This is a genomic window from Neoaquamicrobium sediminum, assembly GCF_040970315.1.
In the GTDB taxonomy this organism is placed as follows: Bacteria; Pseudomonadota; Alphaproteobacteria; order Rhizobiales; family Rhizobiaceae; genus Aerobium; species Aerobium sediminum.
The window spans coordinates 164,390-221,531 of record NZ_JAZHFV010000003.1 but is presented as its reverse complement, the minus strand read 5'-3'; the positions used below and the strand labels follow the sequence as shown (position 1 = coordinate 221,531).

General features: G+C 64.4%; 51 protein-coding genes (2 of these 51 cut by a window edge). 28 read left to right on the top strand and 23 right to left on the bottom strand.

What is annotated here, in order from left to right; all coding sequences use genetic code 11:
* Positions 1-1,399, bottom strand: partial view of an acyl-CoA dehydrogenase family protein gene (locus tag V1479_RS11610; protein ID WP_368803027.1) — the 5' portion only. 230 nt of this gene lie to the left of the window's left edge; only the first 1,399 of its 1,629 coding nucleotides appear in the window; its start codon is at positions 1,397-1,399; its stop codon lies beyond the left edge, outside the window.
* 142 nt (positions 1,400-1,541) lie between these two features.
* On the opposite strand from V1479_RS11610, the gene V1479_RS11605 reads away from it, so the two are divergent.
* From V1479_RS11605 to dprA, 4 genes are read left to right on the top strand one after another with little or no spacing between them, the layout of a single operon-like run.
* On the top strand, positions 1,542-2,507 hold the full coding sequence (locus V1479_RS11605) for an aspartate carbamoyltransferase catalytic subunit (RefSeq protein ID WP_368803026.1): 966 nt from the start codon (positions 1,542-1,544) through the stop codon (positions 2,505-2,507).
* Complete coding sequence (locus tag V1479_RS11600) at positions 2,504-3,790, top strand: dihydroorotase (RefSeq protein ID WP_368803025.1); 1,287 nt, start codon at positions 2,504-2,506, stop codon at positions 3,788-3,790. Before V1479_RS11605 ends, V1479_RS11600 begins: the two co-directional genes overlap by 4 nt.
* Before the next feature lie 27 nt (positions 3,791-3,817).
* The gene (plsY, locus tag V1479_RS11595) at positions 3,818-4,408 is read left to right on the top strand and encodes a glycerol-3-phosphate 1-O-acyltransferase PlsY (protein ID WP_368803024.1); all 591 of its coding nucleotides are present in this window, start codon (positions 3,818-3,820) and stop codon (positions 4,406-4,408) included.
* Positions 4,405-5,541 (top strand): DNA-processing protein DprA, encoded by a 1,137-nt coding sequence (gene dprA / locus V1479_RS11590; RefSeq protein ID WP_368803023.1) that lies wholly within the window; start codon positions 4,405-4,407, stop codon positions 5,539-5,541. The genes plsY and dprA overlap by 4 nt, the downstream gene beginning before the upstream one ends.
* Here dprA and V1479_RS11585 read toward each other — a convergent pair.
* The gene (locus V1479_RS11585) at positions 5,464-5,706 is read right to left on the bottom strand and encodes a hypothetical protein (RefSeq protein WP_368803022.1); all 243 of its coding nucleotides are present in this window, start codon (positions 5,704-5,706) and stop codon (positions 5,464-5,466) included. The genes dprA and V1479_RS11585 overlap by 78 nt on opposite strands.
* A gap of 282 nt (positions 5,707-5,988) precedes the next feature.
* Between V1479_RS11585 and topA the strand changes: the two genes are divergently transcribed.
* The 6 genes from topA to rpmG all read left to right on the top strand — a co-directional run bounded on the left by topA (position 5,989) and on the right by rpmG (position 13,573).
* Positions 5,989-8,592 carry a type I DNA topoisomerase gene (gene topA / locus V1479_RS11580; RefSeq protein WP_368803021.1) on the top strand — a complete coding sequence of 868 codons (2,604 nt, stop codon included), beginning with the start codon at positions 5,989-5,991 and terminating at the stop codon, positions 8,590-8,592.
* 6 nt (positions 8,593-8,598) lie between these two features.
* Positions 8,599-10,884, top strand: coding sequence for a ribonuclease R (rnr, locus tag V1479_RS11575; protein ID WP_368803020.1), 2,286 nt, complete (start codon positions 8,599-8,601; stop codon positions 10,882-10,884).
* Complete coding sequence (locus V1479_RS11570; RefSeq protein ID WP_368803019.1) at positions 10,884-11,309, top strand: DUF983 domain-containing protein; 426 nt, start codon at positions 10,884-10,886, stop codon at positions 11,307-11,309. The genes rnr and V1479_RS11570 overlap by 1 nt, the downstream gene beginning before the upstream one ends.
* 25 nt (positions 11,310-11,334) lie before the next feature.
* On the top strand, positions 11,335-12,069 hold the full coding sequence (locus V1479_RS11565; RefSeq protein ID WP_368803018.1) for an NUDIX hydrolase: 735 nt from the start codon (positions 11,335-11,337) through the stop codon (positions 12,067-12,069).
* A 27-nt stretch (positions 12,070-12,096) separates the two neighbouring features.
* Positions 12,097-13,293 (top strand): MFS transporter, encoded by a 1,197-nt coding sequence (locus V1479_RS11560; protein WP_368803017.1) that lies wholly within the window; start codon positions 12,097-12,099, stop codon positions 13,291-13,293.
* 112 nt (positions 13,294-13,405) lie between these two features.
* Positions 13,406-13,573 (top strand): 50S ribosomal protein L33, encoded by a 168-nt coding sequence (gene rpmG / locus V1479_RS11555; protein WP_173191344.1) that lies wholly within the window; start codon positions 13,406-13,408, stop codon positions 13,571-13,573.
* A gap of 445 nt (positions 13,574-14,018) precedes the next feature.
* Here rpmG and V1479_RS11550 read toward each other — a convergent pair whose 3' ends face one another.
* Positions 14,019-15,395 carry a PleD family two-component system response regulator gene (locus V1479_RS11550; protein WP_368803016.1) on the bottom strand — a complete coding sequence of 459 codons (1,377 nt, stop codon included), beginning with the start codon at positions 15,393-15,395 and terminating at the stop codon, positions 14,019-14,021.
* A complete protein-coding gene (locus tag V1479_RS11545; RefSeq protein WP_173191340.1) occupies positions 15,395-15,766 on the bottom strand; it encodes a response regulator in 372 nt (123 codons plus the stop codon). The genes V1479_RS11550 and V1479_RS11545 overlap by 1 nt, the downstream gene beginning before the upstream one ends.
* 194 nt (positions 15,767-15,960) lie before the next feature.
* On the opposite strand from V1479_RS11545, the gene V1479_RS11540 reads away from it, so the two are divergent.
* A complete protein-coding gene (locus V1479_RS11540; RefSeq protein ID WP_368803015.1) occupies positions 15,961-16,245 on the top strand; it encodes a DUF3572 domain-containing protein in 285 nt (94 codons plus the stop codon).
* Positions 16,242-16,898: a hypothetical protein gene (locus V1479_RS11535; RefSeq protein ID WP_368803014.1), complete on the top strand. Its 657-nt coding sequence runs from the start codon at positions 16,242-16,244 to the stop codon at positions 16,896-16,898. Before V1479_RS11540 ends, V1479_RS11535 begins: the two co-directional genes overlap by 4 nt.
* Before the next feature lie 23 nt (positions 16,899-16,921).
* Here V1479_RS11535 and V1479_RS11530 read toward each other — a convergent pair whose 3' ends face one another.
* Positions 16,922-17,524: a GNAT family N-acetyltransferase gene (locus tag V1479_RS11530; RefSeq protein WP_368803013.1), complete on the bottom strand. Its 603-nt coding sequence runs from the start codon at positions 17,522-17,524 to the stop codon at positions 16,922-16,924.
* 79 nt (positions 17,525-17,603) lie between these two features.
* Between V1479_RS11530 and V1479_RS11525 the strand changes: the two genes are divergently transcribed.
* On the top strand, positions 17,604-18,932 hold the full coding sequence (locus V1479_RS11525) for a DNA polymerase IV (RefSeq protein ID WP_368803012.1): 1,329 nt from the start codon (positions 17,604-17,606) through the stop codon (positions 18,930-18,932).
* A 16-nt stretch (positions 18,933-18,948) separates the two neighbouring features.
* On the opposite strand, the gene V1479_RS11520 is transcribed toward V1479_RS11525, so the two are convergent.
* From V1479_RS11520 to cckA, 3 genes are all read right to left on the bottom strand, one after another.
* The gene (locus tag V1479_RS11520) at positions 18,949-19,722 is read right to left on the bottom strand and encodes a L,D-transpeptidase (RefSeq protein WP_368803283.1); all 774 of its coding nucleotides are present in this window, start codon (positions 19,720-19,722) and stop codon (positions 18,949-18,951) included.
* A gap of 218 nt (positions 19,723-19,940) precedes the next feature.
* Positions 19,941-20,279 carry a hypothetical protein gene (locus V1479_RS11515; protein WP_368803011.1) on the bottom strand — a complete coding sequence of 113 codons (339 nt, stop codon included), beginning with the start codon at positions 20,277-20,279 and terminating at the stop codon, positions 19,941-19,943.
* A gap of 102 nt (positions 20,280-20,381) precedes the next feature.
* Positions 20,382-22,973, bottom strand: a complete 2,592-nt coding sequence (gene cckA / locus V1479_RS11510; RefSeq protein ID WP_368803010.1) for a cell cycle histidine kinase CckA — start codon at positions 22,971-22,973, stop codon at positions 20,382-20,384.
* Between the two features lie 247 nt (positions 22,974-23,220).
* Here cckA and V1479_RS11505 point away from each other — a divergent pair, with 247 nt between their 5' ends.
* A complete protein-coding gene (locus V1479_RS11505; RefSeq protein ID WP_368803009.1) occupies positions 23,221-24,015 on the top strand; it encodes a hypothetical protein in 795 nt (264 codons plus the stop codon).
* Positions 24,016-24,105: 90 nt separating this feature from the next.
* Here V1479_RS11505 and dksA read toward each other — a convergent pair whose 3' ends face one another.
* Positions 24,106-24,522 (bottom strand): RNA polymerase-binding protein DksA, encoded by a 417-nt coding sequence (dksA, locus tag V1479_RS11500; protein WP_173191326.1) that lies wholly within the window; start codon positions 24,520-24,522, stop codon positions 24,106-24,108.
* A 272-nt stretch (positions 24,523-24,794) separates the two neighbouring features.
* Here dksA and V1479_RS11495 point away from each other — a divergent pair, with 272 nt between their 5' ends.
* The 5 genes from V1479_RS11495 (at position 24,795) to V1479_RS11475 (ending at position 30,569) form a co-directional block, all read left to right on the top strand.
* Positions 24,795-25,298: a SixA phosphatase family protein gene (locus V1479_RS11495; protein WP_368803008.1), complete on the top strand. Its 504-nt coding sequence runs from the start codon at positions 24,795-24,797 to the stop codon at positions 25,296-25,298.
* A gap of 98 nt (positions 25,299-25,396) precedes the next feature.
* On the top strand, positions 25,397-26,857 hold the full coding sequence (locus V1479_RS11490) for a YcjX family GTP-binding protein (protein WP_368803007.1): 1,461 nt from the start codon (positions 25,397-25,399) through the stop codon (positions 26,855-26,857).
* Positions 26,854-27,927 carry a YcjF family protein gene (locus V1479_RS11485; RefSeq protein ID WP_368803006.1) on the top strand — a complete coding sequence of 358 codons (1,074 nt, stop codon included), beginning with the start codon at positions 26,854-26,856 and terminating at the stop codon, positions 27,925-27,927. Before V1479_RS11490 ends, V1479_RS11485 begins: the two co-directional genes overlap by 4 nt.
* A gap of 118 nt (positions 27,928-28,045) precedes the next feature.
* Positions 28,046-28,588 (top strand): hypothetical protein, encoded by a 543-nt coding sequence (locus tag V1479_RS11480; RefSeq protein ID WP_368803005.1) that lies wholly within the window; start codon positions 28,046-28,048, stop codon positions 28,586-28,588.
* A 127-nt stretch (positions 28,589-28,715) separates the two neighbouring features.
* On the top strand, positions 28,716-30,569 hold the full coding sequence (locus V1479_RS11475; RefSeq protein ID WP_368803003.1) for a monovalent cation:proton antiporter-2 (CPA2) family protein: 1,854 nt from the start codon (positions 28,716-28,718) through the stop codon (positions 30,567-30,569).
* Between the two features lie 18 nt (positions 30,570-30,587).
* Here V1479_RS11475 and folK read toward each other — a convergent pair whose 3' ends face one another.
* Genes folK through folP form a run of 3 tightly spaced genes read right to left on the bottom strand, consistent with a single transcriptional unit; the run spans position 30,588 to position 32,384 of the window.
* Positions 30,588-31,109, bottom strand: a complete 522-nt coding sequence (gene folK / locus V1479_RS11470) for a 2-amino-4-hydroxy-6-hydroxymethyldihydropteridine diphosphokinase (protein WP_368803002.1) — start codon at positions 31,107-31,109, stop codon at positions 30,588-30,590.
* Positions 31,110-31,136: 27 nt separating this feature from the next.
* Positions 31,137-31,502, bottom strand: a complete 366-nt coding sequence (gene folB, locus V1479_RS11465) for a dihydroneopterin aldolase (RefSeq protein WP_173191308.1) — start codon at positions 31,500-31,502, stop codon at positions 31,137-31,139.
* Positions 31,503-31,520: 18 nt separating this feature from the next.
* Positions 31,521-32,384 carry a dihydropteroate synthase gene (gene folP / locus V1479_RS11460; protein ID WP_368803001.1) on the bottom strand — a complete coding sequence of 288 codons (864 nt, stop codon included), beginning with the start codon at positions 32,382-32,384 and terminating at the stop codon, positions 31,521-31,523.
* A gap of 187 nt (positions 32,385-32,571) precedes the next feature.
* Between folP and V1479_RS11455 the strand changes: the two genes are divergently transcribed.
* Positions 32,572-33,189 (top strand): DUF922 domain-containing Zn-dependent protease, encoded by a 618-nt coding sequence (locus tag V1479_RS11455; protein ID WP_368803000.1) that lies wholly within the window; start codon positions 32,572-32,574, stop codon positions 33,187-33,189.
* Positions 33,190-33,196: 7 nt separating this feature from the next.
* Here the strand turns inward: V1479_RS11455 and V1479_RS11450 are convergent, their stop codons facing one another.
* Positions 33,197-33,517, bottom strand: coding sequence for a 2Fe-2S iron-sulfur cluster-binding protein (locus V1479_RS11450; protein ID WP_173191305.1), 321 nt, complete (start codon positions 33,515-33,517; stop codon positions 33,197-33,199).
* A gap of 102 nt (positions 33,518-33,619) precedes the next feature.
* Positions 33,620-33,988: an Hpt domain-containing protein gene (locus tag V1479_RS11445; RefSeq protein ID WP_368802999.1), complete on the bottom strand. Its 369-nt coding sequence runs from the start codon at positions 33,986-33,988 to the stop codon at positions 33,620-33,622.
* Between the two features lie 298 nt (positions 33,989-34,286).
* Here V1479_RS11445 and V1479_RS11440 point away from each other — a divergent pair, with 298 nt between their 5' ends.
* The 3 genes from V1479_RS11440 (at position 34,287) to V1479_RS11430 (ending at position 41,481) form a co-directional block, all read left to right on the top strand.
* Positions 34,287-39,803: an apolipoprotein A-IV repeat region-like domain-containing protein gene (locus V1479_RS11440; RefSeq protein ID WP_368802998.1), complete on the top strand. Its 5,517-nt coding sequence runs from the start codon at positions 34,287-34,289 to the stop codon at positions 39,801-39,803.
* A 154-nt stretch (positions 39,804-39,957) separates the two neighbouring features.
* On the top strand, positions 39,958-40,290 hold the full coding sequence (locus V1479_RS11435; protein WP_368802997.1) for a hypothetical protein: 333 nt from the start codon (positions 39,958-39,960) through the stop codon (positions 40,288-40,290).
* Between the two features lie 132 nt (positions 40,291-40,422).
* The gene (locus V1479_RS11430; protein ID WP_368802996.1) at positions 40,423-41,481 is read left to right on the top strand and encodes an ATP-grasp domain-containing protein; all 1,059 of its coding nucleotides are present in this window, start codon (positions 40,423-40,425) and stop codon (positions 41,479-41,481) included.
* A 27-nt stretch (positions 41,482-41,508) separates the two neighbouring features.
* Here the strand turns inward: V1479_RS11430 and V1479_RS11425 are convergent, their stop codons facing one another.
* The 4 genes from V1479_RS11425 to V1479_RS11410 form a co-directional block, all read right to left on the bottom strand.
* Entirely contained in the window at positions 41,509-42,108 is a 600-nt protein-coding gene (locus V1479_RS11425) for an ABC-type transport auxiliary lipoprotein family protein (protein ID WP_368802995.1), read from the bottom strand.
* A 78-nt stretch (positions 42,109-42,186) separates the two neighbouring features.
* Complete coding sequence (locus V1479_RS11420; protein ID WP_368802994.1) at positions 42,187-43,563, bottom strand: MlaD family protein; 1,377 nt, start codon at positions 43,561-43,563, stop codon at positions 42,187-42,189.
* Positions 43,564-43,573: 10 nt separating this feature from the next.
* Entirely contained in the window at positions 43,574-44,398 is an 825-nt protein-coding gene (locus V1479_RS11415) for an ABC transporter ATP-binding protein (RefSeq protein ID WP_368803282.1), read from the bottom strand.
* A 20-nt stretch (positions 44,399-44,418) separates the two neighbouring features.
* The gene (locus V1479_RS11410; RefSeq protein WP_368802993.1) at positions 44,419-45,606 is read right to left on the bottom strand and encodes an ABC transporter permease; all 1,188 of its coding nucleotides are present in this window, start codon (positions 45,604-45,606) and stop codon (positions 44,419-44,421) included.
* Between the two features lie 78 nt (positions 45,607-45,684).
* Here V1479_RS11410 and dgcA point away from each other — a divergent pair, with 78 nt between their 5' ends.
* The gene (gene dgcA, locus V1479_RS11405) at positions 45,685-46,668 is read left to right on the top strand and encodes an N-acetyl-D-Glu racemase DgcA (RefSeq protein ID WP_368802992.1); all 984 of its coding nucleotides are present in this window, start codon (positions 45,685-45,687) and stop codon (positions 46,666-46,668) included.
* Here the strand turns inward: dgcA and V1479_RS11400 are convergent.
* Both V1479_RS11400 and V1479_RS11395 read right to left on the bottom strand, forming a co-directional pair.
* Positions 46,657-47,853, bottom strand: coding sequence for an MFS transporter (locus tag V1479_RS11400; RefSeq protein ID WP_368802991.1), 1,197 nt, complete (start codon positions 47,851-47,853; stop codon positions 46,657-46,659). The genes dgcA and V1479_RS11400 overlap by 12 nt on opposite strands.
* Positions 47,854-47,920: 67 nt before the next feature.
* Positions 47,921-48,115 carry a hypothetical protein gene (locus V1479_RS11395; protein ID WP_368802990.1) on the bottom strand — a complete coding sequence of 65 codons (195 nt, stop codon included), beginning with the start codon at positions 48,113-48,115 and terminating at the stop codon, positions 47,921-47,923.
* A 232-nt stretch (positions 48,116-48,347) separates the two neighbouring features.
* Between V1479_RS11395 and V1479_RS11390 the strand changes: the two genes are divergently transcribed.
* Genes V1479_RS11390 through V1479_RS11375 form a run of 4 tightly spaced genes read left to right on the top strand, consistent with a single transcriptional unit; the run spans position 48,348 to position 53,501 of the window.
* Positions 48,348-49,127 (top strand): SDR family oxidoreductase, encoded by a 780-nt coding sequence (locus V1479_RS11390; RefSeq protein ID WP_368802989.1) that lies wholly within the window; start codon positions 48,348-48,350, stop codon positions 49,125-49,127.
* A gap of 39 nt (positions 49,128-49,166) precedes the next feature.
* Complete coding sequence (locus V1479_RS11385) at positions 49,167-50,009, top strand: fumarylacetoacetate hydrolase family protein (RefSeq protein WP_368802988.1); 843 nt, start codon at positions 49,167-49,169, stop codon at positions 50,007-50,009.
* A 27-nt stretch (positions 50,010-50,036) separates the two neighbouring features.
* Positions 50,037-52,349, top strand: a complete 2,313-nt coding sequence (locus V1479_RS11380; protein ID WP_368802987.1) for an NADP-dependent malic enzyme — start codon at positions 50,037-50,039, stop codon at positions 52,347-52,349.
* A gap of 36 nt (positions 52,350-52,385) precedes the next feature.
* Positions 52,386-53,501, top strand: a complete 1,116-nt coding sequence (locus V1479_RS11375; protein ID WP_368802986.1) for a DUF2865 domain-containing protein — start codon at positions 52,386-52,388, stop codon at positions 53,499-53,501.
* Here V1479_RS11375 and gltX read toward each other — a convergent pair.
* The 3 genes from gltX to V1479_RS11360 form a co-directional block, all read right to left on the bottom strand.
* Complete coding sequence (gltX, locus tag V1479_RS11370) at positions 53,419-54,792, bottom strand: glutamate--tRNA ligase (RefSeq protein ID WP_368803281.1); 1,374 nt, start codon at positions 54,790-54,792, stop codon at positions 53,419-53,421. The genes V1479_RS11375 and gltX overlap by 83 nt on opposite strands.
* Positions 54,793-54,876: 84 nt before the next feature.
* A complete protein-coding gene (locus tag V1479_RS11365; RefSeq protein WP_368802985.1) occupies positions 54,877-56,679 on the bottom strand; it encodes an ABC transporter ATP-binding protein in 1,803 nt (600 codons plus the stop codon).
* Between the two features lie 333 nt (positions 56,680-57,012).
* On the bottom strand, positions 57,013-57,142 hold the 3' portion of the coding sequence (locus V1479_RS11360) for an MFS transporter (RefSeq protein ID WP_368802984.1). 1,094 nt of this gene lie beyond the right edge of the window; 130 of the gene's 1,224 nt are visible here — the last part of the coding sequence; the start codon falls outside the window, past its right edge; it ends in the stop codon at positions 57,013-57,015.

Below are 57,142 nucleotides of genomic sequence, written 5' to 3'. Positions count from 1 at the left end.
GCAGCACGCCCACGGTGCCCTTGCCAGCCGGTCCGAGGTCCCGGCCGATACCGCCCAGCACTTCGTCGAAAAGCTGCGGCGCGCGGCGCAGGACGCGCAGCACGTCGAGCGCCATGACGTTGCCCGAGCCTTCCCAGATCGCGTTGACCGGCGCCTCGCGGTAGTAGCGCGCCAGCGGCGCTTCCTCGACATAGCCGTTGCCGCCCAGGCATTCCATCGCCTCATAGAGCAATGCCGGCGCGATCTTGCAGACCCAGTATTTGACCACAGGCGTCATCGAGCGCGCGAAAGCAGCCTCCCCCGGATCGTTGGCCGCCTCGTCGAAGGCGCGCGCCAGCCGCAGCGACAGCGCGGTCGCGCCGGCGACGTCGAGCGCCATATCGGCCAGCACACGCTGCATCAGCGGTTGCTCGAACAGCGGTGTGCCGAAGGCATGGCGGTGACGCGTGTGATGGACGGCCTCGGCAAGACCGGCCCGCATCAACCCGGCATTGGCCACGGCGCAGTCCAGCCGCGTCAGCGTCACCATGTCCATGATGGTCTTGATGCCGGCGCCGGGCTCGCCGACCATTTCGGCGATCGCACCTGAAAACTCGACCTCGGAGGACGCGTTGGAGCGATTGCCGAGCTTGTCCTTGAGGCGCTGGAAGTGCAACCCGTTGTCGGAGCCGTCCCCGAGGATGCGCGGCACGAGGAAGCACGACAGGCCCTCATTCGCCTGCGCCAGCATCAGGAAGGCGTCGGACATCGGCGCCGACATGAACCATTTGTGGCCAGTGAGCCGATAGAAGCCGCCACCGGCGCGCTCAGCGCGTGTGGTGTTGGCGCGCACATCGGTGCCGCCCTGCTTCTCCGTCATGCCCATGCCGAGCGTCAGGCCGGTCTTCTGCACCGGCGGCTTCTGGCTCTGGTCATATTTGCGCGTCGTCACCCGTGGCGCCCACTCGCGGAACAGCTTGGTGTTCGCCATCAAGGCGGCCAGCGACGCGCTCGTCATGGTGATGGGGCAAAGATGCCCGCATTCGAGCTGCGCGGTCAGGTAGAATCGCGCCGCGCGCACCTGATGGCGTTTGCCGCTCTCGGCCGGGTTGTTCTCCCAAACCGACGAATGTAGGCCGACAGCCACCGAACGGCGCATCAGCGCATGATAGGCCGGATGGAACTCGACGAGGTCGATGCGCCGCCCCTGCCGGTCGTGCGTCCTGAGCTTCGGCGTTTCAGTGTTCGCGAGCCGCGCCAACTCCTGCGCCTCGGCCGAACGCACATAGCGGCCGATCTGGTCGAGTTCGCGCCGAACCGGCTCCGAATAGGTCTCCGCCAACTGGACCAGCAGCGGGTCGGCGCGCCACGCGCTCGTCCCGGCCAGCGGCGGACTTTGGTTCAGTACCTCATGCGTCAAGTCGTCAACTCCGGGATGAGACGATTCCAGAAGGATGGCTCACAGTTACAGGCAAAGTACCTATGGTTGCGAGGAAATTCCGGTGGATGCGCGCAAGCGCGCTTGCGGCGTCGCCCACCCTTGCCTATAGCACGGCTTTGATATGACCGAGCGCGCCGCCTTCCCGCTTTTCCCGCACCGCCACCTGCTCGGCGTCAAGGACCTGTCTCCTTCCGATATTGAATTACTGCTCGATCGCGCCGACGAAGCCGTCGCGATTTCGCGTCAGTCGGAAAAGAAGACGTCGACGCTGCGCGGACGGACCCAGATCAACCTCTTCTACGAAGCCTCGACCCGCACCCAGTCGTCTTTCGAACTGGCCGGCAAGAGGCTCGGCGCCGACGTGATGAACATGTCGGTGTCCTCGTCGTCAGTGAAGAAGGGCGAAACGCTCATCGACACCGCGATGACGCTCAACGCCATGCGGCCGGACATCCTCATCATCCGCCACGCTTCGGCGGGCGCTGCGGCATTGCTGGCGCAAAAGGTCGGCTGCTCCGTGGTCAATGCGGGCGACGGCGCACACGAACACCCGACGCAGGCGCTGCTCGACGCGCTGACGATCCGCCGGGCGCGCGGCAAGATCGCGCGGCTGACCGTGGCGATCTGCGGCGACGTTCGCCATTCGCGCGTTGCACGCTCCAACATTCTTCTTCTCAACGCTCTCGGTGCGCGCGTGCGCGTCGTCGCGCCCTCGACGCTACTGCCCGCGGGCATCGGCGAGATGGGCGTCGAGGTCTTCACCACGATGAAGGAAGGTCTTGCCGGCGCGGATGTCGTGATGATGCTGCGGCTTCAGCGCGAGCGCATGGAGGGCGCATTCGTGCCGTCGGTGCGCGAATATTTCCGCTATTTCGGGCTCGACGCCGAGAAGCTCAAGGCGGCAAAAGACGATGCGCTGGTCATGCATCCCGGCCCGATGAACCGCGGCGTCGAGATCGCCTCCGAAATCGCCGACGGACCGCAGAGCGTCATCCAGGAACAGGTGGAGATGGGTGTCGCCGTGCGCATGGCGGTGATGGAGGCGCTGCTCGACCCGCGCCGCAACCCGGAAGGGCAAGCGGCATGAGCGTCACGGTCTTTCACAACGCCCGCATCGTCGATCCCTCTCGCAGTCTGGACGAAACCGGCACCGTCATCGTTGACGGCAGCACGATCAAGGCCGCCGGTGCCTCGGCGCTGAACCAGGGAACGCCCGAGGGCGCGGAAGTTGTCGATTGCGCCGGCAAGACGATCCTGCCGGGCCTCGTCGACGCACGCGTCCACATCGGAGAGCCGGGTGGTGAGCATCGCGAGACCATAGCTTCTGCGAGTGTGGCAGCGGCGGCAGGCGGCGTTACCTCCATCGTCATGATGCCGGACACCGATCCAGTCATAGACGACGTGGCGCTGGTCGAGTTCGTTCTACGCACGGCCCGCGACACGGCGATCGTCAACGTCTTTCCGGCCGCCGCCGTCACACGCGGCCTCAAGGGCCGGGAAATGACCGAGTTTGGCCTGCTGCGCGAGGCCGGCGCCGTCGCCTTCACCGAAGGCCGGCACACAATCGCCAATTCGCTCGTGATGCGCCGCGCGCTGACCTATGCGCGTGATTTCGGCGCGGTTATCGACCACGAAACGCAGGATCCCGATCTGGCGGCCGCCGGCGTGATGAACGAAGGGCTGTTTGCGAGCTGGCTGGGCCTGGCCGGCATTCCCCGCGAGGCCGAGGCGATCCCGCTCGAGCGCGACCTCATGCTCGCACGACTGACGCGCAGCAACTATCACGCAGCCAAGATTTCGACGGCGATGTCGGCGGCGGCGATCGCACGTGCCAAGGATGACGGCGCGGCGGTGACGGCCGGCGCATCCATAGCCAGCCTGTCGCTCAATGAGCACGACGTCGGCGAATATCGCACCTTCTTCCGGCTGTCCCCCCCGCTGCGCGCCGAGGAAGACCGGCTCGCCATGGTGGAGGCGCTGCGCGACGGCACGGTGGACATTCTGGTGTCGTCGCACGACCCGCAGGACGTCGACACCAAACGCCTGCCCTTTGCGGATGCGGCTTCCGGCGCGATCGGGCTCGAGACGCTGCTGGCGGCAGCGCTGAGGCTGCATCACAACGGTGACGTGCCGCTGATGCGCCTCGTCGATGCGATTTCGACTGCACCCGCCAAACGCTTCGGCCTGCCGGGCGGCACGCTTGCGCCGGGCGTACCGGCCGACCTTATCGTGGTCGATCTGGACGAGCCGTGGCTGGTTCGCGAGCAGGACATCCGGTCGCGGTCGAAGAACACCTGCTTCGAAGGCGCGCGCCTTCAAGGCAGGGTCTTGCAAACGCTCGTTGCTGGCCGCACAGTCCATCGGCTTTGAACTGACATCTTGCCGGGAGGGGGAACCTTGGCCTTGACGCCCGTCATCATCGCGCTCGCATTCGGCTATCTGCTCGGGTCGATCCCGTTCGGACTGCTGATCACGCGCGCCGCCGGCCTGGGCGACGTGCGCAAGATCGGCTCCGGCAATATCGGCGCGACCAATGTGCTTCGTACCGGCAACAAGAAGCTGGCGGCGCTGACCCTGCTCCTCGATGCGCTCAAGGGCACGGTTGCAGTCCTTATTGCGGCGCGCTGGGGGCTGGAACCCGGAATAGCCGCCGGCATCGGCGCCTTTCTCGGCCATCTCTTTCCGGCATGGCTCGGCTTCAAGGGTGGCAAGGGTGTCGCGACCTATCTCGGCGTGCTGATCGCCTTTGCCTGGCAAGGCGCGCTGGCTTTCGCCGCTGCATGGCTCGCGGTCGCATTCCTGTCGCGCTATTCGTCGCTTGCCGCGCTTGTCGCCGCCGTCGTCTCGCCGGTCGCGTTCTACCTGCTTGGCCTGCCCGCTTATGCAGCCGCCGTTGCCCTCATGAGCGTGCTGGTCTTCATCAAGCACCGCGCCAACATTTCAAGATTGCTTGCCGGCACGGAATCGAAGATCGGGGCCAAGGGATGAACCACGCGCCGTCGGCTGGCCCCAGGCTTTCCGACCGGCAGCGGCTCCACTGGCTTCGCCTGATTCGCACCGAGAACGTCGGGCCGGCCTCCTTTCGCGATCTCATCAATCGTTTCGGATCGGCCGAGGCGGCAATCGCCATGCTGCCGGAACTTGCGTCGCGCGGCGGTGCGAAGCGACAATCACGCATTCCATCCGAACGGGAAGCTGAAGCCGAACTGGAGGCCGCACAGCGATACGGCGCCAGGTTCGTTGCAGTCGGCGAGGCCGACTATCCGCCGATGCTGCGCCGGATGGACCTGCCGCCACCGATCATCGCGGTGAAGGGAGACACAGCGGTTGGCCATATGCCTGCCATCTCCATCGTCGGTGCACGCAACGCTTCCGCAGCGGGCGTGCGGATGGCGCGCATGCTTTCCGGCGAGATCGGGCGCGAGGGCTACGCGATCGTGTCCGGACTGGCGCGCGGAATCGATGCCGCCGCCCATACCGGCAGCCTTGGCACCGGCACCATCGCCGTGCTCGCCGGCGGACTCGACAAGCCCTACCCGCCGGAAAATGTCGGCCTTGCCGCCGAGATCGGCGAGCGCGGACTGCTGATAACGGAAATGCCCTTCGGCTGGGAGCCGCGCGCCCGCGACTTTCCGCGACGGAACAGGCTGGTCGCGGGTCTTGGTCTCGGATTGGTTGTGGTGGAAGCCGCGTTGAGATCCGGCTCGCTCATCTCCGCCAGGCTGGCGGGCGAAATGGGCCGCATCGTCTTCGCCGTTCCCGGTTCGCCGCTCGATCCGCGCGCGGCCGGGGCCAACGGGTTGCTCAAGGACGGCGCGTCGATCGTCACCGAGGCGCGCGACGTGCTGGACGTTCTGGCGCCGCTGGCCGGATCACCGTCCATCTCGCCGGTGTCCCCGCTCGAGGAGCCGCCAGACTTCTCCACGCCCCCGCCAGACGACAGCGACCGTGCGCGCCTCATGGAAGCTCTTGGACCGGTGCCGACGCCGATAGACGAGATCATTCATCACACGGGGCTTCACCCGGCGCAGGTGTTTCTCATCCTACTGGAACTTGACCTTGCGGGCAGGATCGAAAGGCACGGCGGTGGCTGGGTTTCGCTGCTCGCCGCCGACCCGTAAGGGACGATCGCCGCGGATGATGTCGCTGACTTCCACGTAGGCCATCTCTATCAGATAGGCCAGCATGTCACAGCGTTCGGCCTGCGCCATCGTTCGCATCTGGCCGAGCATGGACTGCATATAGTCCAGCGTATCGGTACGTCGTCGGTTGAGTTGCTGTTGCATCTGCTACCCCGTTTCGCACATTTGCCAGAGCCTGCCGCAGCCCGTGGCTACGCGGTTGCATGATTTCGTCAAAGCAACCCTTGCGTTAATTAGAGGCTATTCAATTTATCTAAAATTGCAACTGGTCGCGTTGCATTTTCTGGTTGTATTTCGGTCCAGCCATTTGGTGAAATGCCCCAAGGGCCTTGACCGGACAGCAAAGCACGGCCATGTGACGGGCTGTTTTTTCAGTTGTTAGAGCGGCGCGGGAGCTATCCGCGCCTTGGGGAAATACGCCAGCACATGGACGTCGTCGTCGTCGAATCGCCTGCAAAGGCCAAGACAATCAACAAATATCTGGGCTCGAACTACAAGGTTCTGGCCTCGTTCGGCCATGTCCGGGACCTCCCCGCCAAAGACGGTTCCGTGCGGCCTGACGACGACTTTTCCATGTCGTGGGAGGTGGATGGCCCCTCTTCCAAGCGGCTTGGCGACATCGCCAAGGCGATGAAGGAGGCCGACGGTCTCATCCTCGCAACCGACCCGGATCGCGAGGGCGAAGCCATTTCGTGGCATGTGCTTGAGGTGCTTCGGCAAAAGAAGGCGCTGAAGGACAAGCCGGTCAGCCGTGTGGTTTTCAATGCGATCACCAAGAAGTCGGTGCTCGACGCGATGGCGAACCCACGCGAGATCGACGCGCCGCTGGTCGACGCCTATCTGGCGCGCCGGGCTCTCGATTATCTCGTCGGTTTTACGCTGTCGCCCGTCCTGTGGCGCAAGCTGCCGGGCGCACGTTCCGCCGGCCGCGTCCAGTCGGTCGCGCTGCGTCTCGTCTGCGACCGAGAGGCCGAAATCGAGCGCTTCGTGCGCGAGGACTACTGGCAGATAGCCGCGCTGCTCGCGACGCCCCGGCTGGAGGATTTCGAGGCGCGCCTGACCGCGTTCGAAGGCAAGAAGCTCCAGAAGCTCGACATCAAGAGCGCGGAACAGGCAGCCGACATCAAGGCCATGCTGGAAGGTGCGGCCTTCAAGGCGCTTTCCGTCGAGGCCAAGCCGACCCGTCGCAACCCGGCACCGCCCTTCACGACGTCCACCCTGCAGCAGGCCGCATCTTCGCAGCTTGGCTTCTCGGCATCGCGCACCATGCAGGTGGCGCAGCGGCTCTATGAAGGCGTCGAGATCGGCGGCGAAACCACCGGTCTCATCACCTACATGCGTACCGACGGCGTGCAGATGGCGCCTGAGGCCATCGACGCCGCACGTTCCATGATTGGCGCGGAATACGGCGAGAAATACCTGCCCGAAAAGCCGCGGATCTATTCCACGAAGGCCAAGAACGCCCAAGAAGCGCACGAGGCGGTACGCCCCACCGACTTCCGCCGCTCGCCCGCCGAGGTTCGCAAATATCTCGAGCCGGACCAGGCGCGGCTTTATGAAATCATCTGGAAGCGGGCAATGGGCAGCCAGATGCAGCCAGCCGAGATCGAGCGCACTACGGTCGAGATCGAGGCATCGAACGGCTCCCGCACGGCCAATCTGCGCGCCATCGGCTCGGTGATCCGCTTCGACGGGTTCCTGGCGGCCTATACCGAGCAGAAGGACGAAGACGCCGAGGACGAGGACGCGCGCCGACTGCCCGAGATCAAGCCGGGCGAGACGCTGTCGCGCAAATCGGTGACGGTGACCCAGCACACGACCGAACCGCCGCCGCGCTATTCTGAGGCTTCTCTCATCAAGAAGATGGAAGAGCTCGGCATTGGCCGGCCTTCAACCTATGCGGCCACGCTGAAGACCCTCGAAGACCGCGACTACGTGGCCATCGAAAAGCGCCGGCTCATGCCGCAGGCCAAGGGACGCCTGGTCACGGCTTTTCTGGAAAACTTCTTCGAGCGCTATGTGGAGTACGACTTCACCGCCGCGCTCGAGGAGAAGCTGGACGAGATTTCCGACGGCAAGCTATCCTGGAAGGACGTTTTGCGTGACTTCTGGAAGGATTTTTCCGGTCACGTCGACGAGATCAAGGAACTGCGCGTCACAGAGGTGCTGGACGCGCTCAACGAAGAACTGGCACCGCTGGTGTTCCCGGAGCGCGAAGACGGCTCAAATCCGCGCATCTGCCCGAAATGCGGCACCGGCAACCTGTCGCTCAAGCTTGGCAAGTTCGGCGCCTTCGTCGGCTGCTCCAACTACCCGGAATGCGGCTACACGCGCCAGCTGGGCGAAGCAGCCAACGGTAATGGCGAGGGTGGTGATGGCGGCGACCGGCTGCTCGGCAAGGACCCCTACACCAACGAAGAAATCGTATTGAAGAACGGCCGCTTCGGCCCCTACGTCCAGCGCGGCGAAGGCAAGGAGGCCAAGCGCTCCAGCCTGCCCAAGGGCTGGACGCCGGACACGATGGATCACGAAAAGGCGCTGGCGCTGCTTTCACTGCCGCGCGACGTCGGCCAGCATCCGGAGAGCGGCAAGATGATCTCGGCAGGCCTCGGTCGCTACGGCCCGTTCGTGCTGCACGACGGCACCTATGCCAATCTCGAATCGATCGAGGACGTCTTCTCGATCGGCCTCAACCGCGCCGTGACGGTCATTGCCGAGAAGAAGTCGAAATTCGCCAACGGCAAGGGTCGCGCGACGCCCGCCGCGCTGAAGGAACTCGGCGATCATCCCGACGGCGGGCCGATCACCGTGCGTGACGGACGCTATGGCCCCTATGTCAACTGGGGCAAGGTCAACGCGACGCTGCCCAAGGGCAAGGAACCGACCTCGGTCACTGTCGAGGAGGCGCTGGAGCTGATCGCGGCCAAGGGCGGCGGCACGAAAAAGGCGTCTGGTAAGAAGGCGGCTGCGAAGAAGCCGGCAGCGAAGAAGAAGCCTGCGGCCAAGAAGTCCGCGAAGAAAGAGGAATAAGGCGACTTGGCGAAGCGCATTCCCGGCAGCAGGGGCGGTGACGCTTCGCGCAGCTTTCGCCCCTCGCGTGAGGACATCCTCCGTTTCATCAAGGAAAACCCCGATCAGGCCGGCAAGCGTGAGCTTGCGCGCGCGTTCGGCCTCAAGGGCCCGGATCGTGTCTGGTTGAAGGACCTGCTGGGCGAATTGCAGGACGAGGGTCTCCTGGAAAAGCGGGCCAAGCGCTTTACCCGCCCCGGCGCGCTGCCGCATGTCGTGGTGCTCGACATCTTCTCGCGCGATGCCGACGGCCTGCTTCTGGCACGCCCGACCGAGTGGCCGGAGGAAAACGGCGCGGCCCCGACCGTTTCGATCCGCCCACGCCGCGCCGACAAAGCGCGCGTGCCGGGCGTTGGCGAACGTGTGCTGGCCAAGGTTTTCCCTGCCGAGGAGGCAGGCGGCCCGGCCTACACCGGCCGTGTGATGAAGGTGTTCGAGAAGCGGCGCGAAGCCGTTCTTGGTGTCTTCCGTACGCTGCGCGACGGCACGTTCCGTATCGAGCCGGTCGAACGGCGCCAGGCTGAGCTCATCGTCGATCCCGATTATGCCGCCAACGCAAAGAACGGCGACCTCGTGGAGGTAGAGCAGGTTTCGAGCGGCCGTTACGGACTGCCGAAGGCCAAAGTACTGACCGTGCTCGGCTCGCTGGAAAGCGAGAAGGCGGTCTCGATGATCGCCATCCACGCGCACGACATTCCCCACATCTTCCCGCCAGAAGTGCTTGAAGAGGCGGAAGCCGCCAGGCCAGCGACGCTCCAGGGCCGCGAGGATTTCCGATCCCTGCCGCTTCTCACCATCGACCCCGCCGATGCCAAGGATCACGACGACGCGGTTCATGCCGAGCCCGATACGGACGAGAAGAACCTGGGCGGGCATATCGTCACCGTCGCGATCGCCGATGTCGCAGCCTACATCACGGTTGGCTCGGCGCTCGACCGCGAGGCGCTGAAGCGCGGCAACTCCGTCTATTTTCCGGACCGGGTCGTGCCGATGCTGCCCGAACGCATCTCGAACGATCTCTGCTCCCTGCGGGAAGGCGAAGATCGCCCTGCCCTCGCCGTGCGGATGACGTTTTCCGCCGAAGGGCGCAAAGTCCGGCACAGTTTTCACCGCGTCATGATGCGCTCGGTCGCGAAGCTCGCCTATACGCAGGCGCAGGCCGCCATCGACGGCACAACCGACGACAAGACGGCGCCTTTGCTGGAAACGGTGCTGCGTCCGCTTTGGGACGCCTATACTGCCCTGCGGCGTGGCCGCAACGAGCGCGCGCCGCTGGAGCTCGACCTGCCGGAGCGCAAGATCCTGCTCAAGGAAGACGGAACCGTCGATCGCGTGATCGTGCCAGACCGGCTGGATGCCCACAAGCTGATCGAAGAATTCATGATCCAGGCGAACGTGGCGGCAGCCGAGACGCTGGAAGCGAAGCGCCAACCGCTCATCTATCGCATCCACGACGCACCGTCGCTCGCCAAGCAGGAATCGCTGCGTGAGTTCCTGCAGACGATCGGGCTCTCGCTGGCACACGGCGCGCAGATGAAGCCGTCTTCCTTCAACGGCATATTGTCGCGGGTGTCGGGCTCCGATCAGGAAGCTCTGGTCAACGAAGTGGTGCTGCGCACACAGAGCCAGGCCGTCTACGCGCCGGAGAATATCGGTCATTTCGGCCTCAATCTGCGCCGTTATGCCCACTTCACTTCGCCGATCCGCCGCTATGCCGATCTGATCGTGCATCGCGCCCTGATCGGTGCGCTGGGCCTTGGCAAGGAAGGCATTTCCAAGGGCGAGGAAGAGCGTCTGGAGGAGATTTCAGCGCTGATTTCGGCAACCGAACGCCGCGCCATGGCGGCAGAACGCGAAACGGTGGACCGGCTGATTGCGGCCCATCTCGCCACGCGCGTCGAGGAGGCGTTTCACGGCCGCATCTCCGGCGTCACCAAGGCGGGACTATTTGTCCAGTTGCCGCAATACGGTGCCGACGGCTTTATCCCGGTGTCGTCACTGGGTGACGACTACTATATGTTTGATGAAGCCGCGCGCGCGCTTTTCGGTGAACGCTCGGGCAAGGGCTACCAGCTCGCCGACTCGGTGGAGGTGAAACTGGTGGAAGTGACGCCGCTGGCAGGCTCGATGCGCTTCGAGATGCTGAGCGAGCCGAAGCCCCTGCCCGGTTCGAAGCAATCCTTCCACAAGGCGCGCCGTGGCAAGTCGCAATCGCGCCGCACGCAGAGCCGTGGCCGCGCAAGGAGACGATGATGGAACAGCAGGTTTTTGGCCGCGCCGCGACGAACGACCGCCAGCTCATGCGCGCCATGGCGCGCGGTTTCATGGGCCGCTGCCCGCATTGCGGTGAAGGTCGTCTCTTCGGTCGCTTCCTGAAAGTTGCCGACAGCTGCGATGCCTGTGGCGAAGAGTATCATCATCACCGCGCCGACGACCTGCCGGCCTATCTGGTGATCTTCATCGTCGGCCATATCGTCGTTGGTGCATTCATGGGTGTCGAGCGCATGGTCGAGCTTTCGACCTGGCAGCACCTGGCGATCTGGACGCCGCTGACGCTCATTTCCACCATTGCGCTGCTTCAGCCCGTCAAGGGCGCGGTTGTCGGGTTGCAGTGGGCCCTGCGCATGCACGGCTTCTCCGGCCGTCCAGACGCGCTGGAAACGCATCCGGAACTCTGAAGACGTGGTGAGAGAGGGTCGGGCCATGGAAGGCATGACGCGCGCTGAAGTCGACAAGGTCGAGAACAAGGATTTCGCGCTCGGCGCGGGCCCCAAGCGGCCGCGTGATGCTGCGACGCTGATCCTGCTCGACCGGGACGGGCGTGACGTGCGCGTGCTCATGGGCCGGCGCCATATGCGCCACGCCTTCATGCCCGGCAAGTTTGTGTTTCCTGGCGGCCGCACCGATCCCGCCGACAGCCGCATTCCCGTGGCTGCCGGCCTTCACCCCGATGTCGAGAGCAAACTTGTCAACGCCCGTACCACAGTGGCTCGGGCGCGCGCGATCGCCATGTCGGCGCTGCGCGAGACATACGAGGAAGCCGGCCTTCTGATCGGCCGCAAGGGCGCCTTCGAGACCGGCAAGGCCGACTGGGCCGGTTTTGCGGAAAACAGTGTCTGCCCGTCGCTCGACAGGCTTCGCTTCATCGCACGTGCCATCACGCCCCCCGGCCGCGTCCGTCGCTTCGACACGCGTTTTCTGGCCGCCTTCAAGGACGATGTGGCGGTCGAGCTGCCGGATGGCGGCCCGACAAACGAACTGGAAGAAATCGTGTGGCTGCCTATCAGCCAGGCCAAGGAAGCAGACATTCCCGCGATCACCCGCACCGTGCTGGGCGATCTCGAAGCGCAGTTGAAGGAAGACCCCGAGCTGTCACCCGGCTGTCCGGCGCCGTTCTACTACATGCGTCACAACCGCTTCTGCCGCGACGTCCTCTGACCCCTCCCACAATCGCAGGTGACCCCCATGGCGACTGCGCCGGCCGCTCCGCAGCATGAGCCCGAAGTCGCTATGCGATGGCTCTCGATAGGCGCGGCGATCGCGTCGATCAGCGTCGTCGGCATCGCCATTGGTCTCGGTGTGCCGCTGCTGTCAGTCATCCTCGAATCACGCGGCTATTCGGCGACGATGATCGGCGCAAACACGGCTGTAGCCGGTATCGCCTCGATTCTCGCAGCTCCCTTCGCGACGCCGCTCGCGATCCGCTTCGGCGTGGTGCCGACGATGCTGGGCATGATCGTGGCCGGAGGGCTGGCTTTCGTGGGCTTCTATTTTGCGCCGGCCTTCTGGATGTGGTTCCCGCTGCGGGCCGTCCTGCACTTCGCGCTGACGGTTCTTTTCATCCTGTCGGAGTTCTGGATTTCCACATCGGCACCGCCTCACCGCCGCGGGCTCGTGCTTGGACTGTATGCAACGGTGCTGTCGCTCGGTTTTGCATTCGGACCATTCCTCTTCTCGCTCGTCGGATCGAGCGGATTTGCGCCGTTCGGCATAACCTTCGCGCTGGTGATGCTGGCAGCGCTGCCTGTCGCAAGCGCCTGGCGGGAAAGTCCGCGCCTGTCCGGTCCGGCAACCCAGGTCGCCAGTGGCTTTGCCCGCTATATCTGGATGGTGCCGATGGCCACAGCCGCCGTGCTGGTCTTCGGGGCGGTCGAAACCGGCGGTTTTGCGCTGTTTCCCGTCTACGGGTCGCGCATCGGCTATTCCGAGGCGGATGCCGCGCTGCTGCTGACCGCGGTGGGTCTCGGCAACGTCGTGCTGCAAATGCCGCTGGGGCTTCTCAGCGACCGCATGCGCGACCGCAGGCATCTGCTGGTGATCTGCGCTCTGGTGGGTCTGGTCGGCGTGCTGGCACTGCCCTCGGTGTCCGGTAACTGGCATGCCAGCGCCGCAATCCTGTTTCTGTGGGGCGGCGTCGTGGCCGGCCTCTACACGATCGGGCTTGCGCATCTGGGCGCGCGTCTCTCAGGCCGCGACCTTGCGTCAGCCAACGCGGCGTTCGTGCTCTGCTACGGCATCGGTATGCTCATCGGCCCGCAGGCGATCGGCATCGGGATGGACATTGCCGGACCTGACGGATTTGCGTGGTCGATCGCGCTGTTCTTCTCGCTTTATCTCGCGCTTGCCGCTTTCAGGCTTGCCGTACGCGCGCCTTCCGCCTGATCGGGCTTGACTTTCCGCCAGTGTTCTTTATGTGTCCGCGCGAGTTTTCCGCAACCGGGCTGCCGCCCGTATCGATGCGGCGACCCCACCCTTAGGATAGCGGACTGGAAAAATGGCCAAGGCTACGACCATCAAGATCAAGCTTCTGTCGACCGCCGACACCGGCTTCTTCTACGTCACCAGCAAGAACAGCCGGACGATGACGGAGAAGATGACCAAGCGTAAGTATGACCCGATCGCCAAGAAGCACGTCGATTTCAAGGAAGCGAAGATCAAGTAATCTCGCGCTTTCGGACGACAGAAAAAAGCCGCCCTCCGGGCGGCTTTTTTGTTTGCGACTTCCGCCATCCGACAGACAAGTATCCGCACGTGTCGGCATCCAACGGCTCTAACGCGTTGCAGAGCCGGTCGTATTTCTCGAAGCAGTTTTGTTGAGAAAAGGGGGCCGGTCGGCAGCTGGCAGCGGTACGAGGAGGCCACTTGTCGCCAGCGCCGGCCGGCCGACCCCACGGACCCAGGAGATGCGGCGGACCTGAGCATCATGGGGTGTTTGCTGGGCGTAAGCGGACAGCCCTCTGCCCGTCCGCCTTACCCAAGGTGACACTCGCTCAACAGGCCAAAGAAAGCAATAGTTTCTTAACTATCGCCGCAGACTGTTATTGATTACGGTAAATTTTTGGGAGCCATCACCGAGCGATTCGTTCCCGGCTTCTTTATCCGGCAAGTTATGCCGCGGCAGCCACCACGCGATTGCGCCCGCCGTTCTTGGCTTCGTAGAGCGCCACATCCGCACGCTTCATCATCGCCTCGACAGTATCGGGAGCGGTCGTTGCCATTGCGGAGACACCGACGCTGACAGTGACGGGGATCGTCTTTCCGTCGGCACCGATCGAGAATGCGGTCTGCTCTATCTGGGCTCGTATCCGTTCGGCCACCTTCTCCGCGACCACGCCATCCGTATCCGGCATGACGATGACGAATTCCTCACCGCCCATCCGGCAGGCGAGATCGATGCCGCGTACGTTCTTTCGAAGCCGGCTCGCGAATTCGCGCAAGACCTCGTCACCGACGTCGTGGCCCCAGGTGTCGTTGATCGACTTGAAGCGGTCGATGTCGGCGATCATCATCGACAGCGGCCGGCGGCGGCTGCGCGCACGGTCGAACAGCGTCGCAAGGTGGCTGTCCAGATAGCGCCGGTTGTGCAGGCCGGTCAGGCCATCCGTCACCGCCATCTCGATCGTCTCGGCCACGCTCGCCCGCAGGTGATCGTTGTAGCGCCTGCGCTTGACCTGCGTGGCCAGCCTGGCGATCAGCTCGTGCTGGTCGATGGGGCGAACAAGGTAATCGTTGACGCCAAGTTCGAGCGCGCGCACCAGCCGCTCCTCCTCGCCTCCGTCAGCGAGCAGCATGATCGGGACGAAGCGCGTGCGATCCAGCGTACGAAGCTGCGAGCAGAGCCGAAGCGGATCGTAGCCCGCCAGGTCCGTCGAAATGATCACGCAGTCGAAGCCGCCCTCGGCGGCCTGGAAAAAGGCAGCCTGCGGATCGTCGGCAATGGACAGCGTGCATCGGCCGCGCAGCATCCTGGCAATGCGCTCGCCAGCCGTCTTACGCGTCTCCACCAGGAGCACGTTCGCCTCGCCATCGGCGGCGATGTCACGGCGGCTCAGCAGCTCCTCGATGCCGATGTTTCGGGTCGTCGCGGCGCGCAGGCGCAATTCGTCTGTGAGGGTCTTCAACCTCACGAGGCTCTTCACCCGCGTCATCAGTTGCAGATCGTTCACCGGCTTCGTCAGGAAATCGTCGGCGCCGGCCTCCAGGCCGCGCACACGGTCCGACACCTGATCCAGAGCGGTCACCATGACAACCGGAACGTGATGCGTTGCCGGGTCGGCCTTGAGCCGGCGGCAGACCTCGAAACCATCCATGTCCGGCATCATCACGTCGAGAAGGACGACGTCGACCTTGCTGTTTTCGCAGATTTCAAGCGCCTCGGCGCCATTGTGTGCGACCAGTACCTCGAAGTACTCGGCCAGCAGACGCGCTTCCAGGAGCTTCACATTGGCCGGGACGTCATCGACGACAAGTATTCTCGCGGTCATCAGGCGTCGCCCAGATAGGATTTGATGGTTTCGATGAACTTGCCAACGCTGATGGGCTTGGAAATGTAGGCCTCGCACCCGCCCTGGCGAATGCGCTCCTCATCGCCTTTCATCGCGAAAGCGGTGACGGCAATGACCGGGATTCGATGCAACTCGTCATCTTCCTTCAGCCATTTTGTCACTTCCAGTCCCGAAACCTCGGGAAGCTGAATGTCCATGAGGATGAGATCGGGTTTGTGCGCACGCGCCAGATCCAGCGCCTCGAGCCCGTTGCGGGTGCGCACCGTCTCGTATCCGCTTGCTTCGATGAGGTCGCGGAAGAGCTTCATGTTCAGCTCGTTGTCCTCGACGATCATCACCTTCTTCGACATATCAGCCCTGCCCGCATGGCTTCGTTAACGCAGCCCGCCCTCGTTCGCTGCATGAAACAACGACTCTGACGGATAGCCTAACGCAATTTGATTGACGAAAGGAAAACCCAGTTGCAGCGCCTGCTTGCAGCAAACCGCCCGGTTGCGTTACAGCCTGCTTCATGTCCAGACCACCAGTCTCCCGTTTTGAACGAATGGATGCAAGCCAGGCCGAGGCGCTGGCTATTTCCGCTCTCGGCTTCGTCGCTGCAGACCCGGCCTTGCTGCCCCGGCTCCTCGCGCTTTCCGGCATCGAGGCATCGCAAATACGCCAGGCCGCGGGCGAACCCGGCTTTCTGGCGGGCGTCCTGCAATTCATACTGGCCCACGAGCCGACGCTCACCGCATTTTGTGAAGCGACTGCCACCGAGCCCACACGTGTGTCGGCGGCCCTGCGTGCCCTTCCCTTCGGCGACGACCACTTCGAGGCCTCGACATGAGCAGTATTGACCCGGAAACACTGCGCCAGATCGAGGAACTGTCGCATGACGACCGACCGCTTCTGGTTCTGGATGTCGATGATGTGCTGCTCGAATTCATCAGACCGTTCCCGCGTTACCTGAGCGAACAAGGCTACCGGCTGGACATGGGTAGCTTCCGGCTGACCGGCAATGTCTTCCATCTGGAAACCGGTGTGGCTGCCGAGCAGCGCCAGGTAAGCGAATTGCTGGGCAATTTCTTCGACAGCCAGGCGTTGTGGCAAACGTTGACCGAGGGTGCTGCCGATGCGCTCGATACGATCTCCCGCGACGCGGAGATCGTGCTCCTGACCGCCATGCCGCACCGCCATCGCGACGTGCGGCGAAAGCACCTCGACGAACTGGGCCTGCCCTACCCGCTTCTGACCACGGAGATGGCCAAGGGGCCGGCGATCCTGCGCTTGCGTGGCGAGAGCGAGCGACCGGTGGCGTTCGTCGACGACATGCCGCACAACCTCGTTTCGGCACGGCAGTTCGTACCCGATGCGCATCTGTTCCATCTGATGGCCGACAACTCACTGCGTGCGCTGCTTCCGCCGGTAACCGACGATATCCTTGTCGTGGAAGACTGGCCGGAAGCCGGCGGACGGATTGCAGACGCGCTCGGCCTCTGATTGTCGCCGGGCACCCAGGCCCTTCAAACTCCGGCGAGTTCGATCCGCATCAGCGGCCGGCCGGGCTTGCGCACCGCCACTTCCGAAAACCCTGCTTTCTCGAAGACACGCGTCGAGCCGACGAACAGTCCGATCGAGCGCGAATCGCGCGACTGGTCGATCGGGCATGCTTCGAGCCATCGCGCACCGGAGCGTGTCGCGAAATCGATGCCGGCAGCAACCAGCCGGTGGGACAGTCCCTTCCCGCGTGCTTTCGTGCGTATGAAGAAACAGGAAATTGCCCATACCGAGGCGTCGGCTGCATCGCCCGGATCGACGGGTGCTGACACCCTGCCGGCGTTGTTCCACTCCGGAACGTCTGCACGGGGGCCGATCTGCATCCAGCCTATGGCCTGACCACCGTCGATAGCCAGAAGACCCGGCGGCGGCCCTGCCTCGATACGCGCATGGATAAAGTCCTTGTTGCGCTGGCGGTCGTTCTCGCGCCGGATTGCCGGACGCAGCCGAAAATGTGTGCACCAGCACCCGTAGCACGCGCCCTGCTTACCGAAGAGGTCTTCGAAAAGCGGCCAGCGTTCCGGTGTCAGCGGCACGATTTCCGGTTCTCCTGCCTGCAATCCGGCCATCGTCCCCTCCAGAAAATACCTTCGCGCCACCGCCTTGTTGCGACGCCGCACATGGATTAAGATTGCGATTGTTCTTGTTATGTTCGCATCGATGCCAGCCGCTGTCAACGACCCCGAGCACGGCTTCTGCCGCGATTGCCTCGCGCCGCAGAAGGTTGCCCGCAGGCGCTGCGAAGCCTGCGGATCGCCGCGCGTTGTCCATCATGGCGAGCTCTATTCACTGTCGCTTGCGCATATCGACTGCGATGCGTTCTACGCGGCCGTAGAGAAACGCGACCGTCCCGAGCTGCGCGACAAGCCCGTCATCATCGGTGGCGGAAAGCGCGGCGTGGTTTCCACCGCGTGCTACATCGCCCGCATTCGTGGCGTGCGGTCCGCGATGCCGATGTTCAAGGCACTGGAAGCCTGTCCGGACGCGATTGTCATCAAGCCGGACATGGAGAAATACGTCACCGTCGGGCGGCAGGTGCGCGCGATGATGCAGGCGCTGACGCCGCTGGTCGAGCCGATCTCCATAGACGAGGCGTTTCTCGATCTCGCGGGCACGCAGAAACTGCACGGCCGCCCGCCCGCTTTAGTACTCGCCTCGTTCGCCAGACAGGTCGAGGCGGAAATCGGCATCACAGTTTCGGTCGGGCTGTCCTACTGCAAGTTCCTGGCAAAGGTCGCATCCGATTTCGCCAAGCCGCGGGGTTTCTCCGTTATCGGTGAAGCGGAGGCCGTCTCGTTCCTGGCGGGCCAGCCGGTTACGCTCATCTGGGGCGTGGGCAAGGCCTTCGCCGCCACGCTTGCGCAGGACGGCATCCGCACCATCGGTCAGCTACAGACGATGGAGCAGGACGAGCTGATGCGCCGCTATGGCAGCATGGGCATGCGGCTCTACCGGCTGTCGCGTGGCATGGACGACCGGCAGGTCCATGCCGACCATGACGCCAAGAGCGTGTCGGCCGAAACGACGTTCGACACGGATCTTGCGACCTTCGAGGACCTTGTGCCGATCCTGCGGGCGCTGTCGGAGAAGGTCTCCGCGCGGCTGAAGAAATCCGGCATCGCCGGCCGCACCGTAGTACTCAAGCTGAAGAGCGCCGATTTCCGCATCAGGACGCGCAACCGACAGCTACCGGATGCGACGCGGCTCGCCGACCGCATCTTTTCGACCGGGCTGGACCTGCTGCGCCGGGAGGCCGACGGCACACGCTACCGGCTGATCGGTATCGGCGTCAGCGATTTGAGCGATGACGGACGGGCCGACCCGCCCGATCTGGTCGATGTCGGATCGAGAAAGCGTGCGATGGCCGAAGGCGCTATCGACGCCCTGCGTGCGAAGTTCGGCGGCAAGGCCGTGGAAACCGGCTACACCTTTGGCCGTGGCAGCCGGGGCCGGCCACCGCGCTCGGACGAAAGCTGAGCCTCCTTCGGATGCCTCAGATGTCCATTGCCGGACGGCGCGGCTGCCCGGCGCCGGCTTGTCCCTGCGGCAAAGACGCGGCTTCGCTCGCAGGCTGTACGGCCGGCTGGCGGGGGTTGATCTGCCTCGCCACCCATTCCGGCACCTGCCGCTGGGGATACATCAACGGCTCGTTCTGAAGCACGACGACGACCGTATCCACGGGGATGCGATTGTAGAGATCGATGATGTCCTGGTTGAACAGGCGGATACAGCCCGACGAGACGGCGAGGCCGATCGACCACGGCTCGGAGGTGCCGTGGATACGATAAAGCGTATCCTGGTTGCCCTGGAACAGGTAGAGCGCGCGCGGGCCCAGCGGATTGGTAAGCCCCGGCTCCATGCCGCCGGCATATTGCGCATAGCGATCGGGTTCGCGCGCGATCATGCTTTGGGTGGGAGTCCAGCGCGGCCACTGTGCCTTGCGGGCTACGCGTGCCGTGCCCTCGAACTCAAGGCCGGCCTTGCCGACGCCGATGCCGTAGCGCATCGCCTTGCCGCCTTCCTGCACGAGGTAGAGGAAGCGGTTTGCCGTATCGATGACGATCGTTCCCGCCGGTTCCGAGCGATGATAATCGACCTGCTGACGGAAGAAGCGTTCCTCCACCTTGCGGATGTCGGTGGCGGGCAGCGGAAACTGCTCTTCTGGCTTCGCGCCATACATGGCGACATAATACGGGTCGGGACCTGCCGGCGTGACCGACTCCAGCACAGCCCCGGTCTTGGTGCATGCCGCCAGGAAAAGCGGCATCGAGGCAATGAAGAAGCGGCGGGAAAGGCGACCGGGCGTGGTACCCTTCGGATCGTTGTTGACACACATAAGACGGAACCTGAGACGTTGCTTGTTGTTGCCGCGCGATTAAGCGCCGAGGTTCAGTCAGTGCGTGTCAAACGTGGCCAACAGTTGGGCGAGATAGGGCGGAAAAGTGACGGCCCGCGTCTGTTGCATGAGAGCAACAGCATTTCCCGTCACTCGCCTTCTGCCTCCATAACCTCTCCATAAGCAGTCATAGCAGCCGGAATTCCGGCGCCGGAGAGGATTGCTGCGGCAGCTTCGGCCCTGACGGGTTCAATGCCGCCGGCATCGAAGCCCGATGACGCTTCCTGTGCCCGCATCGATTGATAGACGCCCGCGAGCGATCCCGGGCTGATCGCCGAGATGGAGCGGAAATATGTGGGCTCACCTGCGGCTTCGATGGATTGGGCTTTCGACTGATCGCCCTGCCGCTCGGCCGGGGGCTGCGATGCCACGATCGCGTGGGCGGGCCGTGCGAGCGTCCCGACATAAGAAAATCCACCGACGATCATCTGCGTCCCCGCTGCGTCCGAAATGTCCCGGCAGCAGGTCTAGCGCATTCATCTCGCCACGCGGTTTATGACGCCGTGTCAGTTTGATTCAAATGCGATGCATCAGGAGTCGAGCATGTCCTTAACGGTGGTCGCCAACTGCTTGAGCGTAAACGGTTTCGGCAGGAATCCGAACTTTGCCTCCTGGGGCAGGTTCTTGGCGAAGGCGTCCTCGGCATAGCCCGACACGAAGATGAACTTGATGTCCGGCTGGCGCTTCAAGAGCTCGCCGAGAAGCGTCGGTCCATCCATCTCCGGCATGACGACGTCCGACACGACAATGTCGACGGCACCTTCCAGCTCTTCGAAGATTTCAAGTGCCTCGACGCCCGACGAGGCCTCGTGCACCGTATAGCCGCGCGACGACAGCGCTCGGACACCGCCCATACGCACCGCGTCTTCGTCCTCGACCAGGAGCACCGTGGCCGTGCCCGAAAGGTCCTGGCTGGAGGCGGCCTTTTCCGCGATCGGCTGTCCCGTTTCGACCGCCGTGCCTTCGGTCTGCGTGCCCGGCTCCGGTCGGGCCTCGGCCACGTGGCGCGGCAGGAAGATACGGAACGTCGCGCCGTCGCCCGGTTCCGACGAGCAGAAGATGAAGCCGCCGGTCTGCTTGATGATGCCATAGACCATCGACAGGCCGAGACCGGTGCCCTTGCCGACTTCCTTGGTGGTGAAGAACGGCTCGAACACCTTGGCCAGCACATCCGCCGGAATACCGGTTCCGCTGTCCTCAACCTCGACCAGCACATAGTCGGCCGGCGCGAGCTCGCGATAGCCGAAAGACCTGCATTCGGCTTCCAGCACGTTGCGCGTCCGCACGGCAAGCTCGCCGCCATCCGGCATCGCGTCGCGCGCGTTTACTGTCAGGTTCACGATCACTTGCTCGAACTGGCCGATATCCGCCTTCACAGGCCAGAGGTCGCGACCATGATCGATCGTCAGCTTGATGTCGGGTCCGGCAAGACGCGACAGGAGCATGCGCAGATCGGCCAGCACGTCGGTCAGGTTCAGCACTTCGGGACGCATCGTCTGCTTGCGCGAGAACGCCAGAAGCTGCCGCACCAGGGAGGCGGCACGATTGGCGTTCTGCTTGATGTTCATGATGTCGGGGAAGGACTGGTCCGAAGGCCGGTGATTGGCCAGGAGCAGGTCCGACGCCATGATGATCGCGGTCAGCACGTTGTTGAAATCGTGCGCGATGCCACCGGCAAGCTGCCCCACCGCCTGCATCTTCTGGCTCTGCGCCATCTGCGCCTCGAGCGCCTTCTGTTCCGTGGTTTCGACGGCGTAGACGATCGCCGCTTCCTCGGCGCCCTCGCCCGAGCCGGCATCGGCGACGGCGCTCACATAGAAACGGATATGCCGGTCCTCATTTTCCGGCAGCACGGTGTCGATGGGCGCGATATCCGCCTGGTGCGCGCGGGCGCTTGCCAGAGCGATCTCGAAGGCTGCGCGGTCGCGCGGATGGATGACCGTTTCAAGCTTGATGCGCCGGTCAAGCATGTCGCGGTCCACAACCGTCGCGAACAGCGATAGGAAAGGCGCATTGGTGCGCAGGATCCTGCCGTCGCCATCCACACCTGCGATCGCCATCGGCGTCGAGTTGAAGAACCGCGTGAAACGCACCTCGGAGGCGCGCAGGTCCGCGGACGCATCCTCGCCCTGGTTGCGGTTGAGCACGATCGTGCGCGACGGGCCTGGAGCGCCTTCACGGCTGGCGGTCACGCGGTGCATGAAACGGACCGGCACCGCGGCGCCCGAAACGGTCGACAGATCGAGATCGATCACCGCATTACGCGTCGAGCCGGGGTCGGCCTTGACCGAATTGATCAGCGCCATGCCATCGCCGGCCACGATCTGCGAGAGCGTGGTCCCGCCTGGCGTGAAGCTGGCGAGATCGATGCCCAGCCACTCGGCGAGCGTCGCGTTGATATAGGTGACGCGCCCCGAGGCATCGGCGGCAAAGAAGCCTGCCGGTGCATGGTCGAGATGGTCGATCGCCTTCTGCAGGTCGAGGAAGAAGCGCTCCTGCTCGGCCCGCTCCGCTGAAATATCCGCGATCTGCCACGCCGACAGAGGCTGGCGGTAGCCCGGAACCTTGAAAGTGCGTGCGCGCAGGCGGTACCAGCGCGCGCCGGGTTCGGCGCCGGGCCGCACCGAGCTGTTCAGCCGGAATTCGCCATCACCTGCAATGCCGTCGCGAAGCCCGGCTGCAAGCCTGTAGACGGTGGGCGAGGCCTCGGGGCTGTCGGAGAGGAGCCCCTCGATTGTGCGCACGTCGGCCGCCGAGGTCGCGCCGGTCATGTCGGCATAGGCGCGGTTGGCGTAGATCACCCTGCCCTTGATGTCGGCTACGATCAGCCCCTGCCCCATCGTGTCGACAAACGCGCGAGACAATTCGTCGGCGGTCGAGCGCGGCGCGACGTGGATGAAGCCAATCGCCGCCGTGAACAGGAAACCGATTCCAATCATCGCCAGCACGCCGAGCAGGCCCAGAAGAAACGGGTCGCCGAGCCGATCGCGGAAGATCGTGAAGACCAGCGCTGAAAAGATCAGCACCACGATGAAGATGAGCAGGCGGGTTATCGCGCCGGGGCGTGTGCTCTGGTCAACGATCGGTGCGGGGCGGGTTTCGCCGCCGGTGGGTGTCGCCATTCGTTTCCTGCCTGCCATGCCCGCGCGGCCCAAGGATTGGTCCGGCATACATCATGGCTGTCGGAAACTGCAAGGGCAGCGGCGCCGCGGTCCACGCTTCATCGTCCGGTCGGCAGGTTTCGCTCAAGTTTCACCGGGAAACCAGGCCGTCGGGCATACAGCGCCGCTTGCCGCAACCAATCACCCCGTCTACTGTTTGCAGCGATATAGGCGCAGGCGGAGCACGCGGCAGCAAAGGGAACGCGACATGCAGGCATGGTTGGAGAGTGTGGCCGGGCCGGATTATGCACCGGCGCTTATGTGGACCGTGGTCGCGCTGATCGTCCTGCTGGTTCTGCTGATCGTGATCCGGATCGTGCGCGGTTTCACATTCGGCACATTCGTCGCCGGCGGGCGCAATCGCAAAGCGCGCCTTGCCGTCATGGATGCGACCGCCGTCGACAGCCACCGTCGTCTGGTGCTGGTGCGGCGCGACGATGTCGAGCACCTGATCCTGATCGGCGGGCCGAGCGATGTCGTCGTGGAGCAGAACATTCGCCTCCTGCCGCCAGCGCGCAAACCGGCTGACGACATGCCTGTGGTCGCGCAGCCACCCGCCACGCCACCCCAACCGGTGGTCGAGAGGCCGCATGCGCCCCGATCGGAAATCGCCGTTCGCGCAACGCCACCGCGCCAGCAGCAACAGCCCGCCCCTCAAAGGGTATCAGTTGCGGAGCCCGCGCCCGCGCCCGCAGCAACGGCCGAGCCGCGTTTCCCGGCGTCGCCGGCAACCAATGCCTCCGCTGCGCCGACACCTCAGGCACCGCAACCAGCACCTGCACCCGCCCCCGCGCCGGCTGTGCAAACGCTTCGGCCGGTTGTCGCTGACCCCGAAACGCATCGGGCGGAGCCGACAAAAGTAGACGACATCGATGATGCGCTGCTGGAAGAACTGCAGGTCACGCTGGACGGCGACCACCGCCGCCAGGCCACGGTCAGCCCGGAAATCTCGCTCGACGACGAAATGAGCCGGCTGCTGGGCGACCTCTCCAGCAAGCGCTAAAGCGTCAAACACCTCGCGGGCCGGAAATTTGCCCGGCAACGCTTACGCGAGACGAAAAAAAAGCGGCTTCAAGCCGCTGAGTTAATTGCCTTAGTCGTCCCGATAGACCTTTTCGCGGCGCTCGTGACGTTCCTGCGCCTCGATTGAAAGCGTAGCGATGGGCCTCGCATCCAGCCTCCGCAGCGCGATCGGCTCGCCAGTCTCCTCGCAGTAGCCATAGGTACCCTCGTCGATCCGCTGCAGAGCCGCGTCGATCTTGGAGATCAGCTTGCGCTGACGATCACGAGCACGCAGCTCGATCGCGCGGTCGGTCTCGGACGACGCGCGGTCGGCGAGATCGGGGAGGTTGGCGTTTTCCTGCTGCAGGATTTCGAGGGTTTCACGCGCTTCGCGCAGTATGTCGTTCTTCCAGGTAACCAGTTTGGCCCGGAAATACGCCTTCTGACGCTCGTTCATGAACGGTTCGTCTTCGGTGGGGACGTAATCGGCTTGAACAGTTGTTGACATTCGACTCAATCCCAAAACTTCAGTCCGGGCGCCTATATATTCGCGGGCTAGGAGCCGCACAAGCGCTAAGGCAAAGGCATTCACGCATTTGTCAAAGCGATTCGTTCCGCCTTCGACGGCGCTGCAATCGCTTGTGACGCGCCGGTTCCTCGGCTGGATCGCGTTGAAATCGTCCTGCCGGCGTCCAGTTGCGCGATGCTGGCCGGGCCGCTAAATCCAGCATGGTGGGCCCGGTATCGCCATTCCGGCAGGGCCGGAACGGTGAGGTCCCCATGTCCCGGCTCTATCTCCTGCGCCACGCCAAGGCAAAATGGGCGGAACCCGGCTCGCGAGACTATGATCGCGCGCTCGAACTTTCCGGCAAAGCCGACGCCGACAACATTGCCGCCTCGATGCTGCTTGCCGGTTACATGCCGGACCGCGTGCTGTGTTCCGGCGCCAAGCGTGCGCGCGAAACCTGGGAGGCGGCGGCGCGGCATCTGCCTGTCACCGATGTACGCTACATGGACGAGCTCTACAGTTCGGACGCCACGGGTTACGTCGACATCATCCGCAGTGCCGGCGGCGACGGCTCTGTGCTGGTCGTCGGCCACAATCCGATGATGGAGGACCTTGCCATGGCGCTGTCGTGCGGCGGCGAAAAAGATGCATTGGCAACCGTAGCTGGTGGCTTTCCCACCTGTGGACTTGCCGTCATACGCTTTTCGACGCCCCTTTCGTCCATCGCGCCTGAAGACGGCTACCTCGAGGAGTTCGTCGCTCCACGCGATCTGTGACGGTCAGCTCTCGCCCGTAACAGCGATATTTCCCATGGCTCTTTCCAATTGGGGCCTGCAGCACCTATATCGGCTGCCATGAGCACGAGATATTTCTTTTGGCTGCCCTGACCAGTATCGGCGACGAGGCGCGCATCGCGATCGACACGCTGGCCGGACGGGCGGCGGGCCTGGTTTCACCGTCGTTGCGGCTGGGTGTGACGGGTCTGTCGCGGGCGGGCAAAACGGTTTTCATCACAGCACTGGTTCACAATCTCGTCCATGGCGGTCGTCTGCCCCTCTTCGAGGCGCAGAAAAGTGGGCGCATCTCGCGGGCCTATCTCGAACACCAGCCGGACGATGCCGTGCCGCGCTTCCAGTACGAGGATCATGTCGCCGCTCTCGTCGATGAACGCATCTGGCCGGATTCCACCCGTGCGATATCCGAACTGCGCCTGACCATCGACTATGAATCCGCATCCGGCTGGGGACGGCTTTTCTCGCGCGGACGACTGTCACTGGACGTGGTCGACTATCCGGGCGAATGGCTGCTCGACCTGCCGCTTCTCGGCAAGGACTATGCCGACTTCTCCCGTGACGCCTGCGATCTCGCCAGGCTGCCGGTGCGCGCCGACCTTTCCGCGGAGTGGGCAGCGCTGGCGAGCGCCGCCGACCCCGACGCACCTGCCGACGAAATGACTGCGCGGCGGCTGGCCGAGGCCTTCGCCGCCTATCTCAAGGCCTGCAAGGAGGACGAGCGGGCATTGTCGACGTTGCCGCCCGGCCGGTTCCTGATGCCCGGCGACCTTGAAGGCTCCCCGGCGCTCACGTTTTCGCCCTTGCCGGAGCTCGGCGGCGAACGCGCCAAACCCGGTTCGCTGCGCGCGATGATGGAGCGCCGCTACGAGGCCTACAAGACGCATGTCGTCAAACCGTTCTTCCGCGAGCATGTCGCGCGGCTCGACCGGCAGATCGTTTTGATCGACGCCATGCAGGCGCTCAATGCCGGACCCGAAGCCGTAGCTGACCTGGAGCGCGCGCTGACCGAGATCCTTGCCTGTTTCCGCCAGGGACGCGGCAACATGCTGACCAGCCTGTTTTCGCGAACCATCGACCGCATTCTGATCGCTGCCACCAAGGCCGACCATATCCATCATGAGAGCCACGACCGGCTCCAGGCCATCGTGCGCCGCCTCGCAGACCGGGCGATCGAGCGCGCGAGCTTTTCGGGTGCGGAGGTCGAAGTGCTGGCCATGGCGGCCGTGCGCGCCACCCGTGAGGGCACGGTCAAGCAGGGCCGCGATACGCTGCCGGTCATCATCGGAACGCCGATTGCCGGCGAACGAATCAATGGCGACACCTTCGATGGCGAAACCGAAACGGCCATATTTCCCGGTGACTTGCCTGAAAAAGCTGCGGCGGCATGGAAGGATTCCGGAGGCGCGGCAGACGCCCCCATTCGCTTCGTGCGCTTCCGTCCGCCGAAGCTGGAGAGAACCGCCGAGGGGCTGACGCTGTCGCTGCCCCACATCCGCCTCGACCGCGCCCTGCAATTCCTCATCGGGGACCAGCTCGCATGAAGGAACCCAGACGCCCCGCGGCCTTCCGCATCGAACCCGTCAGCAAGCCCGAGCCGCCCCCCAAGGCTGAAGCGCCGCGCGCGCCCCGCGCCGTGAAACCGCAGGCCGCAGTCGTCACGCCGGCCGAGATCGACATTTTCGACGAGCCGGACGCTGCGATCGCGGAACCACCGCCCGCCTCGCCGCCCCGAAAGCGCTCCAGGCTCGGCGCGATCTTCATTGCCGCACTTGGCATTCTGGTTTCGATGGCTCTCGGCCTGTGGACCGAAAGCCTGATCCGCGAACTCTTCTCGCGTTCCGACTGGCTCGGGTGGTTTGCCGCCGGCGTTGCAACGGTAGCAGCGCTCGCGCTGGTCGTGATCCTTGCGCGCGAACTGGTAGGGCTTGCCAGACTTAACTCGGTGGAATCGTTGCGCAGGCGTGGTGCCGAAGCGCTTGCCAATAACGACGCCCGTGAGGCACGCAAGGTGGTCGGCGAGCTGACCCGCTTCGTTTCCAGCAGGCCGGAAACGGCGGCCGGCAGGCGCGCGCTTGCCGAACTCGAGGACGATGTCATCGACGGTTCGGACCTGGTCCGCCTCGCGGAGAGAGAGTTGCTGGTGCCGCTCGACGCACGCGCGCAGACGCTCATCCTCGACGCTGCCAAGCGTGTCTCGGTCGTGACCGCGGTCAGCCCGCGCGCGCTGGTCGACATCGCCTATGTCCTCTTCGAGGCAGGCCGCCTGATTCGGCGGCTGGCCGAACTCTACGGCGGGCGTCCCGGCACGCTGGGCTTCATCCGGCTGGCGCGTGATGTGCTGGCTCACCTCGCGGTCACCGGCGCGATCGCTGCGGGTGACGAATTTGTCCACCAGATCGTCGGCCAGGGGCTGGCCGCGAGGCTTTCGGCCAAGCTCGGCGAAGGCGTGGTCAACGGCATGATGACGGCGCGAATCGGCGTCGCGGCCATGGAAACCGTACGCCCCCTGCCCTTTGCAGCCGCGCGACGGCCGGGCATGACCGATTTTCTCGCCGCTCTGACGACTTTTGTGCGCAGTAAGAACGCGACGGAAACCAAAAGCAGCGAATGACCTTGCGTCTTTTAGCGCCTTCGACCATTCTCTGCCCAAAGACGGGTAGACGAAGCGTTAACCATTCTTCGCCATGGTTTGCCTCGCTGTTCCCAGTCAAGTCGTAGCCGGGTGTCCCATGATCGCACGCGCATTTCTGACCGCATTCCTGCCGCTTGCGGCTGCCTCTCTGGTGGCTGCGCCCGCGCTTGCATCCGAGAAGGACAAGCGCTTCTTCAGCAAGGTTCAGGGTGAATGGTCCGGGCCTGGCGAAATCGTCGCCGGCAAATACAAGGGCACCCGTTTCAACTGCAACTTCAAGGGCGCTACGCCGGACGGCAAGCTCGGCATGTCGCTCGACGGCGGTTGCCGCGTCGGCCTGTTCACGCAGAAGATGTCGGCCAAGATCGAGCACAAGGGCCGGCAGGGCTACCGCGGCACCTTCATGGATGGTGCGCTCGGCGAAGGGCTCGATGTCGTCGGGGGCGATGTGAGCAACGGCAAGGTCGTGCTGACACTCAACCGCAACCAGCTGAATGGTGCAATGCTGGCGCGCCTGCCTGACGACGACACCATGCACGTCACGGTTTCGGTCAAGGTCGACAAGGAAATGGTTCCGGTCATCGGCATGAATCTGAAGCGGGTCGACACCCGCTCGGTTGGTTCGGTCAGCAACCGCTGAATCTGGCGGCAAACACACAGCCGCCTTCCGCATACGACTACCTATTCCCTCACGCCTGTCATCCGCCTACTAATAGCGCTTGATACTGCGCGCGGAGCGGTTCCGCGCAAACATCAGGAGGCATGGCATGGCGGCTGAAGCAGCGCATCACGGCGTCGATCTCGTTCCGGTCGTGGCCTTGCTGGCCGCAGGCGTCGTGGCGGTTCCGCTGTTCAAGCGCTTCGGTCTCGATTCGGTTCTGGGTTATCTGGCGGCCGGTCTCGCGATCGGCCCCTTCGGCATCGGGCTGTTCAGCGACCCGGAGACGATCATCAGCGTCGCCGAACTCGGCGTTGTCATGTTCCTTTTCGTGATCGGCCTGGAGATGCAACCGTCGCGCCTGTGGAGCCTGCGCGGCGAAATCCTCGGGCTGGGCGTCCTGCAGGTCGCGACATGCGGATTGCTGCTTACAGGCGTCGGCATTCTGCTCGGATATGATCCCGCCGTTGCGTTTGTCTTCGGCGTGGGCTTCGTCCTGACCTCGACAGCGATCGTTTTCCAGGTGCTCAACGAGCGGGGTGAAATGTCCACTCCTAAGGGTCAGCGCATCGTCTCCATCCTGCTGCTGGAGGATCTCGCGATTGTGCCGCTGCTTGCATTCGTTGCGTTCATCGCGCCGGGCTCTGGCGAGGCGGAGGCCGGGTCGCGCTGGGTGTCCATAGCCATCGCGCTCGGCTCCATCGCTGGTCTTGTGCTCGTCGGGCGCTTCTTGCTCAACCCCCTGTTCCGTGTGCTGGCGCAGGCCGGCGCCCGCGAGGTAATGACAGCGGCGGCGCTACTGGTGGTTCTGGGCTCGGCGCTTGCGATGCAGCTCGGCGGGCTTTCCATGGCGATGGGCGCCTTTCTGGCTGGCGTGCTCCTTTCGGAATCGACCTTTCGCCATCAGCTCGAGGCCGATATCGAGCCATTCCGCGGCATCCTGCTGGGGCTATTCTTCCTTGGCGTCGGCATGGCGCTCGATCTCGGTGTCATCGCGCAGAACTGGGGCCTCATCGCTACGGCGGTCCTGGCCTTCATGATCGTCAAGGCGATCGGCATCTACGTCGTCGCGCGGCTGCTCAAGACGAGCCATTCGGAAGCCCTGGAACGCGCCGTCATCATGGCGCAGGGCGGCGAGTTCGCCTTCGTGCTTTACGCAACCGCTGCCAATGTCGGGCTTATTGACGCGACAGTGAACGCCATTTTCACCTCGACCGTCATCGTTTCGATGGTCCTGACGCCCTTTGCGATGATGGCGCTGAAGCGCCTGACGCCGGAGCCGGAACAATCCATGGATGGCGTCGAAGTCGCCCACGACATGCGCGGCAGCGTTCTCGTGATCGGTTTCGGCCGCTTCGGCCAGATCGTCAGCCAACCGCTGCTTTTGCGCGGCGAGGAGGTGTCGATCATCGACGACGACGTCGAGATGATCCAGGCGGCTGCGGAATTCGGCTTCAAGGTCTATTACGGCGACGGCACGCGGCTCGACATTCTGCACGCTGCCGGCGCCGACCATGCCAAGGCCATTCTCGTCTGCGTCGAAAAGCCCGAGGCGGCTTTGCGCATCGTCGAGCACATCAAGGCCGAGTTCCCGCTGGCAACCGTCATGGCCCGCGCATTCGATCGTGGCGCGGCAATCGAGCTGATCAAGGCCGGCGTCGATTACCAGATACGCGAGACCCTGCATTCGGCCTTTGCCTTCGGTCGCGCAACGCTCGAGACGCTCGGCGTCCCCGACGAGGAAGCGGACGAGTTGATGGACGAGGTGCGCCGACGGGATGCGGAACGGCTGGAAATCCAGGTGGTCGGCGGAATTTATGCCGGCAACCAGCTTCTGAAGGGCAATCAACCGACACCGACACCGCTGGCAACGCCAAAACGGGGTGGCAGCGCCGGCAACGAGGAGGCTGCCGAAGCGATCCGTCGCGCGGCGGCATCGGGAGAAGAAGCCGCGCCCGGCTGATTGTAACCTTGAGGGGCTTCAGAGGCGCCGCCACCAGTCGTTGCCGCCCGGCAACCGATCGATGCCAGTCGTGTCCACGCCAGCGAGCCGTCCGGCCGCGGTCTCGCCGTCCACGATCACGTCCGGCGCGATCTCCGCCAGAGGCGCCAATACGAACGCGCGCTCGCCCATACGCGGGTGCGGCACCTGCAGCCCCTCTTCGTTGATCCGCTCACTGCCGAACAGCAGAATATCCATGTCAATCACACGCGGGCCCCAGCGCTCGGCCCGCACGCGCTTGAGCGCGCGCTCCGTTTCAAGGCACAGGTCGAGAAGCGCGCGGGGCGACAGTGTCGTATCGACGGCGGCGACGGCATTCATAAAGTCCGGCTGATCGGTCTTCCCCCATGGCGGGGTGCGATAGATCGACGAGACAGCCACGACCGACACTGCCGCATTCGCATCGAGCACGCGCAGCGCGGATGCCATGGCCGCCGCCGGATCTCCGAGATTTCCCCCCAGCCCGAGATAGGCCCGGGTACCGTCTGTTACCGTGTTCATGCGACACAATCCGGAAGTGACGGGGTTTCAACCCTGCTGGGGCCAGACAACCGTGACCTCGACATAATCCAGCACGCCCGGCACCGGTGCATTCGGCTTGCGTACGGTGATTTCTGCCCGACGGATTTGCGGAAACGAACGGCAAAGGGCCTTGGCCACATCGAGCGCCAGCGCCTCGATCAGGAAGCGGCGCTTGCCGGTGATAATCTTCTCGATTTCGATGAAGGCAACGCCGTAATCGACTGTCGCGTCTATTGAATCGCTCTCAAGGGCACTATCGGGCACCACGTCCAGGACCGCATCCACATAGAAGCGCTGCCCCAGCGTCTCTTCCTCGTCCAGCACGCCGTGGCGAGCGAAAAAGGCGCAGTTCTTCATCCGGATCGTATACATCGACATTCCTCCGCGCCGTCAGCCGGCGGCACCCCTGCCTGCTGCCATACCACGCGCAACCATAGCATCGGCAAAGCGCAACGCGTCCTTGTTGATTGCGACATCATGCACCCGAAAAATGACGGCACCTTGCAGCCGCAGGATCACGCTCGTGGCAGCCGTTCCAGGTCCACGCTCATCAGGCTCGCGTCCGGTCACCGCGCCCACGAAGCGCTTTCGCGACGTCCCGACAAGCCACGGCCGGCCGAGTGACGACAACTCGGAAAACCGCGCCATCAAGTCCAGATTCTCCTCCGGTGTCTCCTTGGCGAATCCGAAACCGGGGTCGAGCAGGATGCGTTGTTCATCCACGCCCGCGTCACGCGCGATCTCCAGCGACCGCGACAGGAAGGCAACCTGATCCGCAATAGGGTCGGCAAGCTTCGTGCGCTCGCGCCCGGTGTGCATCACCACAAGCCCTGCCCCGGTCGCTGCCGCCACGCGCGCGATGCCGGGTTCCCGCTGCAGGCCCCAGACGTCGTTCACGATGTGCGCGCCGGCCTGCACGGCAAGCCGGGCAGTCTCCCCGCGGTAAGTGTCGACCGAAATCAGCGTATCGCCCTCGGCGGCAAGGGCTTCGATCACCGGCAGGATACGGGCCTGCTCCTCGGCCGGCGACACGGCCGCACCTCCGGGGCGCGTCGATTCCCCCCCGACATCGACGATCGATGCGCCCTCGTGCACCATGCGTCGCGCCTGGGTCAGCGCGGCATCGGCCTGCGCATAGCGTCCGCCATCCGAAAAACTGTCCGGCGTGACGTTCAGCACGCCCATGATCCTTGCCTCTGGCCCCAGTTCGAGGGAGCGTCCGTGAGCGAGTGGCCAGATATAGCGTTCGAACATCTGCGTTTCCGGGAAATGCCTCGGACGCGTTTTGAGGCCGTGCAGCGGCAAATGCAATGTTGTTATCGCCAACATTGCGCTCGGCGGTGCAGTGCTGCGATAACGGGCTCGTTACAAAGCAGTGCGACAATGTCGATTGCCTTGACTGCCGTGCCCGGCTCACAGTGCCGCTCGATAAGGAGACGCCATGAAGAAGCTTGTCCTCGCTGCCGGCATCGTGGCGCTTGCCAGCCTGCCCTCGCATGGCGCGAGCATGTCGCGAACCTACACCTATTTCACCATTGGCGGGACGACGCTTGAGGAAATCGAAGGCGAACTCAAGAAGCGTGGGCCGCAGGTCGGAAGCGCCGGGTCACGGCACCCTGGCGCAACGCGCATGGAGTTCACGACCCGCGTCGGCTACAGTGAAAGCAAAGGCCGCTGCAACGTCGTCGAGGCGAATGTGCAGGTCAAGGCGAACATGATCCTGCCGCGCTGGAACAGGCGCAAGCGGGCAAGCGGCGAAACACGTTTCGTCTGGGACACGCTTTCGGCCGACATCCGCCGCCACGAGGAGAGCCACGTGGTCATCGCGCGCAACCACGCCCGTCAGATGGAGCAGGAACTGCTCAATATCCGAAACGAGGCCAATTGCGAGGTTGCTCAGGAGAAGGCAGCGGCAACGACCGCGCGCGTGCTTACAGCGCACGACAAGGCGCAGGACGATTTCGACAGGATCGAGGGCATCAATTTCGAGCGCCGTCTGATGCGCCTCATGGACTACCGGATGGAACGCATCGAATCGGGAAAGATCCCACCAAGCTGAACGGCGTTCAGCCCTGACGTTCGGGAATGCTGACGACGAGGCCGTCGATCTCGTCGCGCACGCGGATCTGGCACGAAAGCCGCGAGGTCGGCCGCACCTCGTAGGCGAAGTCCAGCATATCCTCTTCCATGGCCTCGGGCGGACCGACAACGTCCGTCCAGGCTTCGTCCACGTAAACGTGACATGTCGCGCAGGCGCAGGCGCCTCCGCATTCGGCCTCGATGCCCGGAACGGAGTTGCGGATCGCATTTTCCATGACCGTGGAGCCATTCTCCGCGTCCACTTCGAAGCGCGTGCCGTCGAAGGCGATGTAGGTAATCTTCGTCATTGAGTTGCCTTAGTCGCGCTGGCCGTCGGCCAGTTTCGGCGCGACAGATACTCACCTGCCACCTCAAGTCAACCGTGGCGCATGACCACGGCCGCTCCCTCTCTATCTGTTGATCGCAGCCACGAAGTCATGAACCTCGTCGATAGCCTTGGACAGGCGAGCGATCAGCGCCTCGTTCTCCGGTGTATCTTCGATGGCGGCTGCGCAGTCACCGAGCTTGAATGCACCCAAGCCACGGGCCGTACCCTTAAGCGTGTGGGCGATCATCCGTCGATCGGCCTCATTTGCAGCGGCGAGGTTTTCGCGCGCGGCCGCGAGCTGCACCACGAACATGCCCAGCACCTCCTGCTCGAGCGCGCGGTCTCCGAGCGTCTGCCGCGAGAGGTGAACGAGATCTATCGGTCTCGCCTTCGACGGTTCGCATGTCTCGCCGCCGGGCTTGCCGAACGCGGCACTATCCAGATCCTTCACCGTCCCAATCCCCTTGCCGGCCGTTTGCAGGTGGGGAACGAGTGTGCCGTTTCGGGGTAGAGAAGCGGTTAACGCGCTGTCTGCGGATACGCCCTTTCCGCATGGCGGTAACGATTGCGAAAACCTGTTTGGTGTCCGGCTGTTAACCCTATGTTTAAAGTTTTACACATGGCGCCGAAACGCAGTTTCCTTTGTCGGCCTGTCCCAGTACGATACGCTATGGCCCGTATCAGGCCCAAAGAGCGGGAACGAGGCGCCGGTAAGGCGACCCGCCAAACGAGTACAGGGTAGTAGCGGCATGGCGCGTAAAGCAACGACGACGACCACTCTCGACAGCGAAGTGGCCAAGGAACTCGAAGACGCTCTGGACATCGATCTGTTCGTCGATGACGAGCCGGGCGGCCTGGATGTAGCCGGTTCGATGGCCGAGTTCGAGGCCCAGATATCCAAGGCGGCTGAAGACCTCGCGCGCGATTCGCGCGCCAGCGCGGTCCAGGCGGCGCCTGCGCCGGAGAAGAAAGTCGAGCAGCCGGCAAAGCCCGCTGTCGCCGCGACCAAGCCAGCACCGGCCGGCCCGAAGCCCGCGGCAAACGCCGCCGCATCCGATCTGCGGCCGCTGGACCCGCCGGCAGCAGCAACGCCGTCCGCATTTGCCCACGCCAACGACGACCGCCAGAAGGACTACCGTTCGCTGCAACAGCAACTGCGCCGGTCGAGCCCCGGCGCCATCTATTGGCTGGTCACCCTGCTTTCGCTCGCATGGGTCGCGGGCGGCATGATCATGGGCCACATGCTGTTTGCTCCGGCCATCTGGGAAGTGCGCTCCATCCAGCAGTTGATGGCGACGCCGCAGATCCTCGGCCTCATCGTGGCGATCATCGTTCCCATCATCCTGTTCTGGGGCTTTGCCGTCATGATCCGCCGCGCGCAGGAAATGCGCCTGGCCGCCCAGTCGATGACCGAGGTCGCATTCCGCCTTGCCGAGCCCGAGCATCTAGCCACCGACCGCGTCATGATGGTTGGCCAGGCAGTGCGTCGCGAAGTTCAGGCAATGGGTGAAGGCATCGAGCGCACCCTTGCCCGTGCAGTCGAGCTCGAAACGCTGGTCCATACGGAAGTCAACGAGCTGGAGCGCGCCTATACCGACAATGAGAGCCGCATCCGCACGCTCATCGACGGTCTCGGGAGCGAGCGCGAGGCAGTCGTCACGCATGCCGAGCGCGTTCGCGCGTCGATCTCTGGTGCCCACGAAACGCTTAAAGAGGAGCTCGATTCGGCGAGCGACGTCATTCGCCAGAACATTCTCGGCGTCTCGTCACGGCTCAGCAACACCATTTCCGATTCTGGCGCCCAACTCGTCGACCGCATCAACGAGAGCGGCTCGTCGATGTACGACGCCATCGACCAGCGCCTGGAAACGATTTCCGATCGCATAACCACGTCCGGCGAAGCCTTCGCGAGCCTGCTCGACACCCGCATCGCGCGCCTGACGGAAAGCACCGACGACGTGACCCGCTCGCTGTCGCAGATGCTCGACGAGCGCACGACCGGCATGGTTTCGCTGCTGGGCGGTGCTACGACCTCGCTCAACAATGAGCTGAACGCCCGCCTCGAGGGCATTGAAGCGACGTTGCGGGAACGCGGTCAGGCACTCATCCACGAGTTCCAGACACGCGCCGAGGCGCTCGACACAGGCACGCAGAAGCTCAACGCGGCGCTGGAAGCCCGCGCCCGCCAGATCAACGAGACGCTGGTCGAGCGTTCCCGCGAGATCGCGCAGACCTTCACCGACGGCAAGAACGGCGTAAGCAGCCTCATCGACGAGACGAAAGCACGCATCGGGTCGGAAATGGCCGAGCTGGTCATGTCGACCTCGACCATGCTCGAAGGACGCGCCTCCGATTTTGCGGCCCGCCTTGCCGGCGGTCGCGACATGATCGCCCAGGCGCTCGAAGCTGACCTGCAGCGGATCGAGCAGTCGCGCCAGAGCATCGACGGCGCGATGACCGGCCATGTCGAAAAGCTGGCCGAAGGTCGCGAGATGATGGTCAAGGCGCTGGACGACGACCTGCGCAAGCTGACCGAGGCCCGCGCGGCGGTGGATGCCGCCGTTACCGGCCATGTGGAGAAGTTTGCCGAAGGTCGTCAACAGATCGCAGACATGCTCGACAGCGATCTCACCCGCATCAAGCAGGCCCGCGACGGCCTCGATACGGTGGCCGGCGAGCATCTGCGTGCGCTCGAAGCGCGGCAGAAGGACCTTACCACAGCCATCTCGGTCGACATCGCGAAGGTCGAGGACGCATTCGACCGGCAGACCAATGTGATCGGCGAACGCACGCTCGATCTGCAGGCCGCACTCGGCCGCAGCGTCGACCAGATGCGCGGTGCGCTTGGCAGCGAAGTCACCCGCATTGACGAGGCTCTGGCAAGCCATGTCGGTCAGATCGACGAACGTGCCCAGGCCATCGAAGGCGCGCTTTTCGCTGGCGCCGAGCGCCTGCGCGGCACGCTCGATGCCGATCTCGCTCGCATCGACGAACGCGCACAGGCGATCGAAGGCACGCTGTCGGCCGGTGCCGAACGCGTGCGCGGCGCACTGGAGGCCGACCTCACGAAGATCGACGAAGCCTTCACGCATCAGCAGAACGTCATCGAGACCCGCACCAAGACGATCGAAAGCGCGCTCTATGCGGGTGCGGACAACATCCGCAACGCACTTGGCGACGACCTCGGCAAGATCGAGGAAGCCTTCGCACGCCAGGGCGGCGTCATCGAGGGCCACACCCAGGCGCTTCGGGAAACGCTTGCCGGCGGCTCCGAAAGCCTGCGCGAGGCGCTCGGCGAAGACCTTGGCAAGATCGAGGAAACGTTCGCGCGCCAGGGCGGTGTTATCGGCGCCCACACCCAGGCGCTTCGCGATGCCCTCATCAGTGGCTCCGAAAGCGTGCGCAACGCGCTCGGCGAGGACCTGACGCGTATCGACGAGACATTCGCCCGTCAGACCGGCGTCATCGAGGCGCGGACCAAGGCGCTCGAAAACACGTTGTCGGGCGGTGCCGAAGCGGTTCGCAATGCCCTCGGCGACGACATCGAGCGCATCGAACACGCCTTCAACAATCAGAGCGGTGTGATTGAAGCCCGCACGAGTGCCCTCGCCGATGCCCTGCATCAGGGCGCGGAACAGGTTCGCGGTGCACTGGGCGAAGACCTCTCCCGGATCGAGGAAACCTTCGCCCGTCAGGCCGGTGTCATCGAGGAGCGCACGCAGACCATGGAGCGCGCGCTCAATGTCGGCGTCGACAATGTTCGCAGCGCACTCGAAGGCAGTGCCGTAGTTGTCGCCGGCTCGCTGCGCGACAAGGTGCTGGAAGCCACCGCATCGCTTGGCGAAGAAGCGGCTAAGGCCGTCGCCGAAGCAGATGCGCGCATCGCCGCACGCGCCGAAGAGACTGCGCAGGCGCTGTCGGCGCGCGTGGGTGAAGTCACCGAGGCCTTCGACGATGTGGACCGCCGTCTGTCCGAGCGTGCCCGCACGACTGGCGAAGAGCTGCGCGGCCACGCGGACCATGCCGCGGGCATGTTCACCGCACGGGCGGCGGAGATCCGCATCGCTTTCGACGATGCCGATCAGCGCCTGGCCGATCGCATCGCAGTCTCCGGAGCCGAGCTTGGCAGCAAGGTCGACACGATTGGGGATACGCTGGCTTCCCGGACAGCCGAGATTTCCGCGTCCTTCGAGGAGATCGACAAGCGCCTTGCCGACCGCATCAGCCTCTCCGGCTCGCAGCTTGGTAGCGAGGTCGACGCACTGGCTCAGTCGCTTACGGCTCGCGCCTCCGAGATCGCCGCATCGTTCGACGGTGCCGACAAGCGGCTCGCCCAGCACGCCTCGGCGCTCAGCGACGTGTTCGCCAGGGCTGACGACGCGATCCTGTCGCGTACGCAGCAGACGGCAGCGGAGCTTGAGGCACGCGCGTCCGCCATTGTCGAGAGCCTCGAAGGTGCCGATCGCCGTCTTGCCGCCGGCGCTGGAATGCTTGGCGCACGCATCGAAGACGATGTCGCGCGCGCCGAGGAACGCCTCAATGCCGGTGTGGCGCAGATTGGCGACAAGCTGCACGAGCAGATCGGCAACGTCGAGGCCGGCCTCGCCGCCCGCGCCAGTGCCGTCTCCGCCAGCTTTGCCTCGGTCAACGAGCAGATCGGGCAGTCGACCCACGAGGCGACCGCCGCAATCGACGATCGCACGCGTGAGCTCAACGCCCTGCTTGCTGCCCGTTCGACCGAGCTGTCGCGTATCCTCGACGAGCGCGCGGCACCGCTGGTCCAGCGTTTCGCCGAAAGCGGCGGCGAGCTTCAGAAGAGCCTGGAGATCGCCACGGAGCAGGCAACCGAACGCCTGCGCCAGCAGAACGCGGCTCTGGTCAACGCGCTTGCAACGCGTACGGCCGAGACGCTCACCGCCGTGGACGCGGCCAGCAACAGCCTGTCGGACAACGTCACCAGCCTCATCGACCGGCTGACCTCGTCCAACGACAGGCTGCATGAGTTGGTCGACCTGGCGGCGAACAACCTCGTCAGCCTCGACGAGAAGGTCCTCGGCACGACCGAGCGCTTCGCAAGCAGCACCGAGCGGGCGGCACAGTCATTCGCCAGTTCCGCACGCCTCATCGACTCCAATGCTGGTCGCCTCACCGATCTGTCGACTTCGACGCTCAAGGACATCGCGGCCATCGCGACGCGCTTCGACGATCACGCGAAGGTGCTCAGCTCCGCCTCCGAAATGCTCGGATCCGCACAGGACGGCCTCGCATCGACGCTGGACGGGCGCCAGGAGGCGCTCGAAAAGCTCGCCGTCGGCCTCGTCAAGAAGTCGGAGGATATCGAACGGGTCATGCAGTCGTTCGAGGATCTGGTCGGACGCGCGCTGGAAAAGGCGGAGACCCGCACCCGTGCCTCGACCGAGCAGATTCGCTCGTCCATCGCCGAGGTGGTCGACGGCGCCGCCAAGCGCTTTGCCGAGGCGACCGAGGAAATCCGTCGCTCGGTCGGCAGCATCCGGGGCGAGCTGGAGCAGACCCGCGCCGAGGTCAAGAAGGGCGTGATGGAACTGCCTGAGGAGACCAAGCAGTCGACGTCTGCGATGCGTCGTGCCGTCAGCGAGCAGATCAATGCGCTGAAGGAACTGGCCGACATCGTCGCCAAGTCCGGCCGTGCCTTCGATGCTTCGGACCGCAAGGCCCCTGCCCGTGGCAACGGTCCCTCGCTGCCGCCTCCGCCTGCCGCTCCCCTGAGCCAGCCGGCTGCTCCGCTTGCCGACGCCCCGCTACGCGGTGGTCTCGACGCCCCCGTCAAGGAGCGTGCGGCCGAGGCGCCGTCGGGCGGATGGGTCAAGGATCTGCTGCGTGGCGCGTCGCGCGACGAGGAGCCTGCCGCGCCTGCCCCCACCGGCGAGCGGTCTCCGCTGCATCTGGTCGAGTCGCTCAACTCGCTTTCGGTCGACATCGCCCGCGCGATCGACCACGAAGCGTCCATCGAGCTCTGGAACCGGTATCGCCGTGGCGAACGCAACGTCTTCACGCGCCGGCTTTACACGCTCAAGGGCCAGCAGACCTTCGAGGAGATCCGCCGCAAGTACCAGTCAGACGCGGAGTTCCGCACTGCCGTGGACCGCTACTGCCGCGACTTCGAGAAGCTTCTGCAGGATGTCGGCCGCAACGACCGCGACAACATGATGACGCAGACCTACCTGACGTCCGACACCGGCAAGGTCTATACCATGCTGGCCCATGCAAGCGGCCGGTTGAAGTAGGCCTGGCGAAACCACCGATGCACTTCATGAAGGCGGGCTTGTCCCGCCTTCATTTATTTCCGCTGCAGTGCGGGAAAGATGACGATACGGCCTACGATCGCCACCTTCGCCGCATTATAGTGGGCGCGGGGCTCATCGTTACCGGAGCGAAATCGTGCGCATAATCCTTGTCCTCACGGCAGTGGCGCTTGGCAGCACCGCCTGTCAGAACTCCGTGGCCGTGCAGCAGGAGGCCGAGGTCTTCAACTCGATCCAGTACGACACGATACCTTGCGCCGACCTGCAGGGCAGACGCAACGCGCTGGCCGCGCAGCATGGCGTTTCACCAGACATCGAGCGCACGCCACCAAAGGAATCGACGACGCCCGGTTTTGGCATCGTGCTGCCCGACGGGCGCAGCGATGCGGAGCGCGCCAGGGCGCGCGCTGTAGGCGAAATCACCGCTATGAACCGCTCCATACAACGGCGCGCCTGCGGCAAAGGCTGAAATGCCGAATCTGTCTCATTCCAGCCTCTAGACAGTCGATTTTGCGCAAGCTTGTATTGTACGCGGCTCGATATCCTCGGCTCATAAGGTGACGAAACGTCCAGCGTTATCGCAGGGACAAGGGAGCGGCTGATGGGCGACGGCACGCTGGTGCTCGTATATGAGCGGCCCGGGGATTGTTTGACCCGGCTCGTCGCCGAAGGCCATCCTTCGCAGCATGCACAGGAGATTGCATCGTATCTGGCGCAATCCATCGATATGGAGCCGGAATTTCCTGCGCTGGAGCAGGCGTGTGCGGAACGAAATCTCCGGTTCGAAGCGACAACACTGGATGCATTCGCCGCCAATCTCTCCGGCTATCGTCCCGAACAGACCCTGGTCTGGACGCTGACGGACGGCATTTCCTATTTCAGCGGCAGCGTATCACCCGGCCTCGCTCGCCTTGGCATGCTTCGGCGGGTTGGCGGGGAGGATGCGCTGTTCTCGCTCTGTCAGGACAAGTTCCGCTCGGGAGCCGTGCTGCACGCGCTGGGCATCGCCACACCGCCGACCGCGCTCGCTCGCAACGGCACGTTCATCTCGCCACGCAGCGCCATTGAAGGTGCGACGAGCTGGTTCGTGAAGCCCAATCGGCTCGGTGCCAAGATCGGCATTTTTGCGGATTCGCATTGCCATTCCATCGAGGAGGCGCTGGCCCTGTCCGAACGCATCTACGCGGCCTATGGCGATGACGCCGTCCTGCAATCCTATGTGCCGGGGGAAAACCTGCGGGCAAGCTGGCTCGATGTCGACGGCACCGGCGATCTCGAACGTCTCGGGACATGGCTGGTCAAGTCCGGCGAGGACTTCCAGACCATGAGCGACAGCCTCGCCCTCTACGGCGACACGGGCGCGCACGCGAAATCGTCAGGCTCGTACCGGGAGCCCACCCTCGTGGATCTCGCCACGAACAATCCGCGTGCAGCGAATGCCGTGGCCGAAACGGCAGCGCGGCTCGTGAACGGGCTTGGCCTGCGCGACGTTTTTTCGCTGGATTTCAGGCTCGGTCCCGAGGGGCGGCTGACCCTGCTGGAGTTCGAGGTCTGTCCCGGGCTGCCGTGCTTCGACTTCCGCGCCTATGTCAAAGCCATGTGGGGCAAGACGCTGCCGGAGGCCATGGCCGAGCTCGCCGCGCGAAAGCTGGCACGCTAGCGCGCCGGCATCGGATCTTGCTCGCAGCTAGATGCTGGAGCCGACCCAGGAGACGATCTCGCTCGAAACCTGGCCGAAAGCGCTGTCGAGGGCCTCGACATAGGCATCGTTGTCGGCGCCAGCCACTGGCGCCTGTGCCTGGAACGTACGCGAAGCACGCACAACGCCGTTGCGGTCGTTGAGTACCTTGACGTAGAGGCGCACATCGGCGCGCGCCGATCCGTCGACGCGAATCTCGAAGGCGCGGATTTCGGTGACGATCTGATAGTCGATCGCCAGCCCCTCGCCCGGCTTGCCCACGCCTCCATAGCGGCCGGATGCCTGCATTGTCTCGGCAAGGCGCGACTGGACGATGCGCGGCAGACGATCCGCCCACTGCGCACCCTTCAGGAACTCGACCGTGCCGGCCGAGGGCCTGATCACAACGTTCTCGCCGTCCAGCACCTTGAGCGCAGTGGGCTCGGCGATGAGTATCTGGGTGCGGGATCGGCGCGGTCCGTCTGTTTGCGCGGCAGCGCTCGTCAGGTCGTAGGTGTCGAGAGGCGCGGGACCACCACCGGGCAGTGCGGCACATCCGGGCAGGAGCATCGCAGCCATCGCCCACACAATCAGGTTTCTACGCTTCATCGCTTACCCTGTCCCACCGGCACGCATACGCCATGCCCTTGAAAGGCCGATAATTTCTGTCGGGGCGCGGCATCGATGTCAACGTCGTGCCCGCCCGTCATACTGCCGAACTTCGCCCTCGCCGCCGCTCAATATACGTTGCGGATTGCGCTCGAGATCAGTCACGGCGCGCTCGATCCGCGTAATGGAGCGCCGGGCGTCGCGCACCAGCGTCTCGACGTCACGAAGCCCCTGACCCGAGAACCGAGCCAGCCCGTCGGTGATCGTCCCCATGCGCGCATTGAGCGTATCGGCGACCTGGCGATAGGCCTTCAGCGTTTCGCCGGCATCGGCCATCAGACCTTCAGCCTCACCGGAGCCGAGAAGACCGTCCACCTTTGCAAGCACACCGTCGATGCGCTCGGATGCCTGGTTGAGACGCGCTGCGAGCTGCTGCGCGTCGGTGATGATTCCGTCGATGTCATCCGCGCGCTCGCCGATCCGCTCGGTCACCTTGGACACATCGTTGACCGCCGTGTTGACCGTTGTGCTGGCCTGCTCGAAGTTGGTCAGCGCGGTGCCGATTGCGGCAGGATCGACCTCGCTTACGACGCGATCCAGCTTGGCCAGCGTATCGTTGGCCGAGTTGGCGAATTTCGAAATCGACGCAACCGAGGTGTTCACGCCCTCCATGATCTCGCCGAGGCCGGCGCTTGCCTCGTCGAGCCGCTCGGTGAAGCTCTGAATATTGGCAACCGTCTCGGACACCTGATCGCGATCGACCGCCTTGATGAGTTGGTCGACCGCTGTCAGCGACGAATCCAGCTTGTCGGAAACGCTCGTCAATGTCTGTGACATGGCCGTCACGCTTTCGAGGAAAGCATCGATCCCGTCGGAATTGCGGCTCAGAGCGGACGAAAACTCCTCCACATTGCGCAGGGTCTGCACGATCGGTCCGCGTGCCTCAGAGGCAAGGCCTTCCAGATCGCTCAGCACGGAATCCGCGCGCTTGAAGATGTTCTGCGCGCTTTCAAGCAGGTTGCTGACGGCCGAAGGATTTGCTGTCATTTCGGCGATCGTGCCCTGCTCTTCCGCCAGGTCCAGCAGATTTGGTTCGGCAGGATTGCCGCCGCGCAATTCGATATTGGCCTGGCCGGTGGTGAGTCCGGCGAGGCCAACGTCAGCCTGCGTGGACTGGGTGATCGGTGTCAGCCGGTCGACCTGCGCATCGGCGATGGCGACCGACGGATTGGAAACGTCGATGTAGACGCGAGTGACATCGCCGACCTTGATGCCGTTGAACGAAACGACGCTGCCGCGTGTCAGGCCGGACGCAGACCCGGGAATGCGGAAGCGCAGCGTGGCAAGTTCACCGCGATCGCCGACGCCGGACGTCCAATAGACGAAGCCGAACGCCGCCAGCACCGCAGCCAGCGTGAAGATGCCGACAATGACGTAGTTGGCCCGTGTCTCCATACGCTCTTTCCTACGCTCCCTGCCTGGCCTGAAGGTCGATCTGCCGTGCCCGCTTGCCCCGGAAGTACGACTTCACCCAAGGGTCCTCCACCTGCATCATGTCCTCGATGGTGCCGTCAACCAGCACCTTTTTCTGCCCGAGCACCGCGATCCGGTCGCACACCGAGAACAGGCTGTCGAGATCATGGGTGACCATGTAAACGGTCAGGCCCATCGTGTCGCGCAGCTTGGCGACAAGTTCGTCGAAATCCGCCGCACCGATTGGATCGAGCCCCGATGTGGGCTCATCCAGAAACACGATGTCGGGATCGAGCGCCAGCGCGCGCGCCAGCGCTGCACGTTTGATCATGCCGCCCGACAGTTCGGAGGGAAACTTGTCGGCCGCGTCCGCGGACAGGCCCACCAGCTCGATCTTGAGCATCGCAAGCTCGTCCATGAGCTTCTTGGGCAGGTCGAGATATTCGCGCATCGGGACCTGCACGTTTTCCTTGACCGTGAGTGCTGAAAACAGGGCGCCGTGCTGGAACAGCACGCCGAGGCGCATATCGACGACCATTCTTTCACGATCATCGAGGTGGTCCAGGTCTACCCCGAAAATCGAGACGGTGCCGGATCGCTTAGGCGTCAGCCCGAGCACGGTGCGCAGCAGTACCGACTTACCGGTGCCCGACGCTCCGACGAAACCGAGGATTTCACCGCGGTAAACGTCCAGCGAAAGCTTGTCGAGGACGACATGGTCGCCGAAAGCCACGGTCACATCGCGCACGGAGAGCACGACGTCGCGCCCCTCGCCAGCAAGCGGCGCAAACTGGCCATTGGCCTGATGAATCTCCATCTCGCTCATCACCGCCCCGCTCAAAAGTCGATCGCCACGTAGAACATGGCAAACAGGCCATCGAGCACGATCACCACGAAGATCGACTTGACCACCGCCGAGGTGACGTGACGCCCGAGCGACTCGGCACTGCCGCCGACCTTCATGCCCTCGATGGACGCAACGATGCCGATGATCAGCGCCATGAACGGCGCCTTTATGAGACCGGCGAAGATCGTCGAGAGGTCGATGCCCGCGCGCAACCTGTCGATGAACGCCTGCGGCGGGATTTCGGAATAGATCCAGGCGACAATCATGCCGCCTCCCAGTGAGGCTGCGTTGGCGATGATCGTCAGGCACGGCACCGCGATCACCAGCGCGACGAGGCGCGGAAAGACCAGCACGCCGATCGGGTTAAGCCCGATCACCTTCAGCGCGTCGACCTCCTCGCGCATCTTCATCGACCCGATCTCGGCGGTGATCGCGCTGCCGGAACGGCCTGCCACCATGATTGCGGTCAAAAGCACGCCCAGTTCACGCAAGGCCAGGATGCCGACCAGATCGACGATGAAGATCTCGGCCCCGAACCACCTGAGCTGATAGGCCCCTTGCTGCGCGACGATCGCGCCGACGATTGAGGAAATGAGCACCACGACGGGGATCGCGCCGACGCCCATACGGTCGATCTGGTTGAAGATCGCAGCCGGGTTGACGGCATGGCCGCGCCCGAGCTTCATCTGTGCGCCGCGGATTGTGGAGCCGAGGATATACATGCCCGCCATGAAATCGAGCCAGGCGGCCTCGGTCGCGCGGCCAAGGGCCTCGAGCCATCGGATCACGAAAAGCGGTCGTTTCGCGGGCTTGGCGTTGCCAATCGGCTCCAGGGCTTCGCGGACCGCCGGAAGCAAAATTTGCGCTGCCGCTGAGGCCCCCACTATCTCGACCTCCGCCCCGGCCTCGCGCCGGGCTTCCACCAGCCGTTCGATCAGCCAGGCGCCTGCCGTATCCATACGGCTGACAGCCGAAATATCGAGAACAACGCCCTCGCGCGCGGGGCCTGCTTCCAGTTCGCGCATCTGCGCGTCGACCAGATGCACGGAACGCGTGTTCCAGACGCCAGACAGCGCCCAGACAGAGCGCCCGGCTTCTTCGCGCACATCGATGTGCGGCGGCTGGTCGCCGCCGGCACGCCGGTTGTCGCTTGCGTCATCCGCGTCTTTGGTCAACATCGGGCCAGTCATAATCGGTCGAACCAGCCCTGTCACTTTGCGTGACGGTTCCTAACCGGCTGCAAACGGAGTTCTTTCATGAAGCGTGACCTTTTTGTCGAAGCCGAGCGATTCCCCCTGGCGGCCGCGTTCACCATCTCGCGCGGATCCAAGACCGAAGCCGCGGTCGTGACCTGCACGATCAGCGAGGGAAATAACGCCGGGCGCGGCGAATGCGTTCCCTATGCACGTTACGGCGAAACGATCGAAAGTGTGCTCGGCCAGATCGAAGCCATGCGCGGCGCGATCGCGGGCGGCATGTCGCGCGAGGAACTCAAGGCGAAGATGAAAGCGGGAGCCGCGCGCAACGCGATCGATTGCGCCCTGTGGGACCTGGAAGCAAAATCTGATGGCAAACGTGCGCATGAGCGTCTCAGCGCAACCGCTCCCGAAGCGCTGACCACGGCCTACACGATTTCGCTCGGCGAGCCGGATGCTATGGCGGCTCAGGCGCGTAAACACGCTCATCGGTCGCTGCTCAAGGTCAAGGTGGGCACCTCCGACGACACTTCGCGGATCGCAGCGGTTGCGGAGGCAGCGCCGCGTAGCCGCATCATCCTCGACGCCAATGAGGGGTGGAGCGAGACCGACATCGTCATGCACATGCTGACGGCGGCGCGGCATCGCATAGCGCTGATCGAACAGCCACTACCCGCCGGCCAGGACGACATACTACGGCGCATTCCACATCCCGTGCCGATCTGCGCCGACGAGAGCGTCCACACCGCCGAAAACCTCGAAGAGCTTCTGGGTCTCTATGATGCGGTGAACATCAAGCTGGACAAGACCGGTGGTCTCACCGCCGCGCTGGAGTTGCGCGACCGCGCGCGTGAATTGGGTTTCGGCGTCATGGTGGGCTGCATGGTCGGCACGTCGCTGGCAATGGCGCCGGCACTGCTGGTGGCTCAGGATGCCGATTTCGTCGATCTGGACGGCCCGCTGCTGCTGGCACGCGACCGGGAAACGCCGCTCGCCTATGAGGGCTCGCAGGTAGCGCCGCCGGAGCCCGCTTTATGGGGCTAGTCGGCTGCCGCGCAGCACGAGACCGACTGCCGCCAGCGCAATGACCGCCATCACGTAGAAGCCGTTCACGCCGAGCGCCGCATAGAGCTGGCCCGATCCGAGCGTCACTACCGCCATTGAGACACCGTTGGCGAAGAAGGCGATGCCCTGCGCCGCGCCGGTGCGATCCTCGGGAACCGTCTCGGCGATCATCTTCTGCAGGCCGATCAGGATCAGGCCGGTGGACAGCGCATGCAGCGTCTGCACCGCGAAGAAGCCGGCAATCCCCAAGCCCGCCGGCCAGATCATCGGGAACGCGACCCAGCGCACGAAAGCGGCCAAACCTGCCAGAGCCACCAAACGCCAGGCCGGCGTGCGGCCGAACAATCGCGTGAAGATCGCGAACATGCCGACTTCCGCGACGACGCTCCACGACCACAGGAGCCCGATGACGCCGCCGCTGATCCCGAGCGACTGCCAGTAGATCGAGCTGAACGCGTAGAGAAAGCCGTGGCTGGCCACCACCAGCCCGCACCCGCCGACGAAATAGAGGAAGGCCGGCCTCAGCAAAGACGGCGCGCCCTGCTGCAATTCGGCCGCGGACAGCGGCGACGCCTTACGTGGACGGCCGAGCCGCGGCACGACCAGCGAGGCGGCGACCACCGTAGCCATCCCGGCCGAAATCAAAAGAGGCACGGCGCCGATGCCGGTGAACGACAGCAGGAAGCCTCCACCAAAGTTCGCGACCAGAAACGCCGTCGAACCCCAGATGCGCATCCTCGAATAGTCGCTGCCGAAGCGCCGCACACCCGAAAGCGCCAGCGAATCGGCTATCGGCGCATGCGGGGTCCACACGACGGCCAGCGCCAGTGAGACACCCAGGATCAACAGATAGCCGGGCGGCAGGAAATAGCCGAACGACAGCACGAGCGTTGAAACCGAAAGCACCAGCAACACATTCGCCCGATCGCGTGCGCGGTCGGCCGACGCCGTGATCAACAGGGTGGTGACGACCCGCAGGAACATCGGTGCGGCCAGCACGATGCCGATCTCCCTTGCGCCGAAGCCGACATATTCAAGCCAGAGCGGGAAATATGGCAGGTGGATGCCCATCGGCAGGAAGATGGCCGCGTAGAGCAGCGACAGGCGCAATTCGAAGCGAGGCGGCTTGACCGACTGGTCCGGCGTAAGGGGCGGCAGCGACATATGCGGAGAAGAATCCGGGCTGGGAGTGCAGGCAGGTTAGCACCCGTGCTCCATCCCCGATACTGAGTCAGCGAAAAATCCCGGCGCGTCTTGCGTAGCGTTCAGCCGCATTGGCCTTGGACTGTTGCGTTCCGAGATAAGGTACATCGACGGTGCCCATCCTCACCGCATGCCGCATGCCGGCCGCCAAACGTGCCCTGCCCGCTTCGGCAGCATGCGTGCGGCAGTCGGTAGTGTTCGACCAGTCCATCTCGATTTCCATGCAGCCTTGATTCCGTGGATGATCGTGTTTCATGGCTGCGAATATCTGCATGGCAGGCGGTCGGTACTTTGGCGCGTTGCCGGCGTTTGTGTGGCGTGGCGCGAAACGCACCCCGTGCGCATCGGCCGATCCCTTCATGGCATGGCATGATGACGGTTGTGCATCATGCCGCGCGGGGCTAGACGGAATGGTGCCCGGCCCGGTTGCCGGCCGTATTGAATGGGAGGAGCGCATGGATCTTGGACTTCGCGGAAAGAAGGCAATCGTGTGCGCGTCCAGCCGCGGCCTGGGGCGCGGGTGCGCGATGGCACTGGCGGAAGCCGGCTGCGACATCGTCGTCAACGGTCGAGACAGCGCGGTGCTCGCGGCAACAGCCAGCGAGATCAGGGAAAAGTACGGCGTCGACGTGATCGAGATTGCCGGCGACGTCGCCGACCAGAAGGTGCGCGCGGCGCTGCTGGCGGCCTGTCCGAGCCCCGACATCCTGGTCAACAACAATGGCGGCCCGCCCTTCCGCGATTTCCGCGAGTTGACGCATCAGGCGATGATAGACGGCGTGACCAACAACATGATCACGCCGATCGAGCTTATCCAGGCCGTCATCGACGGCATGGCCGAGCGCGGGTTCGGCCGCATCGTCAACATCACGTCGCTGTCGGTCTACCAGCCGATCCCCGGGCTCGACCTGTCGTCCGGTGCGCGGGCGGGCCTGACCGCGTTTCTCGCCGGCGTCGCCCGCACCGTCGCGGCGAAGAACGTCACCATCAACCACATCCTGCCCGGCAAGTTCGACACCGACCGCATCCGCGGCAGCATCGAATTCGCCGCCAAGAAGGCCGGAACCAGCTTCGAGGAACAGGCCAGCCGCCAGGCCGCAGACATTCCGGCCGGCCGGCTCGGCACGCCGGAGGAATTCGGCCAGGCCTGCGCATTTCTATGCTCGGTCCATGCCGGCTACATCACCGGCCAGAGCCTGATCCTGGACGGCGGCAACTATCCAAGTGCCTTCTGATCGACTTTCCGTATTTATCGAAGTGAAGAGGATAATCCATTGAAACTCATTCGTTTTGGCGACAAGGGCAACGAAAAGCCAGGCATCATCGATGCTGCCGGCACCATCCGCGACGTCTCGTCTATCGTCGGCGATTACGGCCCCGAGACCCTCTCGCCCGAACTCCTCGACAAGCTCGCCTCGGCCGATCTCGGCTCTCTGCCGGCCGCGCCCGAGGGCGTCCGTATCGGCTCGCCGGTCTCCCGCATTGGTCACTTCATCGCGATCGGGCTCAACTACGCCGACCACGCCGCCGAAACTGGCGCTGCGATTCCTTCCGAGCCGATCGTGTTTTCCAAGGCGCCAAACAGCCTCTGCGGCCCCAATGACGACGTGCTGATGCCGCGCGGCTCGCAGAAGCTCGACTGGGAGGTCGAGCTTGCGATCGTGATCGGCAAGCGCGCCGACTATGTCGAGGAAACGGACGCGCTCGACTACGTTCTCGGCTACGCGCTCTGCAACGACGTTTCGGAGCGCGAATACCAGGCCGAGCGCGGCGGACAGTGGATGAAGGGCAAGAGCGCGCCCACATTCGGGCCGCTCGGACCGTGGATCGCCACCCGCGACGAGATCGCCGATCCGCAGAACCTCGACATGTTCCTTGATGTCAACGGCGAGCGCTGCCAGACCGGCAGCACGAAGACGATGATCTTCGGCGTGGCGCACATCGTGTCCTACCTGTCGCAGTTCATGGTGCTGGAGCCCGGCGACGTCATCACCACCGGCACGCCTCCCGGCGTGGGCCTCGGCATGAAGCCGCCGCGTTTCCTCAAGGCGGGCGACACCATGCGCCTCGGCATTGCCGGGCTGGGCGAGCAGAAACAGACAGTCGTCGCGCGCTGAAGCGACGACACAGGAGGCGATGCCAAGATGAACGCGCCGGATCCCGCGAAAGCGCCTTCCGATCTCGACGAAAGCGCCCTGTTTTACCACCGCTATCCGGCGCCGGGTAAGCTGGAGATTCAGGCCACCAAGCCGCTGGGAAACCAGCGCGACCTTGCGTTGGCCTATTCTCCGGGCGTCGCCGCGCCCTGCCTCGCCATCCGCGACGATCCGTCGACCGCCGCCCACTACACGGCGCGCGCCAACCTCGTCGCGGTGATTTCCAACGGCACCGCCGTGCTGGGTCTCGGCAACATCGGCGCGCTCGCCTCCAAGCCGGTGATGGAAGGCAAGGCGGTGCTGTTCAAGAAGTTCGCCGGCATCGACGTGTTCGACATCGAGATGGACGCGCCCGAAATCGAGCGCATGGTCGAGACTGTGGCCGCGCTCGAACCCACTTTCGGCGGCGTCAATCTCGAGGACATCAAGGCACCCGAATGCTTCGAGGTGGAAGAGCAACTCAAGGCGCGGATGAAGATCCCGGTCTTCCATGACGACCAGCATGGAACCGCGATCATCGTTGCCGCAGCCGTGCTCAACGGGCTGGAGCTGGCAGGCAAGTCGATCGAGGACGCAAAAATCGTGACCTCGGGCGCGGGCGCTGCCGCCCTTGCCTGCCTCAACCTGCTCGTCTCGCTCGGTGCCAAGCACGAAAACATCTGGGTCACGGACCGGTTCGGCGTCGCCTACAAGGGTCGCGTCGACGAGATGGACCGGTGGAAGGACCCGTACGTCAAGGACACGCCAGCGCGAGAGCTTGCCGATGTGATCGGCGGCGCCGATGTGTTTCTGGGGCTTTCGGCGGCGGGTGTGCTCAAGCCGGAACTGCTGAAGGAGATGGCGGAAAAGCCGCTGATCCTGGCGCTCGCCAACCCCGTTCCCGAAATCATGCCCGAAGTTGCGCGCGAGGCGCGGCCCGACGCGATGATCTGCACCGGCCGTTCGGATTTCCCGAACCAGGTCAACAACGTGCTGTGCTTCCCCTACATCTTCCGGGGTGCCCTCGATGTCGGCGCGACCGCGATCAACGAGGAAATGAAGATGGCCGCCGTGCGCGCCATCGCGGGACTGGCGCGCGAGGAGCCGTCCGACGTCGCCGCGCGCGCCTATTCCGGCGAGACGCCGATCTTCGGGCCAGATTTCCTGATCCCCTCGCCGTTCGATCCGCGCCTGATCCTGCGCATTGCGCCGGCCGTCGCGGAAGCGGCCTGCAAGACCGGCGTCGCCACCCGCCCCATCGAGGACATGACCGTCTATATCGACCGGCTGACGCGCTTCGTGTTCCGGTCCGGCCTCGTCATGAAGCCGGTCTTTTCGGCAGCGCGAGCCGCGACCTCGAAGCGAGTCGTCTATGCCGATGGCGAGGACGAGCGTGTGCTGCGGGCCGCGCAGGTGGTGCTGGAGGAAGGCATCGCCAAGCCGATCCTCATCGGCCGGCCGCATGTCATCGATGTGCGCCTGCGGCGCTATGGTCTCAAGATCAGGCCCGGTACCGATTTCGAGATCGTCAATCCGGAAGACGATCCGCGCTACCGCGACTATGTCGACCTCCTGATCCGGCTCGGCGGCCGCCGTGGCGTGACCCAGGAAGCGGCGCGCACGATGGTGCGCACCAACAATACGGTGATCGCCGCGCTTTCCATGATGCGCGGCGAGGCGGACGCAATGATCTGCGGCCTTGAAGGCCGGTTCGAGCGTCACCTGCGCAATGTCGACCTCATCATCGGCCGGCGGGCGGATGTGCGCGACCTGTCGGCGCTCTCGATGCTGATCTCGCAGCGCGGTGTCACCTTTTTCACCGACACCTACGTCTCCGTCGATCCCTCGGCGCAGGAGATCGCCGAGATGACGATCCTTGCATCGGAAGAAATCCGCCGGTTCGGGCTCACACCGAAGGCCGCGCTGCTGTCCCACTCGAATTTCGGCTCTCGCGACTCAGCGAGCGCACTGAAGATGCGCGAAGCGGCGGCTATCCTGAGGAAGACCGCGCCCGACCTCGAGGCAGACGGCGAGATGCACGGCGATTCGGCCCTCTCTGCCGTGCTGCGCCAGCGCGTCTATCCGCACTCATCGCTCAAGGACGAAGCCAATCTGCTGGTCTTCCCGAGCCTTGATGCGGCCAATATCGCGCTTACCACGGTGAAGACGATGATGGATGCGCTGCATGTCGGACCGATATTGCTCGGTACAGCACGGCCGGCGCACATCCTCACGCCGTCGGTCACCTCGCGCGGCGTCGTGAACATGACCGCATTGGCAATCGTCGAGGCAAGTTCCAAAGCGGAGACGGCGACAGCCTAAACAGAAGGTTAACCCGCCTCCAGTAAGGTGCCACCCATGATGACGGGCGGTGCTTCAGGCGGATTTCATCGCATCTTTGGGTGCGCTTTCGCCGTTGCCGCGATCGTGCTGGCCTTGGCGCTGCTGCCGGCAGAAGCGAGCACGCGCGTGTGCCGCCAACTCGAAGGACAGCTAGCCGGACTGTCATCCGGCGGTGGCGGAAAATCGCGGCGCTACGACGCGGCCATAGCGCGCCAGCAGGAGCAGATACGACAGGCGCGCGACCAGGGCCGCCAGGCTGGCTGCGGACGGTTCATGTCTGGTGCCGCGGTTTCGTTCTGCGGCAACCTCAACGCCACGCTCGATCGCATGGAGCGCAACCTTGCCGAGCTGAACCGGACACGCCAGCGCATGGGCGGTGGTGGCGATACTCGGCGCGAGCGCGCCCGCATCACCGCTGCGCTCGATGCCAATGGATGCCGCGCAAAGAAGCCTGATCCTGCGCCGCAGGATCAGGCCGCGGTGGACAACCGCACGGGCCTGCGCGTCGGCAATCTCTCCGGCCAGTTCCGCACGCTCTGCGTACGCACCTGCGACGGCTATTTCTTCCCGGTCTCGTGGTCCGTCCCACAATCCGCCTTCACGCGCGACCAGAACGCATGCGCAGCCATGTGCCCCGGCACACAGGTCGAGCTTCACTATCACCGCTCGTCCGGCGAGGAGCCGAAGGATATGATTTCTGCGGTGACCGGCACTCCCTACAGCCAGATGCCGAACGCGTTCCGCTATCGCGAACGCAACGCCGCGACCGCTCCCGGATGTTCCTGCACGACATCATCGTCAACATCGACAACTGCCGGGCGCGGCTTCGAAATCATCGGTGGCGATCATGGCTCCGGTTTGCCGGAAGAGGAGCCGGCGCAGCAGCAGGCAATCCCCATGCCTTTGGAAAGGCCAGATGCCGCCGAGGATCCCGAGACGCTTTCCTCACGCGAGGGCGGGCTGGACGCCGCGGCGCTGAAACGGCTGGCGACCCCGCCGCGCCGGCCCAGGCCTTCGACAGCCGGCACCGAAGACGACGACCGTGCCGTCAGGGTCGTCGGGCCAAGGTTCCTTCCCGACCCAGAAGAGGCAATAGATCTGCGAGTTCCGGACCCTGCTCACGCCCGGTGAGCGCTAGCCGAAGCGGCATGAACAGCACCCTGCCCTTGCGCCCGCTCAGTTCTTTCAGACGATCGGTCCAGATCTTCCAGGTCATTCGGTCCCACGGTTCCGGCGGCAGATTGTCGAAGGCGATCGCCAGGAATTCGGCGTCTTCCGGCGCCGGTTCAGGCCGCTCCTGCGGTCCCTCCTGCACGATCTTCCACCAGACCTCGGCGTCAGCCAGCTTTTCCAGATTGCCGCGCACCGCAAGCCAGAACGGCTCGGCGAGCGAGCCGGAAATACCGTGCTCCGCCAGCCTCTCGCGGGCCTCCTCGAACGGCATGGCGTGGATCAGCACCTTGTTCAGCGTCACGAGTTCTGCCGGATCGAACTTCGCGGCCGATTTGGACGTCGCGGCAGGGTCGAAGCGTTCGGCAAGCTCGTCCATCGAGCGCGCCGCCGACACACTTTCCGACGTGCCAATCAGAACCGCGAGCGAAGCGACCGCCATCGGCTCGATGCCGTCTTCAGCGAGACTCTTGATCGACAGCGCCCCGCTGCGCTTGGAAAGCCCCTCGCCGGAGGCAGTCGTCAGCAGATTGTGATGGCCGAATGCGGGCGGCTGCGCACCAAGCGCACGGAACAGCGCGATCTGCGCTCCGGTATTGGTGACGTGGTCGTCGCCGCGGATGACGTGGCTGACGCTGAGGTCGATGTCGTCGACCACCGATGGCAGTGTGTAGAGATAGGTTCCATCCTCGCGCACCAGCACGGGATCTGACATCGAAGCGAGGTCAACCGTCTGGGGGCCGCGCACCACGTCGTCCCAATGCACCTCAGTGCGCTGCGGCGAAAATGGATCGTCGGAAAAGTTGGGCAGCAGGAAGCGCCAGTGGGGCTTGCGGCCGTCGTCCCCAAACGCCTTCCTGTCGGTTTCAGCGAGCTTCAGCGCCTCGCGGCCATAGACTGGCGGCAGCCGGCGCGAGAGCCTGATCTTGCGCCGGCGTTCCAGTTCCTCCGCCGTCTCCCAGCAAGGATAGAGCAACCCAGCGGCCTTCAGCCTTTCGACGGCCGCCGCATAGGTATCGAAGCGTACCGACTGGTGCGCTGTCACGTCGGGGCGGATTCCGAGCCAGTGCAGGTCCGTCTGGATCTGGTCGGCATATTCCTGCCGGGATCGCGCTGTGTCGGTATCGTCGAAGCGCAGGATGAAGCGGCCGCCGCGCTGTCTGGCGAACAGCCAGTTGAAAAGCGCGGTCCGGGCATTGCCGATATGGATATGGCCGGTCGGCGACGGCGCGAAACGAACGGTGACTGTCATCGCCTGCGGGTAGCCGAAGCCCATGGCGTTGGCAAGGCGCATCGCCGTCTCCCGCCCAGTTGCGCGGGCGGGAGACGATATGGTCTAGACGAAGCCCTTCGTCAGTTCGAGCGCCTGGCGTTCAAACAGGCGGCGGTAGATGCCACCCTCGAGCCGGATCAGCGAGACGTGGTCGCCCTCCTCGATCACCTCGCCCTTGTCGAACACCAGCAGCCGGTCGAGTGCGCGCACGGTCGAAAGCCGATGGGCGATCACCAGCGTCGTGCGACCGACCATCAGTCGCTCCATCGCCTGCTGGATCAGCACCTCCGATTCCGAATCGAGGCTCGACGTGGCCTCGTCCAGGATCAGGATCGGCGCGTCGGCCAGAAACGCACGGGCAATCGCCACGCGCTGCCGCTCGCCGCCCGAGAGCTTGATGCCACGCTCACCGACGAGCGTCGCATAGCCCTTGGGCAGCCGTTCGATGAAATCGTGCGCGCTGGCAAGCTTCGCCGCCCGCTCGATATCGGCCTGGCTCGCACCCGGCCGCGCATAGGCGATGTTCTCCGCCAGCGACCGGTGGAACAGGATCGGCTCCTGCTGGACGATGGCGATCTGCGCACGCAGAGATGCCTGCTGGACCGCAGATATGTCCTGCCCGTCGATCACGATGCGGCCACCGGTGACGTCATGCAGCCTCTGGATGAGCTTGACGAAGGTCGTCTTGCCCGAACCCGAATGGCCGACGAGGCCGACGCGCTCGCCCGCGCGGATCTCCAGCGAGAAATCGCGGTAGAGCGGCTCGATATGCCCCCCATAGTGGAACGTCACGTTCTCGAAGGCGATGCGGCCTTCCTCGATGACGATGGGCGGAGCGCCCGGCAGGTCGGCGACGGTGACGGGCTGGGCGTGGATGTCGACCAGCTCCTCCATGTCGTTGACCGAACGCTGAACGTTGCGCACATGCATGCCGACATCGCGCAGGTAGCCCTGCAGCACGAAGAACGAGGTCAGCACGAAGGCGATATCGCCGGCGCTCGCTCTGCCCTCGCTCCACAGCACGATGGCGAAGCCGATGACGGCCGCGCGCAGGAACAGCATCGTCACGCCCTGCGTCGTTCCGTTGACGGTTCCGCGCGTCCACGTGCGATGGGTGCGGTGGCGCCACTTGTCGACGACCTTGGCCAGCCGCGCATCCTCGCGCTGTTCGGCGCCGAAAGCCTTCACCACCGCGTTGCACGAGACCGCATCGGCCAGCGCACCGCCCAGCCGCGTGTCCCACGCATTGGCAAGGCTTGCGGCGGGCGCGACATACCACAGCGACAGCGACACGGTGATCGCGATGTAGATCAGCGAGCCTGTGCCCACGATGACACCCATCATCGGCCAGTACCAGCCGAGCAGCAGCGTCGAGCCCAGCAGCATCACCGTCGAAGGCAGCAGTGCGATCAGGATCGTGTCGTTCAGCAGGTCCAGCGCCCACATGCCGCGCGTTACCTTGCGCACGGTCGAGCCGGCGAAGCTGTTGGCGTGCCAGTCGGTCGAGAAGCGCTGTACGCGCGCGAACGCATCGGCGGAAATGTCCGACATCATCCGCAACGTCAGCCCGACGATCGCCTGGAACACGAAGTGGCGCAGCGCGATCGCCATCGTTGAGAGCGCGATCAGCATCGAGAACGCGGCGATCGCTGCGTTCCAGGCGAGTTCGTCGGTCGCCGCGCCGCGCGCGACGGCGTCGACGAGACGGCCCGAATAAAGTGGCGTCAGGACGTCCGCCGCCGTCGAAGCCAGCACGGCAACGGTGATCAGCGTCAGCCGGATCGGCTGGCGGCGCCAGTGTGCGCCGGTAAACTGGAATACGCGACGGAAGGCGTTGCTACGCCGCGACTTGGGAAAAGGAGTCATGTCAATTGCCGGAGGCGGCGAAGCACTCCGGTCCCGGAATATGAAATCAGAAAAAGTTCGGCGCCGGCGACGGTATTGCCGTCGCGGAGTGACGGTGCCGGACACGGTCCCCTGATCCGCACGAGCGGAACGGAAACCGGTGGCAGCCGCCTTGAAAAGCCGGGGTCAGGACCGGTTCGAAATCGAACCTAGGCGCTGCGACCCGCGATCATGGCGCTGCCCTGGGACGTAGAAGAGAATGCTGGCATTCGAACCTCCTCAGGGATGGCAAGGATCGCGCTTATAATCGCGGAAGTTGTTCCTGCCAAGTCCAGTTGAGCGGATTCCGTTGGGTCAGGCAGTAGCCGGCAAACTGCGCGCGAAAAGCCTGCGCGACACGCCGACAAGCATCCCGCAAGCGGCGAAGCAGTAGATCCCCATGACCACGACCTGGGCCGGAAAGCTCACGCCCGCGTCGATCAGG

Coding starts and splice junctions, on each gene's coding strand:
- V1479_RS11430 (WP_368802996.1), top strand. CDS start 40,423: ATGGGCGACGGCACGCTGGTGCTCGTATATGAGCGGCCCGGGGATTGT.
- V1479_RS11505 (WP_368803009.1), top strand. CDS start 23,221: ATGCAGGCATGGTTGGAGAGTGTGGCCGGGCCGGATTATGCACCGGCG.
- V1479_RS11440 (WP_368802998.1), top strand. CDS start 34,287: ATGGCGCGTAAAGCAACGACGACGACCACTCTCGACAGCGAAGTGGCC.
- V1479_RS11550 (WP_368803016.1), bottom strand. CDS start 15,395: ATGACCGCGAGAATACTTGTCGTCGATGACGTCCCGGCCAATGTGAAG.
- V1479_RS11565 (WP_368803018.1), top strand. CDS start 11,335: ATGGAAGGCATGACGCGCGCTGAAGTCGACAAGGTCGAGAACAAGGAT.
- V1479_RS11455 (WP_368803000.1), top strand. CDS start 32,572: ATGAAGAAGCTTGTCCTCGCTGCCGGCATCGTGGCGCTTGCCAGCCTG.
- V1479_RS11380 (WP_368802987.1), top strand. CDS start 50,037: ATGAACGCGCCGGATCCCGCGAAAGCGCCTTCCGATCTCGACGAAAGC.
- V1479_RS11540 (WP_368803015.1), top strand. CDS start 15,961: ATGGATGCAAGCCAGGCCGAGGCGCTGGCTATTTCCGCTCTCGGCTTC.
- V1479_RS11535 (WP_368803014.1), top strand. CDS start 16,242: ATGAGCAGTATTGACCCGGAAACACTGCGCCAGATCGAGGAACTGTCG.
- V1479_RS11410 (WP_368802993.1), bottom strand. CDS start 45,606: ATGTTGACCAAAGACGCGGATGACGCAAGCGACAACCGGCGTGCCGGC.
- V1479_RS11525 (WP_368803012.1), top strand. CDS start 17,604: ATGTTCGCATCGATGCCAGCCGCTGTCAACGACCCCGAGCACGGCTTC.
- V1479_RS11585 (WP_368803022.1), bottom strand. CDS start 5,706: ATGCAACAGCAACTCAACCGACGACGTACCGATACGCTGGACTATATG.
- V1479_RS11415 (WP_368803282.1), bottom strand. CDS start 44,398: ATGGAGATTCATCAGGCCAATGGCCAGTTTGCGCCGCTTGCTGGCGAG.
- V1479_RS11420 (WP_368802994.1), bottom strand. CDS start 43,563: ATGGAGACACGGGCCAACTACGTCATTGTCGGCATCTTCACGCTGGCT.
- V1479_RS11560 (WP_368803017.1), top strand. CDS start 12,097: ATGGCGACTGCGCCGGCCGCTCCGCAGCATGAGCCCGAAGTCGCTATG.
- cckA (WP_368803010.1), bottom strand. CDS start 22,973: ATGGCGACACCCACCGGCGGCGAAACCCGCCCCGCACCGATCGTTGAC.
- V1479_RS11520 (WP_368803283.1), bottom strand. CDS start 19,722: ATGCCGCTTTTCCTGGCGGCATGCACCAAGACCGGGGCTGTGCTGGAG.
- dgcA (WP_368802992.1), top strand. CDS start 45,685: ATGAAGCGTGACCTTTTTGTCGAAGCCGAGCGATTCCCCCTGGCGGCC.
- V1479_RS11545 (WP_173191340.1), bottom strand. CDS start 15,766: ATGTCGAAGAAGGTGATGATCGTCGAGGACAACGAGCTGAACATGAAG.
- V1479_RS11570 (WP_368803019.1), top strand. CDS start 10,884: ATGGAACAGCAGGTTTTTGGCCGCGCCGCGACGAACGACCGCCAGCTC.
- V1479_RS11425 (WP_368802995.1), bottom strand. CDS start 42,108: ATGAAGCGTAGAAACCTGATTGTGTGGGCGATGGCTGCGATGCTCCTG.
- V1479_RS11515 (WP_368803011.1), bottom strand. CDS start 20,279: ATGATCGTCGGTGGATTTTCTTATGTCGGGACGCTCGCACGGCCCGCC.
- V1479_RS11480 (WP_368803005.1), top strand. CDS start 28,046: ATGATCGCACGCGCATTTCTGACCGCATTCCTGCCGCTTGCGGCTGCC.
- dprA (WP_368803023.1), top strand. CDS start 4,405: ATGAACCACGCGCCGTCGGCTGGCCCCAGGCTTTCCGACCGGCAGCGG.
- dksA (WP_173191326.1), bottom strand. CDS start 24,522: ATGTCAACAACTGTTCAAGCCGATTACGTCCCCACCGAAGACGAACCG.
- V1479_RS11605 (WP_368803026.1), top strand. CDS start 1,542: ATGACCGAGCGCGCCGCCTTCCCGCTTTTCCCGCACCGCCACCTGCTC.
- folB (WP_173191308.1), bottom strand. CDS start 31,502: ATGTATACGATCCGGATGAAGAACTGCGCCTTTTTCGCTCGCCACGGC.
- V1479_RS11450 (WP_173191305.1), bottom strand. CDS start 33,517: ATGACGAAGATTACCTACATCGCCTTCGACGGCACGCGCTTCGAAGTG.
- rpmG (WP_173191344.1), top strand. CDS start 13,406: ATGGCCAAGGCTACGACCATCAAGATCAAGCTTCTGTCGACCGCCGAC.
- V1479_RS11485 (WP_368803006.1), top strand. CDS start 26,854: ATGAAGGAACCCAGACGCCCCGCGGCCTTCCGCATCGAACCCGTCAGC.
- V1479_RS11365 (WP_368802985.1), bottom strand. CDS start 56,679: ATGACTCCTTTTCCCAAGTCGCGGCGTAGCAACGCCTTCCGTCGCGTA.
- V1479_RS11400 (WP_368802991.1), bottom strand. CDS start 47,853: ATGTCGCTGCCGCCCCTTACGCCGGACCAGTCGGTCAAGCCGCCTCGC.
- V1479_RS11375 (WP_368802986.1), top strand. CDS start 52,386: ATGATGACGGGCGGTGCTTCAGGCGGATTTCATCGCATCTTTGGGTGC.
- V1479_RS11530 (WP_368803013.1), bottom strand. CDS start 17,524: ATGGCCGGATTGCAGGCAGGAGAACCGGAAATCGTGCCGCTGACACCG.
- V1479_RS11600 (WP_368803025.1), top strand. CDS start 2,504: ATGAGCGTCACGGTCTTTCACAACGCCCGCATCGTCGATCCCTCTCGC.
- topA (WP_368803021.1), top strand. CDS start 5,989: ATGGACGTCGTCGTCGTCGAATCGCCTGCAAAGGCCAAGACAATCAAC.
- folK (WP_368803002.1), bottom strand. CDS start 31,109: ATGAACACGGTAACAGACGGTACCCGGGCCTATCTCGGGCTGGGGGGA.
- V1479_RS11395 (WP_368802990.1), bottom strand. CDS start 48,115: ATGGAAATCGAGATGGACTGGTCGAACACTACCGACTGCCGCACGCAT.
- gltX (WP_368803281.1), bottom strand. CDS start 54,792: ATGACAGTCACCGTTCGTTTCGCGCCGTCGCCGACCGGCCATATCCAT.
- V1479_RS11475 (WP_368803003.1), top strand. CDS start 28,716: ATGGCGGCTGAAGCAGCGCATCACGGCGTCGATCTCGTTCCGGTCGTG.
- V1479_RS11495 (WP_368803008.1), top strand. CDS start 24,795: ATGTCCCGGCTCTATCTCCTGCGCCACGCCAAGGCAAAATGGGCGGAA.
- V1479_RS11390 (WP_368802989.1), top strand. CDS start 48,348: ATGGATCTTGGACTTCGCGGAAAGAAGGCAATCGTGTGCGCGTCCAGC.
- folP (WP_368803001.1), bottom strand. CDS start 32,384: ATGTTCGAACGCTATATCTGGCCACTCGCTCACGGACGCTCCCTCGAA.